Below are 57,671 nucleotides of genomic sequence, written 5' to 3'. Positions count from 1 at the left end.
ATTTAAATTCATTAAGCAAGCTATCGAAAGAGGTACCCTCTGATATATCTTTCACCGAAAAAGATAGATTAGTTCGTTGATGATTATCACAAGCATAGCGAATCATTTCTAATGAAACATCAATACCCTCTACAAATCCACCATCCAAAAGTTTACCAGCAATTTTTTCTGTTATTCTGCCATCTCTGCATCCAATATCAAGCACCAATTCGTTTCCGGCAAAGAAAATCTCTGATAAAACACTCATTGCCAATTCATACTGAAATGAAGAATTTTCTTGATATCTCTGAGCATCCCATTCATGACTTATTTCTATACCACGAACACCAGACACTGCTACAAAAAAAATCATGAATACAAAGTATCTATTCATCAAAACCTCTTTTATTTATAGACTCAATAAATAATTTCTTCAATCCTTATAACCACTCACAATCATATACGTAAAATACAATTCCACCGAGCCATCTTCCCTCAATGGATAATAACGCAAATACACATCAATAATATCTTTAATAAATACTTCATGCAACCCTGTAGGAATATCATGTAGTTGTTCTGGAGAAGAAACTATCCACTGCCTAAATTTTTCTTCTGTCTCAAATATAAATGGATCTCTAATTATGGTACATGTAGCATTCGTACCTAGGCCAGACATCACAAGAAATTGCTTCATTTTTTTACTACCATAAAGCATTGCTACCGTATCATTTTTACAATACTTTTTCCAAATATCTCTCATAAGCACTTCATAATGAACTTTTAAATAAGGCGATGTATAATGTGGAATTAATGCGCAAAATTGACCTTTACTACAGAGAAACTTAGCACTAATCTCAAATGTCTTTAATGGTTGTTTAACTATATCCCAACAAAAAAAAGATGTTACTTTATTCCAATCCAACGCTGCTCCATGAAAAGAATAAAATCTATCTATATCTATACAACATATGTTCTCATCCGCAACTTGCGCTTTAATTATTTCCCTACAATAACCACCAATATTTAAAATTTTATTATTTTTATCAAATAATAGTTGTTGTAACACATTCACAGCTAATGCATTTCGAACAGGCGTTATATTCTTTTCCATTCCGTAAATACCATAATATGAGATAAACCAAACAAACAATACAAATTGTATGTGATATTTATTCATAAAATAACATCCTTTTTAAACGAAAACTTTTGCACCAACTGTTATTGTTTTTCCATTAAATTTAGTAACTATATAACCTTTAAATTTTTCATTATTTGTATATCCTTCATCAACCAACACTGAAAGCGCAATCTTTTCTCCAAGCTTCATTCCTTCAAAACAATCAGAACGATAATGAACACCTGCAAAATCTCTACCCATGCCAATATTTGATGCAAGTTTATTTAACTCATCACCAACATATAGTGCCTCTTCATACGGATCAAATCCCGTATTCGTCACATTTGGTTGTACAGGATTTGGAATAACAAAGTTTTCATTAAAAAAAGCTTTCAAAATCGTCGCGCATGCACCTGCAATAGCAGCATGTCCAGCTGGATATGATGGATGATTCGGACTACCTTCTGGATACATTTGTGGCAATAAATAAGTGCCATATAACCCAAATATAATCGGCAAAACTGGTGAATTAATAAGAGCATTGGATATCTCAGAATCCCTACCATCAATTAGTTGACGTTGCACTAAAAAACCAAATGATTCTGGACGTAAACGTAAATGTACCAACCATTTTTGATACCATGTCGCCTTGAGAGCAGCAGCCGCTGCAATATTAATTAATTCAATCACTTTAGCCTGACCATACGTTACAAATCCATCTTGAGTCATGTTTGCTTTATAAGGATTATTTTCATCAAGCGCTGCGGTGCCATAACTAAGCAAAATAAGTGCTGCGTTAATCCAAGCTTCTGTTGAATAATCTTTATGTACATAGGTACCTAAATCACGACCGGTAAAAATATAATTTGGCGATGCTTGAAAATCATTAATTTTGCCTGTCACACCTCCATTCTGAACTAAAAGAAAATCTGAAACCGCTGTTAAAAAATTATGCAATGTCCCGGATAAATAGGGATAATAAAGCTGTTCTACTTTTTTTCCATGATCAGGAATTGCTTGATACAAAAATTGTGAAATATACGGGCCAACAAGATCACCTGCAGTGGCACCACGCCATAATGTTTGCGATGTCACTGCACCATTTATTCGAGGTCCTTGAAAATGCGATAATGCATTTAGATTAGCAATTGCAGCAACTGCTGTTAAATCAGTAGCATATTGATTAAAAGGAATATCACGCAGTAGTACTCCCCAATACAATTCGACCATTTCAGATGCTGCTTGCGCAGACGTAAGTTTAGGAGCTTTTTTTATAGTATAAGCAGCAGCATCTGCACCTTCAAGCGCATACGCATATGCAGCTTGCGGATCTTGCAAATGACGAACACCTCCCAAAACAATAGTATCAAAATTATTTGATTTAGCTGATTTAAGAGCCTTTATCATACTTTCAAAAGAATGATTATTTACCATTCCATTCGGTTGATGAAAAAGTGCTTTTGAATAAGACCCTCGTTTATCTTTATATCGCTGCAAATCACCATTTGTATTTTGATTAACTATTTTTGTCGCATGTTTTTGTCTAACGGCAGTAGCAATACGTAATTTTTTTGCATGATTTTTACGTTTAAAAAGATCTGATTTATTCCAAAAACCATGCTGATTAGCACCAAGATATACGTTCGGCAAAACAAGTGTCATAAAAAATATTATTGGTAAAAATTTCATAATGCAACTCCCTTAACTTTCTCTATATAAAAAAAAGCCCAGATAAAAGGACTAGGCTTTTTTATACAACAACTATGTACTTTATACGCAAAAACGCATAAATTTACTGTTTACTGACAAGTACAAGGACATGAACCACATCCAGGACAACACATACATGAAACTTTAATCAGCATGGCTAAACTTATTACACCAGACAAACCAACAATCCATACAAGAGGCACAACAGCTCCTGGCATTGTAATCATTAACCAATCAAAAACGTCATATCCATACAAACCAGTCAGCATATTAATTGATGCAAGTCCTGTGATTGCCCATGTTGCCATACCCAGCATTTTCATCATTGGTGAATGTTGCATAATGAAAGCACTCCTTAGTAATGTAAACTATATATAAACTTATTTTACATTATTAACATGCTGTATTTTATTGTGCAATAAAAAAATATACGCCATTAAAAAAATTGCTTTAAAAGCCTTTTTAACGCACACTAAACAATACAATAAACTTAATCTATTTTTTTAATAGCTAACATATGAAAGTTATTCATGAGTATTAAAGCCGGCCTTGTTGGACTTCCTAATGTTGGAAAATCAACATTATTTAATGCACTAACTAAATCAAGTATTCCCATGGAAAATTATCCTTTTTGCACAATAGATCCTCATATTGCCATCACTGAAGTACCTGACATACGCCTAGAACAACTCAAAAAACTTTATAACTCTAATAAGATTATTCCAGCAACGGTGACCTTTGTTGATATTGCTGGACTTGTCAAAGGGGCTGCAACAGGAGAAGGGCTTGGAAACCAATTCTTAAGCAACATCCGCGAAGTTGATCTGATTTTACATGTACTGCGTTGCTTTGAAGATCCAAGCATTATCAGATCAACAGAAATTGATCCTATAGGTGACTTTGATATCATAATGGCAGAGCTCATGCTCAAAGATATCGAATCAATTGATAAAAGAATTCCAAAAGTAGAAAAACTACAAAAAGGAAAACTTACAGGTGCAGAAGAAAAAAGTCTTAATGATGAAATGAATCTGCTAAAAAGCGCACGCGCAAGTCTTGAAAAAGGCGATGCAACAACAACAAAAGAATTAGTACAAAAATCACCTGTTTCAACAGTATCACTTTTAAGTACTAAAAACTTTCTGATTATTGCAAATATCGCCGAAAAAGAATTGGAAAATAAACAATACTTAAACAATAAGTATTACCAAGCAGTTATTAGCCATTTTGGTTTAAATTATGTTATACCTATCAGCGCACGTGTTGAATATGAACTCACCCAAATGGATTCTCCTGATTGCCAAGAATTTATGAATATGATGGGCATTACTGAGCCTAGCCTTGATACTATTATAAAAAAAACATATGACAACCTTGGTCTCATAACATTTTTCACCTGCGGTCCCAAAGAAATTCATGCATGGCCAGTAAAAAAAGGCACAACAATTCGCCAAGCTGGCGGTGAAATACACTCTGATATAGAACGTGGATTTATCTGCTCAGAAACATTTAGCTGCAACGACTTAATTGCCCTAAAAACGGAACCTGCCATCAAAATAGCAGGAAAATTACGAATTGAAGGCCAAAATTATCTGGTTCAAGATGGTGACATCGTACACATACGTTTTAATGTATAGATATCAAAAATATTTCTTTTACATCGAATATTAGGAAATTTAGCACAACGATTTGGTTAGGTTCAATGAGACTATTGCCAAACCCTATTAATATGTATTACTATTATAATATAATCAATAGTCGAATAATAAAAAAATATAATCAAGGATTGAAAATGAAAATACAATTATATGTCTTTTTATTATCATTATTGGTTTCACAAAATACTATAACAAAACTTACCATTAATTATGGCATATCAACACATCAAAACCAACGCGATTATCAAGAAGATAGATTTACTAATAGTGCCATTAATAATGGACAATTTTTTGCTATATATGATGGACATGGTGGCGACAAAGTCTCTTCCTTTTTGGCAACTAATTTACACCGCTATTTCGGTGAATGCTTGAAAAACGAAACCAATAAAAAAAAATGCTTTTGAATGTGCATTTTTGCAAGCAGAAAAATATGCGCTTAAACATTTTAATGATGGCTCAACAGCTGTTGTTGTGTACATAGATGATAACAATAAATTACATTGTGCCTGGACAGGAGACTCACGTGCCGTACTAGAGAGCAATGGTAAGCTTGCTTTCGCTACACAAGACCATAAACCTGATAGTCCAAAAGAATTACAACGAATCTCTAAGGCTGGTGGTACTATTTATAAACATGGTGTTTGGCGTATTAATGGCTTAGCAATATCACGATCAATTGGAGATAAACCTTGTAAAATAAACGCTAAAGGGCAAATTATAGCAATTCCAGAATATGCAGCAATACAATTAACGCCTGAAAATCATTTTTTAATTATAGCCTCTGATGGATTATGGGATGTAATGAGCAATGAACAAGTAATAGATATTATTAAAAAGGAATTAAAAAATAACATATCCATAGCTCCTTCAATAAATATTATGGAAGATGTAGCAATAAAAATTCAAAACATAGCAATAAAAAAAGGTAGTAGTGATAATATAACAGTCTGTTTGATTAAATTCAGCTGGAATGAAATCAATAGTATTGAATCACATTCTATAATAAAAAAACTATGGAATTGGATTTGGAGCAAGTAATATACATGACACCAATAATATAACAAATATTGCAACGGAAAATTCTAATATGAAGTACAACCATTTGATTTGATGAAAATTTAAATAAACGATATATCACAAAAAAAATGCTTGGATATAAAAAAACACCTGTAGAATGGTTTAATAATAATTTACAGATGATTACACATTAATTTTTTACTTTATCATAGAAGTATAAAAATATAGATATATTTTATTCGGGGCTTTTTAAGCCCCTGTTTTTACTTTGCAACACTCACTGTAGCGGGACGAATTACTTTATCATGCATTATATATCCCTTTTGCAAAACTTGAACAATATCACCAGATACATGCTTATCTGATTCTACTTGAACAAGCGCTTCATGATACTTCGGATTAAATACAGAAAAGTCAGTGATTTCTTGTACACCAAATTTATCAAGGAGCTTTTCAAGTGATTGATAAATCATTTCAAAACCTGTAAGCCATGCAACCCCTTCAACCGTTTCACGTTTTTTTTCCTGCTCAAGAGCACGTTCAAAATTATCAATAATTGCTAAAATGTCTGTAAATACAAGTTTTTGTGCATTATAAACCCAATCATCCTTTTCTTGCAGGATTCTTTTTTTATAATTTTGAAAATCTGCGGTTAAAGATAAATATTTTTCAGTCCATTCTGCAATAGCTATTTGCGATTTTTCCAATTGTTCTTTTTCACTTATAGTGGGCTCTAGTTCAGTATCCATTGCGTTACTTGCACTGTTATTATCGCCAAAACCAAAAAATTTCTTAAACTTATCATTATCATTCATAATAAAAACCCCTTTAAACTATAATTTTCCCTAAAATAATACTTCTATTAAGTATACCATATGATCATAATCGAGCAAATACAGCCACATATTTTCCTTTTCATAATAAATTTTTTATAATTAAATAAAATACATTTGAAAGAAAGAATCCTATGAAACATCGCATTATTTACATAATAACAATAATTATAACACATTCAGCTTCTCTTAATTCTATTGATAATCCGCATTTCTATCGTGCTACTAATATGTTTCTGGAGCCAAGACTAGAACATGATTTTCTCAGCACATTTTATGCAACTCTTTCAGGAGGATCATCAAGTAAAGGTCGCTCATCCAATAATGATATTGTACCTTTATTGGATATTTATGGCACACAATCACTAGTAGAGCTAATTACTAATACTTCTTATTCAAAACCTAATAATTATTATGATTTTTTACTTACCGAAGTGGCAAAGTTGCCAAAAAGAACCAATTTTGGAAAAATTTCAATTGATGGATCATTCAGTATATTGGAAGCAAATCTCTCTTTTGCACAAAACTTTTCCAAAGGACTATTTTTTTTTTCTCATCTACCAGTTAGAAAATTAAAAATAGACTCTATAAACATTACTGATCTTTCACCTAATGATCATATATTACCAAATAAAAACAATTATGAATGGCAAGCTTTACTGCAAAACATTAACCCTCTTTTAATTCATTATCAATTAGATATATCCCCAACTACAAGCATAGGGGTAGGTGATTTGACATCATGGATGGGTTGGACACATAACTATCAAGAAACCACTATAATAGATTTTATAGATATAACTGCTATGTTAGGATTTCTTGCTCCTACAGGAAAGAAAAAGATAGAAAGCAAACTTTTTTCGTTACCAACAGGATACAATGGCCACTGGGGATTTCCCCTCTGTGTCATGTTGTCAGTTGGCTGCTATGAATGGGTAACTGTTGGTGCATATCTTAATTCACTTTTTTTTATTAAAAGCAATCGATTAATGCATCTCAAAACAGATACCTCACAAAGCGGGCTTATCAAACTTGCATCTGGTAATGTTTCTGTACACAAAGGACCACTTATCAATTCAGGCATTTATTGCAAAGCAGACCATGTTGGTCATGGTGTATCATGTACAATTGCTTATTCATTCGCTTCACAACAAAGGGAGCATCTAACGCAAAATAGTCCTATCGAATTCAATCGTACAATAATTAATTCAGACTCAATGCTTGCTGGATGGAATATGCATACGTTTAATTTTGCCCTCGAATATGATTTTACCCAAGAAAATGATACTGTTGGTAATCGTATTGGTCTTTTTTATAATCTTCAAGTAGCAGGAAAGAGAACCTTTAACACCAATTGCGCTGGCGGTAGCTATGGCCTTGATATTAGCTGGTATTTATAATATCTCTCAACAATATAAATTTTATCATTAATCATCTATAAAAATATTTTATTTTTTTATAGTACTAGCAATCTTTTTTTGCATTGATTGAATCATATCATCAGCACATAAAAGAAAATCTTGCGTTTTTGGGGTAATAACAACTAGCGCAAGCAATTGTTTAACCTTATCTAAAACAGCAATAAAATATGTTTTATCTCCTGAAATACACGATATATCTTCTTGATACATACGATTAATACAAAATTGAGTAAAAGCCAATCGTCCCAACATGCTATCAAAAGATAATAGCAGCTCATCGCTGCTACTATCAAAAACGTTAGCTAAAGCTTGCCATACATGCATTGATGATTCTAATCCTTTTTGATACCAGGTCATTGGAAAAATATAATCAAATAAAAAATTCATTTGGTATGTCTTAGTGCATGATGATGTAAATAAGATAATAAAAAAGCCGATCGTTACTAAACGAATGTAAAAATTTTTAAATTTCTTTTTCATTACGTTCTTTCTTATAACCATCATCCTTTTATGTAAATTGTTACAAGAATCAGACATATTTGTCAATAGATATTCAATTAGAATTTAATATTTAATAGAAAATACCCTGTTATTTATTAACAGAGTATTAATAATCAATAATTATTTTATTTAAAAAGGCAAATTTTCTTCAAAAGGAGGCTCATCTTGAAAATCAATTTCACCAGTCGAAGGAGCTTCTGATGTTTTCATAGTTTTTGTTGATTTAATACGTGTTTGAGCTTTTTCTAATTGAGCAAGCAAATCACGCTCAACTGCATTGTTCGGATTAAGTTGTATTTCAGCATCATCTATTATAGATGATCCAAATGAGGTTTCTGCTGAAACGCCATTAGATAAAAATACAACACGCTCAGCAACAATTGAATGTTTGTTGCGTTTTTGCCCCGTTGCATCATCCCATGAATCCAACTTAAGACGACCTTCAACCAAAACAGGTCGACCCTTTTGCAAATATTGACGACAACTTTCCGCTTGAGCACCCCAAACATCTACATCGATATAACATACTTCTTGCACTAAGCTGCCTGTTTGTTTATTTTTAAACTGTCGATTAGTAGCCAATCCGAGACGACATACCGCTTGTCCTGATGCAATATTGCGATATTCAGGATCTCTTGTTAAATTACCAACCATAATCACACGATTAAATGCCGCCATTTTTAATCCTTTCACTCACCCTAAGATGTATAATAAATAATATATTTTATAATGTCGTTCTATTTGATAATAACAGAAAAATAGCTTTTGCTAAGCACTATTTTTTTTTATCAAACCCAAAAATGAATACTTTTTAAACATATCATCAATTATTCTACGTTTTGCTGCAACATCTAATTCCTGGGATTTAATTTTTTCAAGATCTTGAATAAAATTACGTTGAATATTATCCTGTGTTGGCAAAACTGCCTGCGCTTGTTTTTTCAAATTATATATTAAATAAAGCATTTTGCCATGATGCTCATTATCAAGCGGCTTTGTTTGATCAAGAAAAAGAGAGCTTATATTAACTAAGGCGATTCGTAGCGCACTATAATCTTTTGTAGTAATTTTTTGGTAACCACCGTACATTAACCCCCCAATAAAAGTCGCCGGCATAAGAAGCAAGAGTTTTGCCACCCCCGCAAACTGTTTTTCTTGACCTACAGCACCACTTAATATAAGTAATTCGAAAAATTTCATGGTTCCACGACCAGAATTAAGAAGATCTGTCGGTTTAGCTAAGAAATTATAAAGTGGTTGTTCTTTACCTTCTATAAAGGCTAAAAACTTCAGATATTCTGTATAATCATTATCCTCTAAGCCTTTAAGAATTTTATTCTTACTACCCTTATCAATGCCATATTTTTTACTCATGTCAACTACGAAATCCTTAGTTAATTCTAATATTGTTGCACGAGTACGTAACAATACACTATCTTCACCCGCTTGTCGTCCCCCAAATACATCTTCTACAATGTTTTTTACTGGATTTATGATATAAAAACCAAAATTACTCTTTGCAGAACCCAAAGATGTTTTCAACTGATCGAAAGAATTATATCCATAGCCAAGCGCTAGCATCAATGCTCCATATTTGAGCCAATTTTGTTCAAAACGCGCAGGAATTTTAGTCTCGTTAACTTCCAGCAAAAGATCATCTTTAAATTGATCCACTTTTTTAAGTTTTAATAATAACTGATTAGCTCGTATAAGAAACAATGGCTTATCATCTGTTTTTTTATCCGTCGTTGTTGATATTCGTATTAATGTGTTTAACAGAGCATCTATCCATTCGTAACATTTTTTATCATCATGTATAAAAACATTTTTGTGTTCTTCTTCAAAAACATTACCTTGCAATGCAAGCAATCCCACAAGAGCAAATAGTTCTCCCTGATAACTCTCTAATTTCTGAAGATTATTTTCTATCTCTTCACTTTGAGGTGCGCCCATAAACCATTTAAGCGGATTTTTAGTAAAAAAATATTTCAGTTGATGATCTTTTTGGTACTGCCAATATATGAGACGATTATCAATTTCTCGCAACGCCTCTAATAATTGTATATATGCATTATCATATAAAATATATGCACATTTTGTTAATATATAACTTTTTTTCTTTTCATATTCTTCTCTAGATGCCACGTCACCCACAGGAAGATCGTTAATGATGTTTTGTACCGTTATAATCGCCTGTGATACTGTTTTAACAGTTAATTGCTGTTCAGAACTTTTTAATCGTAAAGTAAAATTTTTTAATAAACTTGCCGCACTATAACTTCGACAACCAATAAATATACATAAAATAATTATTGCTCTGTTTATATATAATTTCACTAATTTTCCTTTTTCCTTATGAAATCTTTCTTTATCTATAATTATAACGAACTAATTATATCGCAATCTACATTATGCTGAAAAAGACTAATATACATCTCGTCGTTTTTTATTATTAAAAAAAACAATTATGAAATAACTCGCCCCAAAAATGTATATTTATTAAACATATTTTCAATAATACCGCGCTTTTTTTGCACGGAGTATTGTTTTGATTCAAGTTTTACTACATCAATTAAGAATTCATGAGACAAAGAATCCTTCAAAGAAGAAGATTTATTTCTTAATTTAAAAATCAAATATACTAATTTTCCATAATCATGATCATCAATCTGTTCGGCTGATTCTATCAATAAAGAATTAACTTCAGCAAGCGCAATGCGAATTGGCGAATAATTACGCGTAGTAGCCCATTTATATGTCCTCACAACACTAATACATGCTGCAGCTAATGGGGTGAATGCAGCAAGCTTTGCTGTCCAAAAATTATTTTTAACAAATGCACCTATAATTTTTCCACTATCAGAAATCAATAACCCTATTGCCTTAACCAAAGGAAGAATTTTTTTATCAATAAGATCTGGGTATTCCTGTAATATTTTAAATAAATTATCTAATCCTAAGAGAATACGCACTTCTTCTTGATCAAGGCGATTGTCATAGTACCAAAATGATGTATTTTCACATAATGCATTAAAACTTTCAAAGTTATTTTTTTTTACATCTTTCATAATATCTTCAGCATTATCAATCTTCATATGTTGCAATCTTTTTTCCAATAGATCTTCAGCATATTCTCGTAAAGATTGAGCGCTTTGCTGCGTTGCCTCGGCAACGTTTGCCTCAATAGAATTAGCCAATCTTTCTATATCAATAACGCGATTTTCAATTTCTTCAACTGAACTACGTGAATCTCTTCCAAAAAAAACCTGATATAAATCCGTCATTGGATCAACTATCACGCTATGCCCTATTACGAAGATAAAATTAACTGTTGTGTGAAAGGATTCTGGCAGCACATCTGGATTGGCTGCATGATAATGCATTACATAGTTGGTTAATGCCACCATTGTCATATATATTATCCAGTTACGAGTAAAATGATTTGGTTTTTTACTAGAAATAGTTGCGGTAAAAAAATCTTTTTTTAAAATATCACTATATTTAATTTTTGATTCTAATGTAGCTGCAATATATTCAAATTGTATATCGTTATGCCCATAAATAGATTTCTCTTTAATGCATGATAACAATCTAAGAAATTTTTCCAACCACATATAACAATGATCATAAGAAAGGTCCCCTTCAGCAAATATATGTAGATGTTCAGTCAATAAACCTAACTTAGTATATAATTCTCTTTGCTTACGCTCTAATCGATTTATATTAGATAAAACTTCTTTTTCTTGAGGTTTACCCTTAAGCCATTTAATAGGTGGTTTTCTAAAAAAATAAGTTATTGGATGATTCTTTTGATACGACCAATAAATAATTCTATTATCAATTTCATATAAAATATTTAAAAGTTGATTGCGTACATCATCACAAATAACCTGAGCGCATATTAGTAAAAGAGCACTCGATATTTGTTCATATTTTTTATATTCATCAGAATTAGCGTCAGATTCATAGGTAACCATTGATTGATGAGCAGAACGTGTTCGGGAAAGCAATGTTAATATAGAAAATTTGTCATAATTTTTGAAAAGAAAATATAACTCTTTTTTATATGTTACATTATGGTCATTGATATTACAGTGCGATCCTTGCAAACAACGTATATCAGCGTTTTTGACATACCTAATAACCGCTTGCTTAAATTCCAAGATAGGTTTATACATCAATTTTTGAGAAACCATCTTAATAATATGCGTCTGTGCAGAGTTTAAAAAAACACTTTCTTCAGCCCATATATTGCTACTATAAAAAATTAAAAAGAATAAAGATAACAATTTAAAAGACAACAACTTCCTCCGTAATTTCCCAATAAAAATAGATATTACCTATTAACTCTATATGTAATTATACCAGAAAAATAAATTACTACATCTTTTCGATCTTATTCAGATTGAAACATTACTTCATGCGGCTTTAGAAGTATCTGTATCTTTTGTAGTTCATCATTACAACATTTTAATTGATGTAATAATTTTTTATTTTTTTCATATAACTCTGTTCTTTCCGTTTTATCTAATATGTTTTTTTCGCCATCAACATATGCATTAACCTTTTTCAAAGAATTTCTTGTTATTAAAAAAATTGCCTTTGATATGTCTGCCAAAAGACCAGTTATATCTGTACTTACAACAATAATATCAGCATTAAGCTCTATACATTGTTGTTCAGAAAAATATTTTTTTATTTTTGGTTTAATAAAATCTTGCTCTATTGTATAAATAAGAGAAACACAAATAACAACGATACCTGCAATAAACATTTTTTTCATTTTTGATAACCTTCATTAATAAGCATGCGCAATCCAATACATGTATACTGACCAAATGCTGCACTAATAAAAAATATTAAAACACCCAGCATGGTATAATAAGTCTTCATTGGTATCCAACAAAAAAAATAACATGCAAAAAGCCACATAATAAAAATCATTTGGATACATGTCGTTATTTTTCCTAAAACTGTTGGCTGAACATTTAAATGTCCACGAAAGTAATAAATAATAGACGCTCCTATTATTTGTATCAACTCCTTGCTTACTACAAAAAATACAAACCATCGTGGTATCAAAAGCAATGGGGTAGAAACAAATGCTAATGTAAAAAAACATGCCAATAAAAGTAATTTATCAGCTATAGGATCTAAACATGCACCAAGAAATGTTTTTTCATTTAATAAACGAGCCAAAAGCCCATCAATAACATCCGTAAAACAGGCAAAAACAAAGAAAAAAAATGCACTGCCCCACCAACCAAAAATCATAGTACCAACAATAACTGGCACTAAAAGCATCCGTAAAACGGTAAAAAGCGTGGGAATAGTAATACGCTTTTCCGCATCAGGAAGATGTTTAAATATATGCAACGTAAATTTAGTAAGATTAATCTTTTTCATGAATGCTATATAGCGACGCTTGCTTAACGTCATTAGTAATACAATGATATAACTTAAGATAATTATAGCATAAGAACATTCATTTAACACGCTCTATTGATTAAAATTATGTAAATGTGGAAGAAATTACTCCACTGCCAAGACAAATATCCTCTTCATAGAATACTGCATATTGACCACTAGCAATTCCTTGATCACGATCAGAAAGTTTCACGAGGGCTTTATTCTCAGAAATATATTTTATAACTGATTGATACCGATGGACACCATGACGCAATTTGACTGACAATATTTCTTTTTCACTTTGTATTCCAGAAATCCAATGAAATTGCTCTATAAAAAATGAATTTCGCTTTTTTTCAACATCATAATAATTACGAGAAATAAAAATGATGTTTTGTAGTATATCTTTTGCAACAACATACCAAGGACCACCACCCAACCCAAGCCCTTGTCGCTGACCAATCGTATAAAACCAAAAGCCATCATGCTTACTCATAATTTTACCTGTTTCATATTCAATCATTAATCCAGATTGCGTACCAAGATGATGTCTAATAAAGTCACTAAATTTAAATTTACCCAAAAAACAGATTCCCTGACTATCTTTACGATCTTTATTGGGCAAATCAAACTGATGAGCCAGCGCGCGCAATTCACTTTTCTGCAGATGCCCAATAGGAAACATTACGCGTTTAAGCTGCTTTTGGTTTAAATGAGACAAAAAATAAGTTTGATCTTTAACAACATCTGGTGATTGAAATAACTCAACAATGCCATCTTTTTCTCTAACCTGAGCATAATGACCAGAAGCAACTTTAACAAAACTTTCATCAATTTTATCTAGAAAAAGACCAAATTTAATCCGCTGATTGCATAAAATATCGGGATTTGGGGTACGACCCGCCTTAACCTCAGCAATAGTGTAAGCTACAACTTCATCCTTGTATTCTTTCTGCAATGAAACAATCTCAAGGGGTACATCAAGTTGCTGACAAACTTTTTTGACAAACAATAAATCATCTTCCCATGGACACTCGCCAAGATATGCCAACTCATCTTCTAACCAAATTTTAAGATAAAAAGCGGTAACATCATGACCTTGGTTTTTAAGCAATTGAAGTGCAACTGAGCTATCAACGCCTCCAGAAACAAGAACTGCAACTTTCATCTTTGTATAAACCTTTTAAATATTCACCAGAGATATTTTTTATTAGTATAACAGAAAACTGGAATTATTTAATGACAATCCAGCTATTATTTAAATAATAAGGTATATCTTTTACTTGAATTTCAGATTGATAATAACAGTTCAATGATATAAGCCAAAGCGATACTGCCCATTGGATAAGTGCAAATACATGACAAAGAAAAAAACTGCATCTGTACAAAACTCTTTCGATTACTTTATGCGGCATGAGATACTTTATGTACCATTCATTTTACCTACAAAGGAATTAACAATGATTTTGTTACTACTATTCGCTTTTTTTGCAGGATTTATAACAATATTATCCCCTTGTATTCTTTCTATCGCACCAATTTTACTTGCAGCAAGCATGCAGCACAATTACTACAAACCACTTGGTATTATTACCGGCGTTATTATTAGTTTTTCATTCTTTACGCTAACGTTAACAGCAATCATTCAAGCCACCGGTATATCACCTAATATTTTTCGCTATATCGCACTGAGTATTATTATATTTTTTGGCCTAACTATGATTATTCCAGCACTTGAAAATGCGTTTATTATCATCACTAATCGCATATCACGGATCGGAAATGTGATAGAACACCAATCAACATTCATAAAAACAGAATTTATTAGCGGTCTATTATTAGGTATAGCATTAGGTTTAATTTGGACTCCCTGCGCCGGACCTATTTTAGCCACAATTACCAGCATTGCCGCAACAAGCGGTATTACTTTAACTACTATTCTGCTAACGTGCGTATATAGTATTGGTGCAGCATTACCAATGCTTATTCTTTGCTTTGGTGGAACAAAAATAATGCAATCAACAACTAGCTTAATTCCCTATACACATATCATTCGACAAGTATTTGGTATAATTATTATTGTCAGCGCAGTAGCAATTATTATGCATGTTGATACTTTTATTCAAGAAAAAATTGCACATTTTTTTCCAAATATTTCTATCGAAAATAACGATCGTTTACAGAAGGAATTAAACATGCTTCATCTATCAAGTGAAACATCATCTGGAATGATTGCACCAGAATTTGTTGGTATTACAGCCTGGATCAACTCAGAACCATTAACACTTGCTCAACTTAAAGGCAAAGTTGTTCTTGTTGATTTTTGGACATATACCTGTATCAATTGTATTCGTACGTTACCACATATTACCGAATGGTATACCAGCTACAAGGATAAAGGATTAGAAATAATTGGTGTCCATACGCCGGAGTTTGCCTTCGAAAAAGATGAATCGCATGTACAAGATGCAGTTAAACGATTTAATATAACCTATCCCGTGGCACTTGATAATGACTATCAAACATGGCGCGCCTATAATAACCTCTACTGGCCAGCGCACTACTTAATTAATCAACAGGGTATAATTGTTAAAACACATTTTGGCGAAGGTAATTATGTAGAAATGGAAGATGCACTACGCGCCTTACTTAATTTACCACCATGCCAAAAAACAGAAGAATGCGCATCTACTAAACCGCTTACTCCTGAAACGTATCTTGGCTTTGAACGTGGCGATAAATATCATTCCTCATTGCACATACAGCAAAATAAATCTACCTATTACACCTCAACAAAAGACCTTGATGCTGATCAAGTTAGTCTTAGCGGCCAATGGACCGTAAGGAGTGACTGTATACATAGTGACAATAATACCAACGAACTATCTTTGAATTTTATGGCTACGCATGTGTATCTTGTTATGAAATCAGATAAACCGCAGCTTATAACACTGTTGCTTGATGATAAACCTATTCCACATAACTATTACACTAAGGATATGAACAGTGAGGGAAAAATCCTTGTACACCAACCTCGTATGTATGAATTACTTGATTTAAAAAATGATTATGGACGTCATACACTTACATTACAATGCCCGCAAGGAATTATTGCATACGTATTTACATTTGGCGGAGAAAATGAATTAAATAAAAGCTAAACAATTACAATATCTGTGCGTTTAAGTAAACCAGAAAGTTCTTCTAATTGAATCCCTTTTGTTTTAATACATCGCATAGTAATTATATTATATATCAGACAAACAAATACATACAATCCCGTTATGCAACCAATAGAAACAAGAGGATTTTTTGCCAATGAGGGAAAACAAAAAAACATACATTTTCCTATGCCGCAAGAAGCACTTCCCAAGAATAAAAAAATAGCAGTAACGGTATCTCGATCACGTTCATTACCACTATTAAGTGAATCTAGCACTTCTTTGATAGATAAAATACTAATAGAAGATAACATGCTACCACTCAAATATATTAAAGGATTTACTATATAAAAAAAAGGAGTCGGCCACCATTTCACTGGATCTGCTTGATCTAAAAGGGAAAATTTAAAATTAAAATTTGTATCGCCTGTTTTTATATACTCATTTTTTAAAAATATATTTAATAATTCAAATTGTTTATTTTGTTTTTCTAGTATTAAATTTGAATTAACTATATTCTGATCAATCGACGCAAACCAGCATTTTTCTTCGAAAATTAACTTTGATATAAAAGGCGCCAAAAGTAAGGGTAACGCACTAAATTGAGATTTACTAAATTCTTTTATTATATTATTCAATGTAAATTTTTTATAAAATTGGTAGTTTATGTTCATGTCTTGCTGAAAGGAGTTTTGAAATTTTTTAGCAATTTTATCTATAGCCATTAATGAAGTTTTAGTAGCAATCACATTCGGATTATTTATTGTTCTATTTCTAATAAAAAGAGAATAATAATCACCTGTAAAAAGAGAATAATCATCACCTGGTGAATTATATCTTGACTGAATTAAATCACTTAACCATGTATTAACAGTAGGAATTTCTTCTAATAATATAAGGATATTTTCTGACGTAAAATTGGAATTATTTTTACATAATCTATTGAAATAAATGTTATCTGCAGCTATTTTAAAGGCATTTGAATAGGAATAATCTATTGAAATAGGTATCTTCAAAAACTTTTCCACTTCTTCTTTGTTTTGATCTAATAATTCCAATGCAATTTTTTTTTGTAATTCTTGTGGTAATAAAATGGCCACATTAAATAGTGCTAATAAACGTTCATCGTTAGTGTTTTTTATAGCTTGTTGTACTTCTTGCTGGTGGTTATTAGACAGTGCTTTCCACCATTTTTTTGATTGATATAAGCTAATACAAGGAAATCCATGTAAACTTTTAAAGGTCACTATTTGTTCTTGCACACAAGGTTGTAATGCACCATTCACCATTTGAACATTGTTGGTAACTATAGCGATTAACAAAAATAGTACTATTTTCTTAACAATAAAGATTAATTTATTTACGACGTATATCATGTGTATTAATAATTATTTCATAGATAACAAATAATTCTTCTTTACAATTATATATCTAATTAATATTTTTTAAATTAATATTTCATTGATCTCTTTAAGTTCTTTAATTCTTACGCGTGCAAAACCATGATTTGGCGAATGCATTACATATATTTTTGATAAAAAAATATCGGATTGCCAACCATAAGAAACTTTGATTTTATCAGCGAATAAACTATATGTTATTTTCCCAACAAAACAAACCACTTGAGGTTTATATTTTTTAATAACTGACAACAAACGTTTTCGTCCCGGAATAGCTTCTACTCTTTTAAGTTCCGATGCCATTCGTGATGGTCTATCTACAACATTTAATAAACCAAAATGATATTTTTTTTTAAATGATTGCAGATAAAGTTTTTTTAGTTGCGCTTCATCTTGTAATATTTCACGCGGCTCGGTCAAAAGTCCTGCTGCATGAAGAAGATACCAAAACATTTTATTATTAGAAAAAGGAACTCCGCGTCTATCTGAACCGGGATGAGGATTAACTCCTATAAATAAAATTTTCAAACCATAACCAACTTGATATTTTATCATATTTTTTTACTTATCATCTATCAAGTCGATATACTTTTTTTATATGAATTTTTAATGATTTTATTATTCATTTTTCTTTTTTTCAATAGTTCCAATTTTTTCTTCAGCAGGAGCATATATAGTAAACAACTTAAGATCCCCGGAGCCAATATTTTTGAAATTATGTTTTGTACCAGAAGGGACAAATACTAAGTGGCCATATTCAACATCCGAAACAATATCATTTATAATAGCCTGCCCAGAACCTTCTACAAAGACTAGTATCTGATCTACTGAATGAATTTCTTCTCCGATATCTTGACCTTCAGGAATACACATGATTACAACTTGGCTATGTAATCCTGTAACAATTTCTTTTCTATATAATGTATTTTGTAAGGTGATATCAAAAATATTTTTATTAAAAAATTCTTTTGTTTCTATTTTCATCTATGTTCCTTTTTTTTATTACACTTTAGTCTAGCTCCAGTAAAAATATCAATAAGAGATATAAATTTATTTTTAAAATCAAAAAACTTTTGTTAAGCTCAAATCACTTTTTAAGATGCAAGCAATCACTACCTAGTAATTAAGGATTATAATGAATATTTTTTCTGGAAATTCTCTCTGGCAATTAGTGTGCCAAGCAGATTCAATTAGCAAAATTGTATTGCTCATATTATTTCTTATGTCTGTACTTTGTTGGACCGTTTTTATCGGTAAGCTTGCATTGTTATGCATCAAAGAACGTCAATTTAAAAAAATAAATAAAAAAGTTGAAATGGCAAAAAATATTACTGATCTTATTGAAATTACTACAAGAGAACAAGTTTCAACTCCTCATTATTTTATTTTTAAAAATATATTATTTTTAAAAGAAATAATGCATGGTAATCTTAATCAACAAATTACGGATAATGAATGGGAACTTTTAGAAAGAAATATCGAAAATTCAGTTGAAACAATACTACTACATAATGAAGAATATCTTACATTATTATCATCAAGTGCTGCTGTTGCACCCTTGCTTGGCCTTTTTGGTACGGTATGGGGCCTTGTGCATTCTTTTATGCGTATTAGCGAAACACAAGTTGCAGATATTACAACGATTGCTCCTGGTATTGCAGAGGCACTCATTACCACGCTGGCGGGACTAATTATTGCCATTCCAGCTCTTATTATGTTTAATTATCTACATACTAAAACACGTTCACTTGAGCATAGCCTTATCCTACTAGCCGATCGAGTAATATTTATTATGCATCAACTTCGAGAAAGGTAATAAAATGCGTCGCATGAATAGACGATTAACTCGACAAAAAAATAGCTTAACTGATCTTTCGATGACGCCATTGATTGATACGGCTTTAACATTACTAATTATTTTTATGATCGCAACGCCAATATTACAAAACGCTATTAAGGTAACATTGCCACGTGGAAACACACAAGAAAATGCTTCCAGCCAGCAAAATGAACTCATTATATTTATTGATAAAAATAGTGAGTTTTATATCAACAATATAAAAACTGCAAAAATTGATCTTATTGCGCACCTAAAAAAAATAATCGGTGATGATCACGAAAAAACAGTATATGTAAAAGCTGATACAGAAATTTCTTACGGAACAGTGATTGAATTAGTTGATGACATTAAATATATTGGTGGTATAAAATATGTGGCTCTGGCAACACAAAAACATTCAAAAACGACATCTTCTTTGGGCTAAACTTTTTAGCATCTGCTTTTTTTCACATTTTATTTTTTTATTTTTGTTATTTTGCATGTACCGTGATCATCACTACACAATTTCACTACATAAAAAATTAGATTATTCTGCACCAATTATATTTGTACCATGTGGCACATCTCTACAAACAACACACACTAAAAATAGTACAAATAAAACATCGTCACCAAAACCAAAAATAATGCAAACAAAAACTTTAACAAATGCACTCAATAAAGTAGTAAACATACAAAAACCAACGACTATTGCAAATGTCGAACAAAAAAAAATAGTAGAACCATTACCGATTACTCATAATAAACAAAATAGTAATACAACAAATACCGAACTAAAAAAAGAGATCCCAAAAAAACCTGTAGTAGCAAAAACACCTATCGCTCAAGCTCTTGATATACAACAAACAATTAAACAAATAATTCCTAAAGATGCGCAAATATCCTATAATTATCGTGAAGCTGAAGCGTTGCGTTGTAATGCACAATTACAAAAAGAATTGGTACAACAATGGAAACCACCATTTGGCGTATCGGCAGAATGTTCCTGCGATATATCTTTTTTTGTTAATAAGCGTGGCGTAATAGAAAATTTAAAAATAACCAAGGCATCTGGAGTAATGATGTATGATATTTCGGCACGTCAAGCACTTTTTTCAATGAAAATGCCACCATGGACATATGGAAAATCAATTATAATAAATTTTAAACAATAAATTACGCAATGAGTAAATGGAAATGAAAATAAAAAATTTATGTATAGTATTATTACTACTTATTACGATATGCACGCTACCAGAAGAAATAACCCTTATGGTGTCAAATGCACAACCCACACACATGCAAATTGCAATTTTAATGCTCAATAACAATAATAATGAACTAAAAGATGTAGCAATAACTATCAAAAAAGATTTAGAGTTTACTGATCAATTCAAATTAAACATACAAGAAATTTCTGAGCAACTATCAAAAAAAGAACTGCGAAAAAAGATCCTTCATTATGGTGCTATCGGTACTCCGATAGTATTATGTATCAATATAGATTCTTCTGAAAATATTGAATGGAGATTATATGAAACGATGCAATGTACTATGATTCAGGGAAAAAAATATAAAAAAAATGGAAATATAGCGCGATCCTGTGCGCATGCTGTTGCTGACGAGTTATATAAAACACTCACCGCTAATGATGGTTTTTTTTCTTCACGATTAGTATATTGCAAAGATGTGAATAATAATAATAAAGGACTTACGGTAAGAAAAATTTACGTAGCTGATTTTGATGGTTCCCATGAAGAACTTCTTGTTGACACTTCTACCATTACTGTTGCGCCGCGTTGGCATATAACAAAACCCTGTGTTTATTATTCCGAATATGCCGATACTAACGTTCGCCTTATATCAAGCACTATGAATAAAAAAAACGATATTATATCTAGTTTTGATGGTATTAACATGCTTATGACTTTTTCACCTAATGGAAAATCTGCTTATTGCTCATCACGAGGAAATGGAAGTTGCCAAATTTATTTACAAGAAAATAATATTTTGAAACGATGCACTAAAAACAGTGGAAATAATACTTCTCCCATCTTTCTCGATGAAGATCGATTATGTTTTTGTTCAGATTTTCAAACAGGTAATCCACAAATTTATATTGCTAACCTTAAAACTGGACATATTCAACGAATTACCAAAGGAGGTTATTGTACATCACCAAATTATTGTTTAAAAACTAATAAAATTGTTTATCATAAAATGATACAGAGAACTATGCAAATTATGATATATAATTGTGCGACAAAAGAACATGTGCAAATAACTTCAACAAACGGAAATAAACATGAAGCAAGTTGGTCACCCGATGGCACACAGATTTTATTTGCACATGAGGTTCCTAATAAAACAAGTCGTTTAGCTTCACTTAATTTATTAACTAATAAAACAAAATATATAACAGGTGAACACGAACAATGCAGTTACCCTCACTGGGGACCCATTTATACGAAATTTCCTGTAGTAACTTAAAAAATTTAAAATCGACAAAATTCACAATGATGGTATAATAAAATGGTTAAAAATGGTATTTTTACAATATAGTATGTCTTTAAACCTCAAAAACAAATGAATTTATATGAAAAAAAATAAAAATAATATTTCGTGGACCCCTAGCCCAAAAAATATAAAAAACATACTCCTCGTATTTATTATACTTGCAGGAGTATTATTAGTACTTTATAAGTTGACCGAATTAGCAAGAAACGTTCAAATTGTTTCCTATTCAACATTTTTAGAAAAAGTCGATCAAGACTTAGTCAAAAAAGTATACGTATCAGGTCAAGATGTTGAAGGAATCTTTACCGATGGAACTCGATTTGAAACTGTTGTCGGTAATAATGCAAATGATTGGGATCGTTTACGTATGCATGGCGTAGAGTTTTCGATAATCTCTCCATCAAATCAATTAGGCATTTGGTATCTTTTCCTTTTTTCATGTTTGTTTGTGGCCATTTGGGCCATTTGGTATTTTGTTCGCTCTCGTAATGCTGGCAATAGCGGCGGTGGTAATATTTTTACTATGGGAAAAAGTGGTGCTCGTATGTTTTTGCCTTCAAGCATTAAAGAAAATTTTAATTCTGTTGCTGGTGCAGATGAAGCAAAAGAAGAGCTCGCTGATGTCATAGATTTTTTGAAAAATCCAAAAAAATATCAACGACTCGGTGCAAAAATTACTCGTGGGATCCTTTTAATTGGCGAACCTGGAAATGGTAAAACTTTATTAGCACGTGCAGTTGCCGGTGAAGCAAACTGTCCCTTTTTTAGCATCAGCGGATCAAATTTTATTGAAGTTTTTGTTGGTGTAGGCGCAGCACGCGTTCGTGATCTCTTTGCACAAGCACGTAAACATTCTCCAAGCATTATTTTTATTGATGAAATTGATGCAGTGGGACGTCATCGTGGAAGCGGTATGGGTGGAGGAAATGATGAACGTGAGCAAACTCTTAATCAATTACTTGCTGAAATGGATGGTTTTGAAGTATCTCCCTCGCCCATCATTGTTATAGCCGCAACAAATAGAGTTGATGTATTAGATAAAGCATTGTTACGGCCAGGACGATTTGATCGTCGTGTTACTGTACCATATCCTGATCTAAAAAGTCGTGAATCTATTTTAACCGTGCATATCAAGAATATAAAAGTAGAAAAAAATCTTGATGTAAAAAAAATTGCTCAAGGAACCCCGGGGTTTTCTGGAGCTGATCTTGCAAACTTAGTCAATGAAGCCGCAATAAATGCATCAAAAAAAGAAGATGCTAATTTAGTCACGATGGCTGATTTTGAGGAAGCTCGGGATAAAATAATGCTTGGAAAAGAAACAAAAAGTATTATGCTCACCACCGAGGATAAAAAACTCATAGCATATCATGAAGCAGGTCATGCTCTTGTACGTCTTTTATTACCAGAAACATCCGATCCATTGCATAAGGTGACTATTATCCCCCGTGGATCTGCATTAGGTGTAACTCATTTTTTACCAGAACGTGAAAAATACATCACTACTAAAGAAGAAATGGAAGCATCAGTTATGTCGGCACTTGGTGGTCGTGTTGCAGAAGAAATTATATTTAATACACTTACCACTGGCGCTTATAGTGATTTTCAAGCAGCAAATCGTATCACTCGTAACATGGTCTGCAAATACGGTATGTCTCCGGACCTTGGTACTATAATTTATAGTCAACAGCATGGTGAATTCGAATATTCTCAAAAAACAGCTGAAAAAATTGATGCTGAAGTTCAACGATTAACCGCATTATATCACGAGAAAACTCGTAAATTGCTTGAAGACAATCTCGACAAACTTGATCTTCTTGCTAATGCATTAATTGAAAAAGAGACCTTGCATGCTGATGAGATTTATGAATTATTAGGTATAACTCCTCGGGAATCTCATAAATTTAACTAAACGCACTTGTAAATTTTTCTCTTTTTGTTATGTTAAAAGTAAGTAAATAGACTTTAGGAAAGGTAAACATCATGTCAAGAATTTGTTCAGTATGTTCAAAAGGACCACAGGTAGCAAACTTAGTAAGTAATGCTAATAATAAAGTAAAGCGTTGGGTATATCCAAACGTACACAGAATACGGTACACATTAACGGGTGATGCTCATAAACATGTTCATCATTCAAAAGTCTGCACAAAGTGTATGAAAGCAGGCAAAATTAAGAAAGTTGTTTAATATAATAGGATCAAGGTCAAACAATTATGGCAAATATAAAATCTGCAAAAAAACGTGTTCTACAAACAGCAAAACGTCAATTGCGCAATCAAGCAAGAAAATCTTCTGTTAAAACAGCTATTAAAAAAGTAGTTACCGCAATTGAAACAGCTGACATCGAGACTACAAAGTCACTATTAATACTTGCAGAAAGCAAAATTGCTCGCGCAAAAGGTAAAGGCCTTATGCATCGCAATACAGCTGCTCGCAAAATCAGTAAATTAGCAAAAAAAGTTGCTGCTGCTACAAGAACAGCGTAATATAGTACAAAATTGAATACATAATCCCATTTGTGATTACTTACAAATGGGATTATGTATTTATTCGGATATAAAGTCTTTTGAAAATTTCACGAGCAACCTTGTTTTTCTGGTTGTTTTTTACTCATTATTCATCTTCGTTATTTTATCGAACATTATTTTTACCACAAATCTATGATTATTATGATGAGTAAAAAATCAAATGCTATGCAAAAGCGCTATCGATCAAGCAATTAAAAAGTTGAAACATTAAAAATGCGATAGAATAAAACTAAAAAAAGAGATTAAAAAACAACTTAAAATTATATAGATTAAATTTCCTTATCAAGATTCCTACGGCATAAAGGACACTTTTTATATTCATACTCCATATCCTTATAACAATTTATACACAGGAAATGCTCTAGGTGGCGATTAACACATGGAATATTATATAAATCATAATTATGCGTGTTGCACAGAATACATTTTTGCTGCCAGAATATTAATAATAAAGTGTTTAATATTTGAAAGCCGGAATTTAAATGTATTTGATACGTATTTATGTTAACTACTGCGCCATAAGCAAGTAGCTTTGATACTTTTTCTGGATGATCTAAAAAAACTGCAAAAGCTAATGGCGTATTGCCAAAATTATCATAAACATTTACCCGTGCACCACCCTTTAATAATTCTAAATATCTATCATCGTATGTATATAGAATTGCTTGACACAATAAAGGCATTCCATCCTCACCACGTACATCAAGATCAAATCCCACATGTACTAATTTTTTCATATAATCATATGCATTATTATTTTTTCTTATCAAAGCTAATTGATCAGGTGTCAACCCATCTCCCAATTTACTATTCAGGAACTGGGGCGGCAGCGTAACGAATTTGCGCGCGAAAAGTTGATCAATATAAGGATTCTTATTATCATGAAGCAACTTCGGATTATCGTGTAATAGATTTACCACCGCATCAAAAGAGTTATCTTGTAAGGATGTTATCAATTGAAGTTTAGTATTATCTTTGTAGTTGATTGTTGGATTCATTGTATAATTATTCACTACACTGACCAAACTCATTAATAACAAATACCTTTTCATTTTACCTCATCTACATAAATATACACTAATAAAAATCAATACCTATGTAGTAATATAATAAAAATTATCCATTTAACCAACTAGTAAATAATTAGTTATGCAAAAAAATATCTCTCGAAATGATGTCATTCTTATATAAATATGCAAGCCATGATGCAATCCATCCAATAGTAAACATAGATTCTTTTTTGTATTTAACCTTATACATATCAAAATCTTTTTGTAAATACGTAATAATATTATTACGTATTTCATATTCAACCATCCAACCTAAAAACAATAATAACGTAGATGATTCAAAATCGTATTTCCTTTCAACATAGCGTATTGTACTACCGGTGGTTACGCCAACACAACCACTCAACACTAATGAAAGTATGTATGATGCAGCATATGATGAATAGAGTTTTTTTTGTGTATTAAATTTATATTCCGCCATCGATGTAATCGGCACACTAGATAAAAAGAATGCAACAGTAAACATCATTGCTCGCATATTCATATTTCTATATCCTTCATATCTAATAATTTTAACATACTAAATCCATATACTTTTTATATTCGATTAAAAAATTTTTTGCAATATTTGTGGCAACTTGAGCAGTACCAACTCGTTCAACAAGAATTACAATAACCATTGGGTCATAGTCTTTATATTGAAAATATGCAACAAACCATCCATGCTCTAAATATTTTTCATCTAACTTACGTTTACTAAAATCACTTGTTTGAGCAGTACTAGTTTTTGCATAAATAGTAATATCTTTTACTTTACGTACGCTACGTCCCGTACCACTTTTTACCACAGATTTCATTGATTTTTTTAAAAAAGTAATCGTTTCAGCTTTAATATTCAAATTATTCATGATTATCGGCTCATCAATCAATAGTCGCGGCGTAACATGATATCCAGTAAAAATGCTGCCAATCATGCATGCTATTTGAATAGGTGTTACAAGCAAAAAACTTTGACCAATTGCAACAGATAAGGTTTCTCCAGGCCACCAACACTCACCTTTATAGCCAAATTTCCATTCTCTGCTTGGAATCAATCCCATTTTTTCTGGAAAAATAATATTAGTTTTTTTACCTAAACCAAACTTGTGCGCATATTCAGCAAGAACGTCAATATCAATTTGTTTGCCAATTTCAAAAAATAATGTATTACATGATTCTGCCACTGCTTTTTTTATCGATATTTCGCCATGTCCCGAACGACGAGCACACCAATACTTACGATTACCAAAAAACGTGTATCCCTTACAATTCCATAATGAATCTTCATTAATAATGCCACATTCAAGTGCTGCACTAATAACAACGAGTTTAAAAATAGACCCTGAAGGATAGCTAGCGTCAAAAACACGATTCAAAAATGGATTTTTTTCTTGTAAATCTTGCCATGTTTTATAAGAAATTGGGTCAAGAAAAATATTTGGATCAAAATTAGGACGTGATACTAATGAAGCAATTGCTCCATTTGCTGGATTAAGTAAAATGAGACTACCTGTTCTATGGTCAGGAAAAATTTTTTCACACAAAACCTGGATATCAATATTGATAGTTGTCTGTACATCATTACCAATTAATGCTTTCTCAAGTTCAACCTGGGATATACATTGACCTGCTGAATTAACTATATTTTGCATAGATCCTTTTTTACCGGATAAATTTTCATCAAACAATTTTTCTAATCCTAATTTACCATGAGCAATTGCAGCAATGTCACCCAAATAACCCACTACATGACTGCCATAGGAATGGTAAGGGTAAAATCGTTTAAAGTTAGTCTCAATAAGGATATTTTCATGATTCGGAAAAATTTCCATTAATTTACCCAAGCAGGAAGAATCAATATCAGAAATCAGTACCGTTTTTTTATTTTTTTTTTCACTTAATACAATTAAATCAAGCTTTGTTCCCGTCGTTAACGTTACTTGTACAATTTCTTCAATTAAATGTAACAACGCCAGTTGCTCATGCGACAATACTTTATTTCCCGTTCCTTTCCAATATATAGTAGTCACTGGACGATTTGTTGCAAGAAGATTACCGTGAATATCGCAAATGCTTCCACGAGGAGAATAAATGGTTGTATAGCGAATAAAATTTTTCTGACTACGCACAGCAAAATAATCACCACAATATATTTGAAGAAAAAAAAGCCGCAAACAAATAATCACGAATGATAATATTGCACCAATTAAAATACATATTATTTTTTTATTAATCGTATCGGTAGATATATGCATTGCTTTATTTTTTATGTATCATTTCATTAATAGGGTGAATATCGTCACATAATTTAGAAAGATTTTCAAGAGAAACATAGGTATATTTTTCAGTTGTTGCAGATGTTTTATGCCCAAGTAATTCTTGTACTACATGTAAATCAGCACCTTGATTAAGTAAATGTGTTGCAAATGAGTGACGTAATTTATGTGGTGTCAATTGTCGTTCTAGTGGCAAAAGAACTCTAAACATTTTAATAATACGTTGTACTGAGCGTGATGTTAATTTTTCATAGCGATAATTAAGGAACAATGGTTCTTGTTGATTTTGTATTGCAGGGCGCTCTGTCATATAATATTCCAAGATTTTTTCTTGTGCTTTGAGACCAAATAAAACAATTCGCTCTTTTTTATTCTTACTTACAATGCGAATGGTTTTATTATTCATATCAATATCTTCAATTTTCATGTTAACCAACTCAGAACATCGAACACCTGTTGCATATAATAGTTCAAAAATAGTTTTATCACGCACGGGATAGCGAGTTGATAATGTATCATGAGATATGCTATCAAGAATATGAGATAATTCATCAATACTGAAATAAATAGGCAATTTTTTATCAATGGGCGGTCTTTTAAGATTAAGTTTAAGATCAATACCTTTACTTTTTAAAAACCTTTCAAATGAAGTAAAGCAGGAAAATTTTCTTGCTATGGAATTTTTACTAATTTTTTTATAAAAGAGAGTGACCAAATATCGTTCAATAATCTGACGTAGTCCAAGATGGTGTGCATCATATTCTGACAAGACTAACCAGAAAGAAATGAATTGATTAAGATCCAAATAATATGCACGTAGGGTATGTTCAGAAAAATTCCGTTCTGTCTTGAGATACAGTAAAAAAGCATCTTTATGAAGTTCAAATTCTTCTTTTTTCATATGCATTCCTGCGTTAAGATATAATGCTATAATTAGCTACTATAACAAATTATACTCTTTACAGCGACGATTGACAGAAGAACGATTAACTCCTAAAAAAAATGCAATTTTATTTTGATTTTTAAACTTATTCCATAAAAGGCCCATGATGCGTGGTTCTTGCAATGCTTTTTTACCGAGTCGAGCTGCTTCAATAAGATCAGGATCGGTAATATCATATGCAGGATCAAATAAAACTTCCTGATGTATATGATTTTTTTTAGATTTTTTTATAAGAGTCTGCTGGACACGAACTTTCAATTCTTGCAAGCTTATCGGTCGATCATGAGTTAAAACATTCTTTTCTTTATCAGTTAACACAAGGACATGCTGTAATGCATCAGACATTAATGCTTGCTGCGTAAAGCCATCGGTTAATGCATGTAATTCATCTTCAGGCAATGTCAATAATGATGGCAATGTTACAACAGTTGACTTTAATTCATTAAAAAATGTTTTACTAAACTTTCCTTCTTGAACTAACAAACTTAAATTTTTATTTGTCGAACAAATAATACGAACATTACTTGCAATTTTTTGATCATTTTTAAATTGACTATACGTCCCCGTTCGAATAAACATTGCCAAATATTCTTGTGTTTCTTTATCCAAGAAATGAATATTTTTTATGAAAAGAGTTCCAACATTATCAAGTTTTTCTAATAAAGGTTGACTATACTTTTCCTGAACCCCAAAAATAGGATTAATACCAAAAAGTGCAACTGCTATGTCAAAATTACAAGAGGGTCCTTGCAATGTCATAATATGCAAGTCATCTCGCATACTAATATGATGTAATATTTCTGCTGTAGGTTGTAAATCTTGTTCGGGCATTTCTAATAAGATTGCTTTTTTACTTAATGCGATTTTAAGGAGTTGTATTTTAAAATTTAATAAAATTGATCCTGAGCTAGGAATAAGTTGATTAATTAACTTACCTGATTGTGTCGTCTGCAAATAAAGTAAATAATCCCACTCACTTGGATCATTTAATAAATCAATATGGTGTTTAACTGCATCAGAAATAGATGGATATGAAACGGTAATAATAACGGTGTTTTTTTCTAAATGGGGAACAGCAGAAATAACCAATGTATTATCATGTGTGTCTTTAACAAATACTGTTTTCGGTCCTTTACAAGATTCAACTTGCTGCGCCAAATGACGTAAAGATTGTGCAAGCGGATGTCCATGCTGTTGATTAATATTAATATCTATCAACTCGATTGCTGCCTGATTACCATATGCAAAATGTCTATTTTTATAAAATAATATGCCAATATGTTTCGTCTTGCCTTTACGCAAAAACGATTTAATACTTTCTTTATACTGTTCTATCTGTTGATGCTTATGATACAACTCAAAACGTAAGTTTTGTTCTTGTTCAATCAAAATATCTAAACTTTTATTTTGTAATAAATTGATAATGTTACCCAAGTAACTACCGAAAACAATAAATTCGTCACGTTCAACATTACTATAAAAATTCTCCCCACGAGCATGTCGATCAACGATAATATATGCAAGTAACTTTTCATTTTCATAAATAGGCAAAAAGATATCTGCATTTATACTATTCAAAAACTTTAAAAGCACTTCACTCTTCTCACATGAATGATAAAAATGAGTAAAATCAATTTCATCATAAATCAGAATTTTTTCTTCTCGTAATGCCCGTTCAATAATAGTTGCATGTGTTGCTAAAAATGTATCAACAAGTGAAATTGTACTATCTTCGATTATATTCAAATGTATCTTATGTTCTATGGTATTACTATTTCTTAAATACAGACGAGTTTTATGAGATACTATAGTAAAAGTATCTTTAAAAAAATTTTGCGTAATATGACCAAGTTCACGCAAATTAGTTACATCACTTAATCGCTCTAAAACTCCCTTAAAATCATTAATAAAATTAATATTCATGGGCTGATATATATGATTTTTTAAATTTAAAAATCGCAAACCAAAAATTTTACGTGCACAAAAATAAATAGATAATGTCGTTAATATTGTTGAAAATCCAACGCCTGCATAACTATGAGCAATCCAGGTTATAGCATATACTTTAAAGGGAAATAATTGGATAAAATCAGCCATTAAAAAAGGCATAATTAAACCCTGTATTAGAACTTTAAGCTGTTTTTTCAACAAGTGAGGTAATTCAGATGAGCGTATTTTTTGAATTGCAATAAATAGACTGGGAAGCATAACAATAAAAAGAGCATAAAATGTAGCAAAATTTTGGACTCTTGGTTCAAATGAAAATTTTCTCTGCGCTAAACTTATACAATCAAAATCAATGATAGCTATTATTGCAAATAATAAACCAAAGACACTACTTATACAACAAAGAATTTTTTGTCTAATTGGAATATAATAACTATCAACTACAAGACTTTCTATAAATAATGATATTGATTGATATTGTACTAAAAAAAATATCCATGCAATACGAATAATCAATAAGACAATTTGATAGCCCAGTTGAGGGAAAAAAAGTTCTTGAGATAATTTAAGTATCCATGCCAAATCAGAAAACATATTACCAATAAGTATTGTAAATAAGAAGAAAAGTGGCTTAGCCATTGTATCCATAAGCAACGATTTTTGAATTAGAATAATTAATATTACTAATTTCAGTACAAATGAAATAGATGTAGCGGGTAATATAAAATAAAAGGATCCCAGTATTGATTCAAAATATTCTAAAAAAAACATAATTATATTGCGATTTCTATAAGGCTTTATTATACTTACTTTTGTTCACTAGTTTTTTATTAATAAACTTATTTTTGGAGTCTCTATGAAACACTATGTTAATTTTATCACATTTGTGCTGTCTCATCATAAACAACTGTTAACAATAACAGCATTTTTACTTGGACTTATCGGAGATGCTCCTCCTGGTGGTTAACCATAATTCCATCGTAGCATAATTTCTATGCTAAACCAACTATTATGAGGGTAGTAATGTGGCAACCGAATTAGATAATCAAAAAAAAAATATTGTTACTATCATTAAATTAATGCGAACTGCCACAAAAAAAATGGTGCAACCTGCTGCAAGCAGTATCATTAAACAATATGGCCGCGATCCGTTTCTTATTCTTATTAGCTGCATCCTAAGCCTTAGAACAAAAGATTCTGTATCGTTGCCTGCTTCACAACGTTTATTTTCTCACGCTCAAACGGCTGAAAAATTACTCTGTTTGTCACCAAAAACTATTGAACAACTCATCTATCCAACCGGTTTTTATCGTCAAAAAACAAAACAAATTTTAAAACTTTGTACTATTTTAATTGAAAAATATAGTGGAAATCCTCCCAGAACCCGAGATGAACTTATCCTATTACCAGGCGTTGGGCCAAAAACAGCAAGCCTTGTACTGAGCGAAGGATTTGGCATTCCTGCCATTTGTGTTGATACACATGTTCATCGAATCTCTAATCGTTTAGGCCTCGTTAAAACAATAAGTCCAGCACAGACAGAAACGGAACTTGAAAAAATAGTACCTCAAAAATATTGGGCTGAACTCAATAGACTTATGGTTATGTGGGGACAAAATATATGCGTCCCAATTTCTCCAAAATGTTCCATTTGTCCTCTGCGTTCACTATGTCCTCAAGTAGGCGTTACAAAGCATCGCTAAAATAATTTATGTTTTTGAGATTTATAATGTTGAACAAGACCAGCATGTCTTTTTGTACTAAAATCGCAACCAGCATTTTCACAAAAATAGGGTTTTTCATCTCTATGCGTAATATTCTCATGGTCCCTTAATATAGAAGACGTGACTGCCAAATAAAAGCAAATCTTACACTGATATACTGCACTATTAGGATACTCTTTGTTCTTATCATGCAGATTCTTGTGATTTTTCATCCAGTTAAAGTTTGTCGTACTATAAGAACATTCCTTACAAGGCCATGTAGCATTCCTTTTCCTTCTTTTAACATTTTCTTTGGTAACAATAGGACCTGCATTCTCCTTCTTTCTTTTTTTTATAAGTGGTTGAGGCTTAACTATATCTTTATCTATAGTCGTTATTTTCTGTGATCTTTCTATTGCAGCATCTGCTAGAATATCTAAAACAGAAGGCCCTTCCATTCCTTGTAACTGACTAATTAATAGATTGGTAATAAAAAAAATAACCAATATTATTTTCATATTTGTTTCTTTTCTTCGTTGGCGCAATTCACTAAAAAAGGAATTTCAAATTTTTAGTTTATCAATCTTACACAATACATCTTCAAGCGTTAAACCAAATTCTTGTTTACCGTCAAGATCGCGTAAAGTTATAGTTTTATTTTCTGCTTCTTTTTTTCCTATGACAATCATCATTGGAACACGCTCTAATTGTGCACGTTTAATTTGTGCGGCAATAGGATCTGATGAATTATCCATTTCAACACGAACATTATAATCAAACAACATCTTCATAATGTGATGCGCATATTCTTTTTGTTCATCAGTAATAGTTAATACTCTCATCTGCACAGGCGATAACCAAAATGGTAATTTACCTTTAAAATGCTCCAAAACAATACCAAAAAATCGTTCAAATGACCCATAAATTGCACGATGTAACATTACTGGCCGCTCTTTAATACCCTCAGAAGAAATATAACTTAAATCAAAATTTTCAGGTTGAAAAAAATCAATTTGCATGGTACCACATTGCCATATTCGTTTTAATGAATCTTCTATGCCAAATTCTATTTTAGGTCCATAAAATGCGCCTTCTCCTTCATAAATGGTATATGTTTTGCCAGCTGTTTCTAATGCATTTTTAAGCGCTTTAATGGCAACATCCCATAACTCATCACTACCCATTGCTTTTACAGGTTTTGTTGAAACACCAATGATAATATTACCAAAATTAAATGGCTTTAATACTTCATCGGTCAATCTGATAAAATCAGTTACTTCTTGTTCTATTTGATTTTTGGTACAAAAAATATGTGCATCATCTTGTGTAAATGCACGAACTCTAAATAAGCCACTTAAAACACCTGATAATTCATGGCGATGAACAAGCCCAAATTCAGCTAATCTCATCGGTAATTCACGGTATGAATGTGGGCGTTCTTTATATACCAAAATGGCACCAGGACAATTCATTGGCTTAATTGCATATGAACGTTCATCAATATTACAAAAATACATATTATCTTTGTAATGTTGATAATGACCCGATCGCTGCCATAATTCATCACTTAACATAACTGGCGTAGAAATTTCTTGATAATGTGCTGCTCTTAAATGTTTACGTAAATGATCTTTCATCGCATTTAAAACTATTGTGCCGTGAGAATGAAAAAATGGAAAACCAATTCCTTCTTCATGAAATGAAAAAAGATTGAGTTCTTTGCCTAGTCTACGATGATCAAACTGAATCGCATCTTCGCGTTGTTTAATAAATGCATCTAAATCTTCTTGTGTAAAAAATGCTGTACCGGTAATGCGTTGTAATTGTGTTTTTGATTTATCAGCACGCCAATAGGATCCTGAGGTATGTAATAATTTAAAATATTTAATTTCTCCTGTTGATACAACATGACCTCCGCGACATAAATCATAAAAATTATCTTGTTGCGCAATGCCTACCGTATCACCGGGAATATCATTAATCAATTCCAATTTAAATACATTATTTTTATATATCTCACGCGCAACATCTTTTGTAACTTGATCATGAGTTAAAGGAATATTTCTGCGTGAAAGTTCACGCATTCTTTCTTCAATATGTATAAGATCTTCATCTTTAAAATTTTTTTCAGGTAAAAAGTCATAAAAAAATCCTTCTTTAGTTGCAGGCCCAATAGTCAAAATAGTATTTGGAAATAATTCTGTAATAGCATGCGCAAGTAAATGGGCAGCAGAATGGCGCAATATTGATAACTCTTTTTCTTTCATAATATTATTCCTTTAAGAACTGTGTTAAGGAGTACATTCAATTTCATTAATTATAGCACGTACACATAAAAAATGTAGCGAACCATGAGTTCATTGCTTCAGCAGTATCACTATGCTACGCTGCTTTACGAGTAGTAGACCATTTAAGCATAGGAACAATAAGATGCCTACAAACAAAAAAATCTTTATCCTTGACACCAACGTTTTAATACATGACCCAAAAGCATTATTCAGCTTTACCGGAGCTCATGTTGGTATTCCAGCAATTGTTCTTGAAGAACTCGATCAGTTCAAAGGAGAAGGCACTGAACGTGGGCGTAATACACGAGAAACCATTAGGAAACTAGATGAATTACGAAAACAAGGATCATTACGAGACGGTGTTCCCCTTGAAAACGGCGGAACTTTACAAATACTTTTCTATGATGATACAACATTAAATAAAACACCTTTTATCGTAAGCGCTGGTGATAATGAAATTTTACTCACGGCCCTTAGTATGCAACAACAAGGATATGATGTCACTTTTATTTCTAAGGACCTCAATGCACGGGTTAAAGCTGATGCTTTGGGTATTCCAACCGAAGATTATTCAAAAGAATATGTAAGTGAAGAAGAATTTTATCAAGGGTGGATTAGATTATCAGTTCCTGCTGTAGAATTAAAGCGTGAATATCCAACACAACTTACCGTTTTAGCAAAAGATGGTTTAATTATGCGCAATGAATTTGTCTTGGCAGAAAGTAATAATAACCCCCATAATTTTCGTATATTTCGTTATCTTGGTAATGAAAAATTTATACCTGTATTCAATCCTCAATTAAATTGGCCATTATTGCCTCGTAATCCACAACAATTAATGGCTCTTGAACTTCTTCTGGATACCAATATTCAATTTGTTTGTTTATTTGGACCAGCAGGAACCGGAAAAACCTTCTTGGCATTACTTGCCGGATTACATTTGTTATTTGTTAATAAGAACTACGATCGCATGATTATATCTCGTCCTGTAGTTCCGCTAGGACGCGATATTGGCTTTCTACCTGGTACCGTAGAAGAAAAATTACATAGCTGGATGATGCCTATTTATGACAATATGCAGTACATAATGCATACCATAAATAAATCACAAAAATTTCAAGATGAAGAAGATGATGAAAATAATCACAAAAAACAAAAGAATAAAAATAAACAAAATAAACCTAAACATAAACACAAAAAAGGACCGCATGGAATTACATTTGAAGACCTGCTTCATCAAGGAAAAATTTCCATGGAAGCGATTACCTACATGCGAGGTCGCACTATTCCTTATCAACTTATTTTGATAGATGAAGCACAGAATTTAACACCGCATGAGATAAAAACATTAGTAACCCGCGTTGGAGAGGGAAGTAAAATTATTTTAACTGGTGATCCTTATCAAATTGATTCACCTTATCTTGATTTCAGTAGTAATGGATTAGTTGTCGCAAGTGAACGATTTAAAGGACAACCACTTTTTGGTTCAGTTTATTTACCAACAAGTGAACGTAGCGAACTAAGTCGACTTGCCGGTGAATTACTCTAATAATGCCTCAAAATGACTCCTGGCATTTATCCTAAATTTGTTGAAAAATAAAAGCGTACAAAAAAAATAAACCCTGGCTTTAAAAGCATAGGGTTTATTTTTTTACAATTTATTAACAAAAATGTGTTCTAGTAGTTTTAGTTTTTTTTATCTAAATAAACACTTCTCCCCTATATATTCATAATGTTACTTAGTCTTTGAATATTCTTCAAAAAAATTATAAATAGCGTCACAATTCATAACATTCTTTGTTAGCGTAGTAGTAGAAACAATCACCGGAACATTATTTGGAAAATCATAACATTGTATGAAACCGAGAAGATTCAATCGATCAAATGCTTCTGATGATGCATTTTTAAATGTACTAAATTCAACCACTTCTTCGCCAACATTTAAAAAAAAGATCAATGCTTTATCAAGACTATCAGACAATCCCTTATCTCTTTTACCTCTATAGATGCGAACATTACAAAGATAAATAGATTCCTTTATAGACGGCTTTGTTGTTTCTTCTATTGCTAGGCCAGCGGTTACTACAAAACTAATTGCCAACGCCACAAATAACATCTGTTTTTTTATCATGATCTTCTGATCTCCTAAAAAATAATTTCTACCATTAAAAATTTTTATGAGTTGCTTATTTCCGTCTTATCTTTCTGCAAATCGCCCAAATATGAAGGTAAATTAACACCAGACATAGAAGCAATTTCATGAAGAGGTGGTAGTGATTTTATCATGCTACTTAAAAAATTAGCTGTTGAACTACCTTTTTCAGATGAACCATTGTCCCACACTGTGATCTTATCAATTTTAATATTTTTAATAGCTTCTACTTGTAGTTTTGCAATTTCTTCAAGTTTTTCAATCATCAGCATAGTCGCTGCATCTTGACCATTATTTGCACACGCTTCAATAAGAAGTTTGTAACCTTCTGCTTTTGCTAATAATACTTTACGCACACCTTCAGCTTCTGCTTGTTTGATATGTAATATTGCAGCAGCTTCACCTTCTGCTTCAATACGTCGTTTTGTTGCATCAGCAGAGGCAGCAATTTCTATTTTACGACGCTCAATTTCTTTAGGCACTATTTCTTCTGCTTCAAGACGTTGTAGCTCTGCCAAACTTCTTGCTCTATAAATTTCAGCATAAGCATTTTGCTCAGCTATCTGTCCACGTCGAGTAGCATCGGCTTCTTGTTCAAGCAATTGCGCATTAACATTGGCTATTTTCGCTTTTGCCTCATTTTCACCTTGAACTGCGTCAGCATTATACGTAGCAACTTCAATACGGCGCTCTTTTTCAGCTTCCGCTTTACCTATTTCACCGCTTTTTTCTTGATTTGCTACATCTACCTTTGCCTGATTAAGTGCAGTAGAAACAGACTTTCTACCAATACTTTCAATGTATCCTGATTCATCGGTAATATCAGTAATATTAACATTTAAAAGCATGAGCCCAATTTTTTTCAGTTCTGACTCAATATGTTTTCTAATTTCCATCAGAAAACGTTCTCTATCTTGATTGATCTCTTCAATCATTAATGATGCAACCGTTAAACGCAATTGCCCGATAATAATTTCAATAGCCATCATTTCAATATCTTTGCGCGACAATGCGAGCAAACGAATCGCAGCATTATTCATTGCTTCTTGAGTTATATCAATAGCAACAGTAAAAGTGCTCGGCACATTAATACGAATATTTTGTTGAGACAATGCTGACTTAAGGGGAATATGCAATGTCATAGGAGTTAAATCAAGAAACGCATAATCTTGAATTAATGGCCAAATCAATGCACCACCACCGTGATAACATTTTACCGATTTTTCACCAGCTATTCTTCCATATACTGCTAAAATTTTATTAGATGGACACCTTTTATAACAACTTGCCAAAAAAGATCCTATTAAAAAAATCACGAACACACATGTTATGATAAAATTTATCATAAATATTCCTATTTTTTAGATTTATTAAATTTTTTGAACTTTAGAAACGGATTAGACACGAACATAAAATATAAAATGGATTACAAGAAAAAATACGCTTAAAAATTTCCCAAAGAGCAATAAATAATGAATTCTGTTGCAACTGCCATCTGGCAAATTGAGTACAACTAATTACATACTTACAATGAGCTGCACCAAACAAAGGGCGAAGCCCCATAATAACAAAAATAATTATTTTATTAAGAAATGAACATTTCATTTTTTTGCAAAGCCTTATCATAAGCACTAAGAAGAAGACTCTTTAATTGATCAAAAGAAAGACCAGTCATTTTTCTATATACTATTATCACGAAATCAAAATTAAGATTAAAAAATTTTTCTTCGTAAAAAATTGACTTTATACGTCGTCGTAATTTATTACGCTCAGGAGCATTTCCTACTTTACGAGAAGCGACAATTAATACCCGACCACTATCTTTTTGGCACGGTGCAAAAAGAATGACGCATGCTTGATTTTTGATAATAGGCCGAGCATGTTGAAAAAGATGATCAATTTCACGCTTAGTAAACTTGGAAATCTGTTTAACAATACTCGGCATATTTAGTATCTATCTTTAATACTTACTTGGTGCCAAGCGCTTACGGCCAGAAGCACGACGACGATTGATGATCTTTCTACCATCCTTGGTGCTCATTCTTTTGAGAAAACCATGTTTTCTACGACGTTTTATATTACTTTTTTTAACAATAGTTAATGACATAAATTTCTCCGTTATAATTGCATATAATTTATATTTTAAAGCAAAAACAATATAAATTCAAATTATTGTTCAAAAATATATTTATTTCTTTTTGATATTTTTTAAATATTCTAAAACTAACACACCTTCACAAGCAAAAAACTATTCTAATTCTGATAAATAACGCTCTGCATCTAGCGCTGCCATGCATCCGGCACCTGCTGAAGTAATTGCCTGGCGATATCGATAATCATGTACATCTCCTGCGGCAAAGACGCCCTCAATATTAGTACGTGTTTGATTAACAATTTCAACAAATCCACCTTTATTACAGGTAATACAATCCTTAAATGGTGCAGAATTAGGATTTAATCCAACAGCAATAAAAGCTCCATCAGCTTCTAATTTAATCTTTTCACCAGTCAACTGATCAGTAATAGTAACTGCAGTAAGATGATTTTCATCACCATGAAACTCTGTCGCTGTACTGTTATAGTAAATTTTAATATCAGCATCATTCACAACGCGCTGTTGCATTGCATGAGAAGCAGTAAATTTATCAAGAATATGTACGATAGTTATATTTTTTGTAAATTTTTTTAGAAATGATGCGTCTTCCATGGCAGTATCGCCACCACCAATAACTACCACTTTTTTATCCTTATAAAATGCACCATCGCATACTGCGCATGTAGTAACACCTTTTCCCCAATACACATCTTCACCAGGTATTTTCAAACGTTTAGGGGTTGCTCCTGTTGCAATAATAATTGCGTGAGCTTGCAAAGAAAATTTATTATTTACGGTAACAGTAAAAGGATTTTGAGAAAAATCAACCTTCGTTACTTTACCTGCTATAAATTGAGTCCCAAAATATTGAGCATGATCACGCATATTCATCATCAACTTTGGTCCCAGTATACTTTTTTCTCCTGGCCAATTTTCAACATAAGATGTTTTAACAAGCTGTCCCCCTGGTTCGTCACCGTCAATAACGATTGGTTCAATATTTGCTCGAGCTGCATAAATAGCAGCAGTTAATCCGGCTGGTCCTGAACCAATAATGATAAGTTTATGAATTTTGTCTTTCATGATGTTTTTTCTTATTTAAAATTTAATCGATATTTATTTTTTTGTTAAATAATGAATTACATAATTAATAGCTTTTTCACGTGCACATACACGTCCTAACTCATGTGTTGCTAATGGTGTTTCTTGCCCATACAGCTTAGAGTTGGGTAAACTAAAATAAATGAATTCTTTCATGCGAGAGCGCTTATCAAAATTTAAATAGTTCACTATATCTTCATTAGAAACAACAATGTTTTCACGATAGATTACCTGATCTATTAATAACATTTCCTTAACTTGTTTTTCAGCCAACTGTTGAATCCAGAAGTTAAAATCTTTTTGTTTTCTATATACATTATAATCAGGATTAGTTTGAATTGCACTTAAAATAATTTTTTTTTGTCGCAACACAAGGTGATTTGGTGCAAAAAAGCGATGACGCGAAAGAAGCAACTTAAATGCTTCTTCTACCATCGCAAGACGTTGCGATACATCATTACGATAGGAAAAAACTTCAATTAATTTTTTATGCATATCTTTATTAGTTTTTACTTTAAAATGATCTTTAAATTGATCAAAGCAAAAATAAGCATAGGAAACGAAATCAACGATAGTTACCTTAAAATTATAACAAGCTCGCAACTGATCACTAAAATAATCTTGTAATCCCTTATTGTGCACGACAAATTGTTCACCTTTTTTTCTGCCTAAAAACAAAGATCTCAAATGATTTTCAACATCTTCATTGCCCAATTTAAGCCAAAAATTTTGCGAAAAACGTTCATCCAAAAATGTATGGGCCTTATCAACAACTGAAACATCAAAATTTACCCAATCACCAATCGCTATTCCATTGTCCGGAATATATTTTTCTAAATTTTTTTCTTCTTCTTGAATGAATGTTTCAACCTGCCTATCAAGATCTTTATAATTTTTACGATTCGGAGTTTTAAAGGGAAAATATTTCCATTCATTTAAAGAAATCGCAGGAAAAATGCTTAATTCAAAAATAAACCGAGCGTCATGATCATAGTCTAAAAAGATATCGATAAGACGCGGCTCTCCCGCAACGAGTAATTTTCGTGTCCTTATTTCTTGAAAAAGAAAATTGACAATACCGAACTTAAAAAAAAATTCTTTCAAGTGCTCAATAATATTTATCTTATATTGCTTAACAATATATTCTATTGGTACCTCCCCATGTTGAAATCCATAAGCCTGAATATTGCTTTGTAACGCAACTGCCGTCTCTTCAAAAAAAACATTTACCAAAAATTTGGAAACAATTATTTTTGCCGAACACACCGTTGGTTGTTCATAATTATTTTCTAAACTAAAAAAAATATTGTTATCTAGTGATACATTTTGCTTCATACATACCTTTCTATGCCAAAAGCTTAATAAATACCCTACTAAACTTTGACAATAAACTTTTTTTTAAATAGTGCATCACTTCATCAAAATTTGCAAGTCTGTATTTTTATTTTTTTAGTTTTCTCAATGATTGGTTATGATAACAAGAAAAAGAATTAAAAAATAATGGTGCAAGAGGAGGGACTTGAACCCACACGCCTTTCGGCACTGGATCCTAAGTCCAGCGCGTCTGCCAATTCCGCCACTCTTGCACATTTTAAAGATGGTGGGCTGCCTTGGACTCGAACCAAGAACCCACAGATTAAGAGTCTGTTGCTCTGCCAATTGAGCTAGCAACCCATATTAACTTGTTAATATTGTACCATACAAATAAATAAAGAAAACTATTTTTTTCTACAATCCTTATTTTTTTAAAAAAGGTCTTTCTTTGGTAAGATTAATAAATTGATCATGATATTCTAGAGCTTTTTCATGATTCATTTTGTCGAGAGCCTTAATGTTACCTTTAGTTGAAACCACCCAACCAATTTCTGTTGTCTTAGGTTCTGCTAATAATATCTTAATCAAATTAATAATGTCTCCCTCTGTCAACTCTTCCTTTGGTTTTTCTTCTGATGGTACATTAGCTTCAGTCTTTTTATTTTTTTCAGATCGTACAAAGTTAATGCGATCTATTATTTTTTTTGTGACATCATTTTCTGTCATAATATTTTTCATAATAAGAACTTTTTTTAATGTTCCAATGTCATTAGACCACTTTGGTATAGGAATTCCATATACATTATAAACTTTAGAACCATACTTCGTTTTTTCTTCAATTCTTTCAACTGCTTGCCCATTCCAATTACTTGGTAATTTATCTAAAAGTCCATTAAACAGTTCAAGAAGTTTCTCATTATCTAATTCACTAAGCTTAGCTATACTAAAAATTTGTTCTGCAATCTTTGGCTCTTTTACTGCTGCTTCGGGGGTTTTTGTTGTTGCGGCAGACTTTTTCGATCCATTTTTACCAGGCCCACCTTTAGGGGCGGTAGGTGGTGCGCCTTTTTTCATGCCGCCAGTACCAGAAGCAGTAGGTGGTGCGCCTTTCTTCATTCCGCCAGTTGTAGTTGGTGGTGCAATGGAAGATGTATCTCTTGACATAGCAGCCTTTTCAGCAATTTTTTGTACATCATCACTGATGATTTCGTAAACTCGATTGAGATAACTATTTGCCAATTGACGATCAAATATTGCAAGATCAAAAATTAAATCCGAAACTTTTTTATGCCATTCACTGTCTCTAGGTAGCTGAAATTGCACTTCTAATTTTTTTATTATTTCATCTTTATTAATTAATTTTTCAACAACTTCTTCCTCGCTGTGGATCGCAGGTGCTTTTTCCTCAATATGATGAATTTTTTTCAAATAATCAGCTGCCAATTGTCGATAAACAGTTAGCAAATTTAATAATAAATCATCTGTTTTTTTATACCATTCATCGTCAATAGGCAAATGCATTTGTTTTTCTAATTCCGCCGTTGTTGATGCTTTCACTACTTCAAGTGCAGGGAACATTTCACTACGATTCCTTGTAACCAAACTACAAATAGTTATATTTGATATTAGAACAAACAATATCAATACAATAATAGATATTTTCTTTGTATTTTTCATAACAATTTCCTTTTTTTCATGTTACAAACATTATCGTAAAAAAGGCGAGGATTATATGATAATAATCACTCGCTTTTTTTTATGTATAGGTGATCAAAGAGGAAAAAACTTTAAACAGTCGAAAGTTCAACTTCTTTTTTCTTAGCCATTACTTCGACTTTACCGATATAGAGATCAGTAATTTCTTGTAAAACATCTGCTAATCGATTATGAAAGTTTTCAGAAATCTTTTTATCTTTTTTAGCGTCCATAATAAGGTTTTTAAAATCTTTACGAACATTTCTAATAGAAACTTTACATTCTTCTAGTTTTTTATGCAATATCTTAACAAGTTCTTCGCGACGATCAGAACTCATCTCAGGCAAGCGCAATCTGATGGTTTTACCATCATTAGCTGGCGATACACCAATGCCTGATGCAACGATTGCCTTTTCGATATCAACAATTATCGATGTATCCCATGGTTGAACAGTTAATAAGCGTGGGTCTGGTGCAGATACAACACCAAGGCCTTTTAGCGGTATTGGATCTTGGCCGTATACAGCAACGGGGATATCTTCTATCATAGATGTATGTGCTCTACCCGTACGAATCTTAATTAACTCACGCTCATAATGCTTTAATGGATTTTCCATTTCAGCTTCCATGGGTTTTTGAAAGCTTTTAATATCATTTTCTATCAAAATAATTTCTGCCATAATTGTTCCTTTGATTTGATATTACTTGCCCAATTCAAATCGGCAAAATCTTCTGATTCGTATGCTTTCACCAGTTTTAGCGATTAGTTCCTGTAGAACATCTCTTACGGTAAGTTGATCATTTTTAATAAATGATTGCTCAAGAAGACAAATATCACTGTAAAGTTTTTTAACCTTGCCTTCAACTATTTGGGCAATTATTTTTTCAGATTTACCTGAATCAGCCATTTGCTCATTAAAAATAGTTTTTTCATGATCTAAAAATGCTTGGTCTACATTTTCAGGTGCTACGTACATTGCTTTATTTGCTGCAATTTGTAAACAAAGATCTTGTGCGAATTGTCGTACTGCATCGGTATTAGCAACAAAATCAGTTTCACAATTAATTTCAAGGAGAACGCCAAGGCGATCACCAGGATGAATGTATGCCTTTATAATTCCTTCGCCGGTTTCCTTATCTGCACGTTTTGCGGCAACTAATGCACCTTTTTTACGCAGCAAATCAAGTGCTTCATCAAAATTACCTGCAGTCTCTTCCAATGCTTTGCGACAATCCATAAGACCAAGACCTGTATGATCTCTTAATTCTTGTAGGAGCGCTTTATCAATTTTTACCATATAGTTTCTCCATGAGGCATACATACCCCAAATAAAATCTAATATTATTCTTAATACTATTTTTAATTGTGCCATAAATGACTTTTTTATCAATGTAATATAATAAGAATGGTTTATTTCTTACATTTTTTCCGGATGACTAATACCCAGAAGATCTAAAACGAGCGCAATGGTGTCTCTCAAAATGCTTACTAACAGCAATCGTCCGCGGCTTTTTTCACTATTTTCAACATCAATAACACGTACATGACTGTAGTATCGATGAAATAACTGTGATAATTCAACAACATAATATGTCAATAAATGAGTTTGATGATTAATAGCAATATCACATAATAATTGCTCAAGAAAAATAATTTTTTTAAGTAAAAAGGCTTCTTCTTTGCCAATATAATGTGCATCATTAGCATTAATATCAGCCAAGTTTATATTTTTTTTAGCTTTTTCTAATATACTACCCATACGTACATATGCATATTGTACGTAATAAACAGGATTTTCCTCTGTTCTTTTTAACGCAAGATCAAGGTTAAATTCAAGCTGAGCATCAGCCTTGCGATGCAAATAAAAAAATCGAGCTACATCTTTACCAACAGTGTTAATTATATCTTGTAAACTAACTATCGCACCCGCGCGCTTTGACATACGTACTAATGCTCCACCCTCTGATATTTTCACTAATTGATACAAAATACCCACAAGTGGGCAACTGTAGCCTAATGCCTCTTTTACTGCATTAAGACGCACAACATAACTATGATGATCATGGCCAAGAACAAGGATAAGATTATCAAATCCCCGATCAACTTTATTTTTTAAATAAGCGATATCTGCCGCAATATATGTGTACTCTCCTGTTGATTTACGCACCACACGATCTTTATCATCACCAAACTGTGTTGTTCGTAACCATAATGCATTATCTTTTTCAAACAAAAAACCGCGATTTTGTAACAAATCTAAAGCTTGTTGTATGAGGCCATCCTTATGTAATGTTTTTTCGGAAAACCATACATCGTATTCAATACCATACTCTTTAAGTGTATTCTTTAATGCAGCAAGCAAATTTTCCTTTGCATATTCAGCAAAAAAAATATCAGGTTTTTCAAAAAGTTCCTTACCATATTCAGCAAAACAATCTCGCGCAAGCTCTAAAAGATATTCACCATGATAACCATCTTCAGAAATTGATGCTTCTATACCTATAACTTGTAAACAACGAATTTTAAATGACTCACCAAGTTTTTGAATTTGATTTCCTGCATCATTGATGTAAAATTCTTTCGTAACATTATGTCCAATAAAACGTAATACATTACCTAATACATCTCCAATAATACCACCTCGCCCATGACCAAAATGTAAAGGTCCTGTGGGGTTGGCACTTACAAATTCAAGAGAATAATTATATTTTTTTTCTAGCGTGTCAGGTTTAAAAAAATAGTTTTTTTGTTCATGTAACTCCAGTGCAAGATAGATAAATGCTTTTGGCGTCAGATATATATTAATAAAACCAGGACCAGCGATTTCAACTTTTTCCACTAACGGATGCGCAAATGATTTAATAATCTCCATCGCTATATCACGAGGAGTTTGCTTCAACTCTTTTGCAAGCACCAATGCTACGCTTGTGGATAAATTACCAAATGCCTGTTTGGCCTCGTCAACATTAATATGCAAACGACACACATCAACAGCAATATTTATGTTAAATAACTTTTTGACGTGTGTTGTAAATGTTTTTTGAATACAGTCGATACTATTCATATTATTTTTCCTATTAAGTCTTATATAGTGTGTATTTTAGCACAAATATGAAGTCCTCGATAGGTAACAAAATAAAAAAATCTTTAGGCGTCAAGGCATAATTTTAAAATGTTTTTCTTATTTATCTTTAATTTAATAAATATTACTATTCAAGTTTTTCTAAAGCTTTAATGATTTTATGGTCATACTCAATATACTTTTTCAAAATTTCTTTCTCATATGTCTCATAATAAAGAATTTGGCGCTCATAATCAAAAATTTTGCGCTTCGGAAAAGATCCTATCTCCTCAAAAACATAGAATTTATTAAACAAATATTTAGCAATACCTGCCAAGACCAGCGCCCTCACACCATTAAGGGGCCATTGCTCATTTATCAAAAACAACTTTTGTTCAAGAGGTGATAGTGTACTTACAACATTAGATGTAATGGTAGCCTTTTCTCTATCTAATTCAATACCAAATATACTTTTTTTCATAAAATCCCAGTAACTTAAACCCAATGCATTTTCTGGCGTATTTAAAACAGGTAATATATCAAAAAGTCCGTGAATATAGTAACTACCCAAAAAAAAAGCTCCTATAATTGATCCACCCGCGATAAAGTTAATTAACTGCTCAGGCTCAATTATTTCATGAAAAAAAGATTTTTTTTCTTCTTTTTTTGCTAATAATTCTTTTAGAATTGCTTGATGATCTTTGACGATATTAATATCTTTATCAGTTTTTATAAAATCACCACTAGCAAAAGGAACAGAATAATCAGAAAAAGCCTTAACAATTTCAGTATAGCGAGCCTTATCAAACGTCACCGTAGCTATTTTGGCAGTCAAACTTAATAAAGATTTAACCATTTTATCATAGCGAGTTTTATTAACGGTATCGTAACTATTATTGGTAGTGGAACTCAATGAGGTCGAATAAAGTATCAGTATCATGATTAGGCTATTATATTTCCTATTCATAAAAAAACCTTTAATATAATAATATTATTGTTAGTATCGATATTATATTAATAATAATCAATTTGTCAATATTTATTTTATAATGGTTCAGCGCCCTGCTCTAAAATAGTAAGATATTTTTTATAAACATATGTTTTATTACGTAATTTACCCGTCACTTCTGCAACAATATTTAATTGTTGCAAATGAACCAATGCAGTTCTCGCTGTAGGTTCTGATATATCAAGCTCTTGTGCAATAAATGCGACAGATACTTGAGGTAATTTTTTTAAATTTTCAAAAACCAATGTTGCTGAAAATCACGCTCTACCAAGCGTGTTAACCATGGCTATGTCATATGCAAATAGTGCATTAATTTTGTCTATCGTTAGACAAGCTTGTTGAGCCGAATGGGTAATGCCTTGTAAAAAAAATTCAACCCACGCTTCCCACGCACCTTGTTCACGTACCTGCTGCAATAACTCATAGTATTGATTGCAATGTTGCTTTAAATATAAACTGATATACAAAATTGGTGCTGGTAAAAAAACCATCTTCGCACAACATTAAAATAACAAAAAGACGTCCAAGTCTACCATTACCATCTAAAAAAGGATGTATTGTCTCAAACTGTACATGAACTAATGCTGCCTTAATGAGGATATGATATGGCTGCTTTGTATCATAAAAAAAACTTTCCAAATCAGCCAAACATTCTTTTAAATATTCAGGTGATGGCGGTACAAATAAAGCATTACCTGGCCTTGACCCACCAATCCAATTTTGTGATTTTCTAAATTCACCAAGACTTTTATGTTTATCCCGACAACCACTCAACAATACACTATGAATCTCTCGGATTAACCGTAAACTTAAAGGAAACCGATCTTTTATGCGTTGTAAACCATGATTAAGCGCAGCAACATAGATTAAACTTCTTCAACATCTTCTCTTGCTACATGAGGGCTTTGAGCATTTCCAGATAAAATCAAATCTGCAAAGAAACTGTGCGTGCCTTCTGTTTGGGGCGATAGTAATGCCTCTTTACGTACGTACATATAAGTAAAAAGAGAAATATTTGGAATTGATTTTGCAACCCCGTTTAACTCAGCAACTGCATAGACGGCTTTATCTAAGTACAAATATACTTGCGCCATATCGATTGGCGGATCTGGTGACAGTGGCAGTGGCACGTAAATTTTCTTAGTGATAGTGGTGAAAAAATCAAAATAAAGAGCCTGCTGTCTTAATTTGTATAATTAAGACAGCAGGCATACATTATTTACATTCGTAAGTAAATTAACTATTATAGGCCAAACTTATCACCAAGATCTATACCTAACTCAGAAACATACGTATTATCTTTTTTGTTTGGATCAAGCCAATCATTAACGATTTCTATTACCTCATCTTTAAAGTTTTGCTTTTTATCCCGTTCATCGTCATTATTATTGTTTTCATTGCTTACATCTTTATCAGTTAATTCTAATGTATTAGACGACGAATTGTCATTCATATTATTTTCTTTAATCTTCTTTGTTACAAAAAACATTCCTGACAACAACGTCAATGGTGATATAACTTTATCATTACGTAGGGCATATAGATAGGTTATAATCGCTGCTATAATAAGCGCGCTCGCGATGCGTAATGAATATTTTTTATAACAATTAACTTGTTGCTCTTGTGATGATATTAGTTCATTTTGCGATGAAATAAAAACTTCCAGTTCTAAACCTTCATTATTTACATCATGACTCGGCAATATTGTGCCAAAAATTACAAAAAATAATAATAAACTCATTTGCTTATAAAACTTATTCATGTATCTCCACGCCTTTAAAAAAATTATTAATAATGCATATTACCCTTATAGTCACCAAATTAGTATACATTTACGCATAATAATTGCAATGAAAAACAATAAGCAGTAAGCAAGAATCTCTTTTTTTTGACTATTTTTTCATTTTTTTAATAACATGTTTTTTTAAAATAGCTTTATCACTAATATCCTCCGCAAGTTGTTTTTCATATGCGTATGTCAACAATTTTCCCATTTGAGGCCCTGGCGATAATATATCAAGCAGGTCAGCACCTTTTAATAACGGATCGATACGACCTGTAGAAACTCCGGCTTGTTCCACTTTTTGTTTAAAAACCATTAAATCCGAAAAATTATCCTTTAATGGTTCATGCCCTGTATCATTTCGACCTTGTCTATCAGCACTACATAAATCAATAAGCATAAGCATGGTGACATTATGTACTAATTTATTTGCTAGACGTTTATATGCAGGCAGTTTTGCTTTATTACGCACAAATTGCAATGGTGCCATATGATGTAAAACTAAACAGCCAACTGCATTAATCAAATCACTATTATGCGTAATACGTTTCATTAACAAACAAGCCAATCTTTTACTTTCTTTTTCATGGCCAATACTTTTAAGAACTCCATTAACCATTTTAGTTGTCGTCACCTTTCCCAAATCGTGACATAGTGCAGCATATAAAAGTATTAATTTGTCGAACTCTTTATCATAGCTCTGAGCTATAACTGCTGCGGCATCAAGGGATTGCATTGTATGCTCAAAAACATCTCCTTCAGGATGCCATTGTGGGTTTTGTTTTATCCCAACAGTAGCCGCAAGCTCAGGTAATACATCAGACAAACGTCCAATTTTATGCACCCAACGAATCCCTAGTGAGGGCCGTTGTGCATATAAAAACATTTTTTTAAATTCTTCTTCAATGCGTTCCCGTGAAATAGATGTAATATCCATCTCGGCGCATAGTGCATTCAATTCATCATCTGGTATCATTTCAAATCGCGCAATAAATTGCATAACACGATAAAACCGTAATGGATCTTGAATAAAAAAACGTGCATCAGGAGTTCGTAATACTTTTTTTTTAATATCATCTATCCCATTACACGGGTCAATTAGCTCACCTGTTATCATATCAAACAACATTGCATTCATCGTTAAGTCTCTGCGTCGTGCAGCAATTTCAATGGACATAAACGGATCCACCTCAACAGTCGGTTTGCGTCCTGAACTATCTACACGTGGCAATGACCAATCAGCATCAAGACCACTAACTCGTAACACACCAAACGATTTTCCTACTAAATTTACATGACCAAATTTTTGTAAAATACTTTCTAATTGAGATTGCGAAAGACCATAAACTTCAATATCAATGTCCTTTAATAATAAACCTAAAACCATATCACGCACTGCGCCACCAACTAACAAAGCACGGCCTTTATTTTGACTAATTACTTCAATAATTTCATGTATTTTATCATACTGCTGGCCCATTAATTTCATCGTTTTTCCTTATTATAACAATACTGTTCTTTGAATTAGCACAACATTTTTTGTATGCTACAAACACATCAAAAAATTGAATATCTTACTATATCAAAGGATAACGAATGAATAAAACTATGTGTATAACCCTTGCACTCGCTATCACATGCACATTAATGACAACTAATTGTTATGCCCAACACTATTGTAAAAAAATAAAAACTTTTTTTACTAATTATAAGTTAGAAAAAACAGATCAACAGGAATTTTCTACATTATCAGTAAAAAATATCTCTATTGATAATATTAATGGCCCTATCACGATTAAAACCGGTTGGAAAAAAAATTCACTTTTATTAAAAACAACAAAACGAGCAAGAAAACAGGAGGATCTCAATAATATTGAAGTTATGGTTGATTCCAGCAAAAATAATTATCTTACCATCACGACAAACTATATCAACCCAAAACTGACTGGCTCTGTTGAATACGAACTGATCGTTCCTACATCACTCAATATCGCTCTTACAATATCAGGAAATGGCGACGCATTCATAAAAGATATTTACGGAACTATTAATGTTAATACAAATGATAATATTACCATAATAAACACACATAAATCAGTAACCGCTTACACACACAAAAAGGGATCAATTACCATTGCAAACACCCAAGGCCCAGTAAATGTTCATTCCTATCATGGAAACATTTATGGAGAAAATATTAGTCATAGTTTTAACGCACATTCCTCATCAGGTAAAGTAATTGCTTACTGCAAGGAAGTGCCCTCGATAAGCGCAATTAATTTAAAAACTATATCAGGCAACATTGTACTCGCGCTACCTGTTGAAACTAATGCTGAAATTCATGGATATACGGAACATGGAACTCTTATATCTGATCACCCTATTACCTTGCGACCCTACACAACGCAACTTAATAATTCAGCATGGAATAAGTTTAAAAAAGCAGTTGACGGTACCATTGGCACTGGTGAAGCAAGTATTGCACTTCACAGCATCAATGGTAATGTAAAAATTATTGAAACTAAAACAACATAATATTTACGAAAAAAATGTTCTTTTTTAAAAAATATTAACAATTCTGTCTATTAGGAATTTAGTTTATAATTATATTTATTATTGCACACTAAAAAAACCAATTCCACAAAAGCAAAGTATAAAGAACAAAGAATAAAAAAAACAAAAAATGAAATGCAATCCCTTGAGTATTTTTCTTGACAACTATGAGAGTCTTTGAGTATACAAAAGGGATGCCTTTACGAATAAAAGGGTTTTTTTTATTGGTGAGGTAACATTGTTGCTCAAGAATTTTTTTAAAGATAAGAGGAAAAAATGGATGAAAAACGTAATTTAAAAAAAATTGAAGCTGATTTGCTCAAGCGAAAATTAGAGCTTGAACAAAAATTAACGGAAATGTCTAAAGAACAATTTTCCGATGGACAAGTACAAGATCCGGGCGATCAGGCCTTAACTGCAACCATGGAATCACTTCGCATGTCACTTCAAGATGCAGAATTAGAGGAATACCGTGGTATATCAAAAGCTTTAGAGCGGATAAAAGAAGGTGAATATGGGCTATGTATTGATTGTGGCAATCCAATTTCCGAAAAACGGCTTAGTTCATTTCCCGGTACAATGCGTTGTTTAGCTTGCCAAGAAAATTTTGAAGAAAAACTTGATCAAGGTGCACATTAAATATCATAACAAATAATATTTTTACTTTTAAATTGTTGTATGTGATAATTAAAGGAATATTTGCGTGAATTAAATGGCCGATGTAGCTCAGTGGTAGAGCAATTGATTCGTAATCAGTAGGTCATCGGTTCAAATCCGATCATCGGCTCCATATATTGATTGAACTTTTATTAATCAAATTTGAAATTAATAAAAATGTATATAAAACAGCAGTAATTTTTGACAATTAAAATTTATGGTTTTATACTAATTAGCAAAATCATAGTACTAAAAAAGAAATCTATTAAATCATATTGAGAAGGTTATAGTGCGATATGGCAAAAGAAATGACAAAGAAAACGGCCAATTCTCCTGTTGCTCATGGTGTAGGACGCCGAAAAACTGCAGTTGCTCGTATATGGTTACGTCGAGGTGATGGTCAAGTTAAAGTTAATGGGCAAGATTATTTAAGTTATTTTGATACTCAAGTTGCGGCTGATGTTGCAACTACTCCATTTAGAGTTTGTCCGATAGGGACCGATTTTAATGTTGAAGTGAATGTATGCGGTGGCGGTAAAGTAGCACAAGCAGATGCAGTTAAGTTGGGCATTGCGCGTGCATTTGTTCAATTCGATGCTAATACAAAATCTATTTTAAAAAAACACGGACTTATGACTGTTGATGCTCGTAAAAAAGAGCGTAAAAAATATGGTCAAAAAGGCGCTCGTGCTAAATTTCAATTTGTAAAACGTTAATAACGTTAATATAATTTAGCATTGCTAAATTAACCACTAGCCAGTAAAACCAAGAAAAAGGTATAGTATAATGTGTGCTGTTATTGGCTATATTGGAAAGTCTCTGTGTAGCACATTTATTTTTGAAGGACTAGCTCGACTAGAGTATCGTGGTTATGATTCTGCAGGTTTTGCGTGTATCGAACCAGTAAATCAGAAACTTTTATATTCTAAAGCAGCTGGTCAACTTCTTTTTTTAGCTAAACAAGTCAAACAAAATCCCATCGACGGCTTTTTGGGTATAGGTCATACTCGATGGTCAACTCATGGTGATATTTCAGAGCGTAATGCCCATCCTCATTTTGATTGCTCTGGCACTATTTCTGTTGTGCATAATGGTATTATCGAAAATTATGATATTTTAAAGTCTCAGTTACTTCAATTAAATCATGTATTTCAGTCTGATACAGATACTGAAGTTATCAGCCACCTTTTTGAGTCCATTGCATTATCAATTGAAATTGCGCCAGATGAAATAGGTGTTTTGGCGCAGAAATTGCAAGGAGCATATGCTTTTGTTATTATGCTTCAAAAATTTCCCAACGTACTTATTGCTGTTCGTAAGAAATCACCATTATATATCGGTATTGGTAATGATGAAATGTTTGTTGCGTCAGATGTTCTAGCATTTGCAGGAAAAACAGATACATACTTTTTTTTACCTGATGAAAGCTTTGCTTTTGTCTATAAAAATTCCGTTAAAGTATACGATTTTGCTGGTAATGAATTGTCTGTTACTGCCCAAACCGTTGCAACTATTTTTGAGCATATTGATAAAAATGGGTATGAACATTTTATGCTCAAAGAAATATACGAACAAAATAATGCTATTACCGCAACGATAAAATCATTACGTGATTTAGAAGTCGGTTTATCCTTATTTGATCAGTTGGGCATAACGGCACAACAATTAGCAAGCTTGCAACATATAGTTTTATTAGCATGCGGCAGCTCGTGGCACGCGGCGCGAATAGCGCAGTTTTTTTTTGAATCAATTGCGCATATCCCGGTGACAGTGCATTTGGCTTCTGAATTTAGGTACACTTCTTTTTTTCCGCAAGATAAGGCTTTATATATTGTTATTTCTCAATCGGGCGAGACAGCAGATACGCTTGAGGCATTACGATTAATTAATATCTATAATTTGCCAACGATTGCGCTTACTAACGTTGCAACGAGTACCATAATACGCGAAGCTCATGGTTATTTATTAACACACGCTGGATTTGAAGTTGCTGTTGCTTCAACAAAAGCTTTCTCCACTCAACTTACAGTTCTCTATTGGTTTGCGTATCGTATTGCTCTTGAAAAAAAAATCATAAATTATGCGGATTTGTTTAAAGCAGAAGAAGATTTATTACGAGTAGCACAATTACTGGAAGATTCTTTAAAAGAATATACATATCGTATTGATACCATAGATGGGCAACGCTATGCATCATATGATAAAGCATTATTTTTAGGTAGACATATTAGTTATCCTCTTGCAATGGAAGGTGCATTAAAGTTAAAAGAAATTGCCTACGTATTTGCTGAAAGTTATCCTGCAGGTGAATTAAAGCATGGCTCGTTAGCTTTAGTTGATACTACGATGTTGATTTATATTTTTTCTCATGGTGATCCTGTTATTTATCAAAAAATTCTTTCTAATGCTCATGAGGTTAAGGCTCGGGGCGGACGTATTATTGCGTTTGCTTATAGCGGACAAAATGAACTATGCTCGCTTGCAGAAACTTCATTCATTGTATCTAGCGATGTGCCACCATTACTTGGGCCATTGGCGATGCTGGGAATCATGCAATATTTTATCTATACAATTGCAAGATTACGTGGTTGTCCGATTGATAAACCACGCAATCTTGCAAAGTCAGTCACGGTTGAATAAAAATTCTATTCTGTCACAATAATTCTTTCTTCTTTTTCGGTTTTTCAGGATGAAATTGTTTTAATGTTTGTGTACTACTTAATATAAATTTGCTTTTTTATGCGCTATCAATACAATATGAATTATGTTTAATTTTTTCAAAGGATTTTTATATGAATAATTTTAAAAAGCTAATGATTTTTAGTCTATTTTTATCGGTGAGTAATAATCATTCAATGCAACAAAATAATAAGGCAATTGGTCTTAGTGTAGCAGCAGTTTTAATTGCTGGTGGTGCAGGAACTTATTTATATCTTTCATCCAATGATGATGATAAAGCATCGTTTTGGTATAAATGTGGTTGGAGCAATATGTTGTATCGTCAAATCTTTGATGCATGTGAAAAAAAAGATCTTGAGAGGGTAAAGCATTTATCTTCATATGTTGATGATATTAATGAAATGATACGTGAAAAGGAAGTTGCAGTTAATCATCGCGTGCGTTTATCAGGCCTATTTGTTGATAATAGAAATGGTGAGCCTACATACGTATATGCTGAATCATTAGAGAAAGCCAAAGACACCTTATTGGGTATTGCTTGCGAAAAAAATTGTTTTGATATAGTTAAGTATCTTGTTGAAGAAAAAAATGCGGATATAAATCTTGCTGGTATAAATCCCAATAGTGATTTTGAAGATGTTCCACTTATAAGGGCTTGCTCAAAACAAGTAAGGGAATATTTATTTAAAAAAGGTGCCGGCCCACATTTAAAGTTTGTTGATGGCACAGGTATGGCGTCTTTTAATTTTGATATTTTTGAAAATCCTGCTTTAATTGCGCAAGAGGCTATTAATAGAGGATATGCGGTTGATAGACGTAGTAAAAAACGTTTAACACCGTTAATGCAAATAGGGGATAATGTTCCGGTTGCAGAATGTTTCATTAGCAATGGAGCAGACGTAAACGCTAAAGATAATGAAGGCCTAACTCCTCTATTCTGGGCAAATCAGAATGGTGCTTATAATGTAGCTAACTTACTTATTTCAAATGGAGCATCTTTAGGATTGTCTGATAAAGATAAACATCTGCAATATGTAGCTATGCTTACTATTCTTTATCATGCGAATGTAGGTTTTTTAGATTATGTATTAACATATGAACATTGTAATATAAATATGCAAAGAGAAAGATCGGGATCGACTGTTCTTCATGATTTTGCTTCACAGAATTTTTCTTCTTGGGCTCAAAGTCATGATATAAAGAGAAACCCAGCAAGTGATCTTACTGATAAAGAGCTTGTGCTTTGTTTGCTTTCTCGAGGAGCGGATCCTGAAATAAAAGATGTTCAAGGTAAAAAACCATTTGAGTATGCACAAGATAATGAAGTGAGGGCAATATTAAAAGACCCAATGGTAGCTAGAAAAGCCCTTATAGGGTATAATTTCCCAGGTAATAATGTAGTGAATACCTTAAATACGCGTCAACTAACGGGAAATAAAAATCGGCTACCGTATTAGTGAAAAATTGCAATTTATTATACAATTATTAAAAATGAGTAATGCTATTGAACAAACAATGCATTACTCATTTTTAATAATTTTATATAGCTGATGTTATCCGGTTTTGTTGCAATAGCTCATACCATTGTTTTTCGGCTTTTGCTGGATCAAATTGTTTAACGCGCTCATCACAGTAAGAATAGCGAATACCAACAAATGGGATGTTAAGTTTCTGAGCTCCTTTTTTAACAGACTCAATACATTTCATTTTATCATCAATAAATATTATCTTTTGTGGATGATAATTCATGAAATTTAAAAAATATTGTAATGTTTCACCTTTATCATTATCGCCACTGAATAAAACACCTTCTTTATAAAAAGAAGGATGTTGCATTGGTAATACAAGATCATCATTACTTATGCCAGACATAAAAAAAGCAATATCAATATTATGCAGTTGCTCGATAGTTCGTTCCGCAATAAAAATACTGCGTGCAGTAAGCGCCATTATAGCAATATTATTGCTTGCAAGCTGTGAAATTAATTCAGATATACCGTCTTCTGTTGGTTTTAAAGGAATATTAAATTGAGCGTAGAAAATTTTTGGTAACGCATAATATACTGCTGTCAAACGATCAAAGCCTTCTGACATTTTTTTATCTACCAAAAAACAAAACCATTCATCGCTGCCTAATTCTTGTGTAGGATGAGCTAATGTATTATCAATGTCAAAAATAACGAGAGTGTCGGGAGAATTAATATAATTGATTATTGTTGAAAGTTGATTACTTTCAACAATAATACTATCATCCGATTTTTCTGAAATAATGTAGAGAATAGAACCAAA

60 protein-coding genes and 3 tRNA genes (2 of these 63 cut by a window edge) are annotated in these 57,671 nt (G+C 32.2%); 20 read left to right on the top strand and 43 right to left on the bottom strand.

Annotated elements, in window-relative coordinates; genetic code table 11:
• The 4 genes from VLB80_01250 to VLB80_01235 form a co-directional block, all read right to left on the bottom strand.
• On the bottom strand, positions 1-373 hold the start of the coding sequence (locus VLB80_01250) for a methyltransferase (GenBank protein ID HSC24827.1). 497 nt of this gene lie to the left of the window's left edge; only the first 373 of its 870 coding nucleotides appear in the window; it begins with the start codon at positions 371-373; its stop codon lies beyond the left edge, outside the window.
• A gap of 39 nt (positions 374-412) precedes the next feature.
• The gene (locus tag VLB80_01245) at positions 413-1,159 is read right to left on the bottom strand and encodes a hypothetical protein (protein ID HSC24826.1); all 747 of its coding nucleotides are present in this window, start codon (positions 1,157-1,159) and stop codon (positions 413-415) included.
• Between the two features lie 15 nt (positions 1,160-1,174).
• The gene (locus VLB80_01240) at positions 1,175-2,788 is read right to left on the bottom strand and encodes a vanadium-dependent haloperoxidase (protein HSC24825.1); all 1,614 of its coding nucleotides are present in this window, start codon (positions 2,786-2,788) and stop codon (positions 1,175-1,177) included.
• Between the two features lie 110 nt (positions 2,789-2,898).
• Complete coding sequence (locus VLB80_01235; GenBank protein HSC24824.1) at positions 2,899-3,150, bottom strand: hypothetical protein; 252 nt, start codon at positions 3,148-3,150, stop codon at positions 2,899-2,901.
• 189 nt (positions 3,151-3,339) lie between these two features.
• Between VLB80_01235 and ychF the strand changes: the two genes are divergently transcribed.
• From ychF to VLB80_01220, 3 genes are all read left to right on the top strand, one after another.
• Positions 3,340-4,446, top strand: coding sequence for a redox-regulated ATPase YchF (gene ychF, locus VLB80_01230; protein HSC24823.1), 1,107 nt, complete (start codon positions 3,340-3,342; stop codon positions 4,444-4,446).
• 155 nt (positions 4,447-4,601) lie between these two features.
• Positions 4,602-4,874: a PP2C family serine/threonine-protein phosphatase gene (locus VLB80_01225; protein HSC24822.1), complete on the top strand. Its 273-nt coding sequence runs from the start codon at positions 4,602-4,604 to the stop codon at positions 4,872-4,874.
• A 10-nt stretch (positions 4,875-4,884) separates the two neighbouring features.
• A complete protein-coding gene (locus tag VLB80_01220) occupies positions 4,885-5,508 on the top strand; it encodes a PP2C family protein-serine/threonine phosphatase (GenBank protein ID HSC24821.1) in 624 nt (207 codons plus the stop codon).
• Positions 5,509-5,750: 242 nt separating this feature from the next.
• Here the strand turns inward: VLB80_01220 and VLB80_01215 are convergent, their stop codons facing one another.
• Positions 5,751-6,302: a nucleotide exchange factor GrpE gene (locus VLB80_01215; GenBank protein HSC24820.1), complete on the bottom strand. Its 552-nt coding sequence runs from the start codon at positions 6,300-6,302 to the stop codon at positions 5,751-5,753.
• Positions 6,303-6,454: 152 nt separating this feature from the next.
• On the opposite strand from VLB80_01215, the gene VLB80_01210 reads away from it, so the two are divergent.
• Positions 6,455-7,720 carry a hypothetical protein gene (locus VLB80_01210; GenBank protein HSC24819.1) on the top strand — a complete coding sequence of 422 codons (1,266 nt, stop codon included), beginning with the start codon at positions 6,455-6,457 and terminating at the stop codon, positions 7,718-7,720.
• A 48-nt stretch (positions 7,721-7,768) separates the two neighbouring features.
• On the opposite strand, the gene VLB80_01205 is transcribed toward VLB80_01210, so the two are convergent.
• The 7 genes from VLB80_01205 to mnmA form a co-directional block, all read right to left on the bottom strand.
• Positions 7,769-8,221 (bottom strand): hypothetical protein, encoded by a 453-nt coding sequence (locus tag VLB80_01205; protein ID HSC24818.1) that lies wholly within the window; start codon positions 8,219-8,221, stop codon positions 7,769-7,771.
• A 150-nt stretch (positions 8,222-8,371) separates the two neighbouring features.
• Positions 8,372-8,920, bottom strand: coding sequence for a single-stranded DNA-binding protein (gene ssb / locus VLB80_01200; GenBank protein HSC24817.1), 549 nt, complete (start codon positions 8,918-8,920; stop codon positions 8,372-8,374).
• Positions 8,921-9,010: 90 nt separating this feature from the next.
• Positions 9,011-10,579, bottom strand: a complete 1,569-nt coding sequence (locus VLB80_01195) for a hypothetical protein (protein ID HSC24816.1) — start codon at positions 10,577-10,579, stop codon at positions 9,011-9,013.
• A 128-nt stretch (positions 10,580-10,707) separates the two neighbouring features.
• Positions 10,708-12,543 carry a hypothetical protein gene (locus VLB80_01190; GenBank protein HSC24815.1) on the bottom strand — a complete coding sequence of 612 codons (1,836 nt, stop codon included), beginning with the start codon at positions 12,541-12,543 and terminating at the stop codon, positions 10,708-10,710.
• Positions 12,544-12,638: 95 nt separating this feature from the next.
• A complete protein-coding gene (locus VLB80_01185) occupies positions 12,639-13,025 on the bottom strand; it encodes a hypothetical protein (protein ID HSC24814.1) in 387 nt (128 codons plus the stop codon).
• The gene (locus VLB80_01180; GenBank protein ID HSC24813.1) at positions 13,022-13,681 is read right to left on the bottom strand and encodes a CDP-alcohol phosphatidyltransferase family protein; all 660 of its coding nucleotides are present in this window, start codon (positions 13,679-13,681) and stop codon (positions 13,022-13,024) included. The genes VLB80_01185 and VLB80_01180 overlap by 4 nt, the downstream gene beginning before the upstream one ends.
• Positions 13,682-13,754: 73 nt before the next feature.
• Positions 13,755-14,819: a tRNA 2-thiouridine(34) synthase MnmA gene (mnmA, locus tag VLB80_01175; GenBank protein ID HSC24812.1), complete on the bottom strand. Its 1,065-nt coding sequence runs from the start codon at positions 14,817-14,819 to the stop codon at positions 13,755-13,757.
• 190 nt (positions 14,820-15,009) lie between these two features.
• Between mnmA and VLB80_01170 the strand changes: the two genes are divergently transcribed.
• Positions 15,010-16,812: a cytochrome c biogenesis protein DipZ gene (locus VLB80_01170; GenBank protein HSC24811.1), complete on the top strand. Its 1,803-nt coding sequence runs from the start codon at positions 15,010-15,012 to the stop codon at positions 16,810-16,812.
• On the opposite strand, the gene VLB80_01165 is transcribed toward VLB80_01170, so the two are convergent.
• The 3 genes from VLB80_01165 to VLB80_01155 form a co-directional block, all read right to left on the bottom strand.
• Positions 16,809-18,188, bottom strand: coding sequence for a hypothetical protein (locus VLB80_01165; protein HSC24810.1), 1,380 nt, complete (start codon positions 18,186-18,188; stop codon positions 16,809-16,811). The two genes, VLB80_01170 and VLB80_01165, sit on opposite strands and share 4 nt — an antisense overlap.
• A gap of 69 nt (positions 18,189-18,257) precedes the next feature.
• Positions 18,258-18,767 carry a mismatch-specific DNA-glycosylase gene (locus VLB80_01160; GenBank protein HSC24809.1) on the bottom strand — a complete coding sequence of 170 codons (510 nt, stop codon included), beginning with the start codon at positions 18,765-18,767 and terminating at the stop codon, positions 18,258-18,260.
• A 63-nt stretch (positions 18,768-18,830) separates the two neighbouring features.
• Positions 18,831-19,196, bottom strand: coding sequence for a cupin domain-containing protein (locus tag VLB80_01155; GenBank protein ID HSC24808.1), 366 nt, complete (start codon positions 19,194-19,196; stop codon positions 18,831-18,833).
• A gap of 151 nt (positions 19,197-19,347) precedes the next feature.
• Between VLB80_01155 and VLB80_01150 the strand changes: the two genes are divergently transcribed.
• The 7 genes from VLB80_01150 to rpsT all read left to right on the top strand — a co-directional run bounded on the left by VLB80_01150 (position 19,348) and on the right by rpsT (position 25,034).
• Positions 19,348-20,028 carry a MotA/TolQ/ExbB proton channel family protein gene (locus tag VLB80_01150; GenBank protein ID HSC24807.1) on the top strand — a complete coding sequence of 227 codons (681 nt, stop codon included), beginning with the start codon at positions 19,348-19,350 and terminating at the stop codon, positions 20,026-20,028.
• A gap of 13 nt (positions 20,029-20,041) precedes the next feature.
• Positions 20,042-20,476 carry a biopolymer transporter ExbD gene (locus tag VLB80_01145; GenBank protein ID HSC24806.1) on the top strand — a complete coding sequence of 145 codons (435 nt, stop codon included), beginning with the start codon at positions 20,042-20,044 and terminating at the stop codon, positions 20,474-20,476.
• On the top strand, positions 20,424-21,206 hold the full coding sequence (locus VLB80_01140) for a TonB C-terminal domain-containing protein (protein HSC24805.1): 783 nt from the start codon (positions 20,424-20,426) through the stop codon (positions 21,204-21,206). The genes VLB80_01145 and VLB80_01140 overlap by 53 nt, the downstream gene beginning before the upstream one ends.
• Before the next feature lie 22 nt (positions 21,207-21,228).
• Positions 21,229-22,521 carry a hypothetical protein gene (locus VLB80_01135; GenBank protein ID HSC24804.1) on the top strand — a complete coding sequence of 431 codons (1,293 nt, stop codon included), beginning with the start codon at positions 21,229-21,231 and terminating at the stop codon, positions 22,519-22,521.
• 106 nt (positions 22,522-22,627) lie between these two features.
• Positions 22,628-24,460 carry an ATP-dependent zinc metalloprotease FtsH gene (gene ftsH / locus VLB80_01130; protein HSC24803.1) on the top strand — a complete coding sequence of 611 codons (1,833 nt, stop codon included), beginning with the start codon at positions 22,628-22,630 and terminating at the stop codon, positions 24,458-24,460.
• A gap of 71 nt (positions 24,461-24,531) precedes the next feature.
• Positions 24,532-24,735: a 50S ribosomal protein L28 gene (gene rpmB, locus VLB80_01125; protein ID HSC24802.1), complete on the top strand. Its 204-nt coding sequence runs from the start codon at positions 24,532-24,534 to the stop codon at positions 24,733-24,735.
• Positions 24,736-24,761: 26 nt separating this feature from the next.
• The gene (gene rpsT / locus VLB80_01120; protein ID HSC24801.1) at positions 24,762-25,034 is read left to right on the top strand and encodes a 30S ribosomal protein S20; all 273 of its coding nucleotides are present in this window, start codon (positions 24,762-24,764) and stop codon (positions 25,032-25,034) included.
• A gap of 311 nt (positions 25,035-25,345) precedes the next feature.
• Here rpsT and VLB80_01115 read toward each other — a convergent pair whose 3' ends face one another.
• The 5 genes from VLB80_01115 to VLB80_01095 all read right to left on the bottom strand — a co-directional run bounded on the left by VLB80_01115 (position 25,346) and on the right by VLB80_01095 (position 31,930).
• Positions 25,346-26,128, bottom strand: a complete 783-nt coding sequence (locus VLB80_01115; protein ID HSC24800.1) for an ankyrin repeat domain-containing protein — start codon at positions 26,126-26,128, stop codon at positions 25,346-25,348.
• Between the two features lie 91 nt (positions 26,129-26,219).
• Positions 26,220-26,630, bottom strand: coding sequence for a hypothetical protein (locus VLB80_01110; GenBank protein HSC24799.1), 411 nt, complete (start codon positions 26,628-26,630; stop codon positions 26,220-26,222).
• 28 nt (positions 26,631-26,658) lie between these two features.
• Positions 26,659-28,380, bottom strand: coding sequence for a penicillin-binding transpeptidase domain-containing protein (locus VLB80_01105; protein ID HSC24798.1), 1,722 nt, complete (start codon positions 28,378-28,380; stop codon positions 26,659-26,661).
• A 4-nt stretch (positions 28,381-28,384) separates the two neighbouring features.
• The gene (locus tag VLB80_01100; protein ID HSC24797.1) at positions 28,385-29,302 is read right to left on the bottom strand and encodes a tyrosine-type recombinase/integrase; all 918 of its coding nucleotides are present in this window, start codon (positions 29,300-29,302) and stop codon (positions 28,385-28,387) included.
• 39 nt (positions 29,303-29,341) lie between these two features.
• Entirely contained in the window at positions 29,342-31,930 is a 2,589-nt protein-coding gene (locus VLB80_01095; protein HSC24796.1) for a sigma 54-interacting transcriptional regulator, read from the bottom strand.
• Positions 31,931-32,316: 386 nt separating this feature from the next.
• Here VLB80_01095 and nth point away from each other — a divergent pair, with 386 nt between their 5' ends.
• Positions 32,317-32,994 (top strand): endonuclease III, encoded by a 678-nt coding sequence (gene nth, locus VLB80_01090; protein HSC24795.1) that lies wholly within the window; start codon positions 32,317-32,319, stop codon positions 32,992-32,994.
• On the opposite strand, the gene VLB80_01085 is transcribed toward nth, so the two are convergent.
• Positions 32,991-33,512, bottom strand: coding sequence for a hypothetical protein (locus VLB80_01085; protein HSC24794.1), 522 nt, complete (start codon positions 33,510-33,512; stop codon positions 32,991-32,993). The genes nth and VLB80_01085 overlap by 4 nt on opposite strands.
• Positions 33,513-33,557: 45 nt before the next feature.
• Positions 33,558-35,261: a threonine--tRNA ligase gene (gene thrS / locus VLB80_01080; GenBank protein HSC24793.1), complete on the bottom strand. Its 1,704-nt coding sequence runs from the start codon at positions 35,259-35,261 to the stop codon at positions 33,558-33,560.
• Positions 35,262-35,424: 163 nt separating this feature from the next.
• Between thrS and VLB80_01075 the strand changes: the two genes are divergently transcribed.
• Entirely contained in the window at positions 35,425-36,831 is a 1,407-nt protein-coding gene (locus tag VLB80_01075) for a PhoH family protein (protein ID HSC24792.1), read from the top strand.
• Positions 36,832-37,017: 186 nt separating this feature from the next.
• Here VLB80_01075 and VLB80_01070 read toward each other — a convergent pair whose 3' ends face one another.
• The 20 genes from VLB80_01070 to VLB80_00975 all read right to left on the bottom strand — a co-directional run bounded on the left by VLB80_01070 (position 37,018) and on the right by VLB80_00975 (position 50,982).
• A complete protein-coding gene (locus tag VLB80_01070) occupies positions 37,018-37,413 on the bottom strand; it encodes a hypothetical protein (GenBank protein HSC24791.1) in 396 nt (131 codons plus the stop codon).
• Positions 37,414-37,457: 44 nt separating this feature from the next.
• Positions 37,458-38,780 carry an SPFH domain-containing protein gene (locus tag VLB80_01065; protein HSC24790.1) on the bottom strand — a complete coding sequence of 441 codons (1,323 nt, stop codon included), beginning with the start codon at positions 38,778-38,780 and terminating at the stop codon, positions 37,458-37,460.
• 40 nt (positions 38,781-38,820) lie between these two features.
• Complete coding sequence (gene yidD, locus VLB80_01060) at positions 38,821-39,039, bottom strand: membrane protein insertion efficiency factor YidD (GenBank protein ID HSC24789.1); 219 nt, start codon at positions 39,037-39,039, stop codon at positions 38,821-38,823.
• On the bottom strand, positions 39,020-39,379 hold the full coding sequence (gene rnpA, locus VLB80_01055; protein ID HSC24788.1) for a ribonuclease P protein component: 360 nt from the start codon (positions 39,377-39,379) through the stop codon (positions 39,020-39,022). Before rnpA ends, yidD begins: the two co-directional genes overlap by 20 nt.
• A gap of 15 nt (positions 39,380-39,394) precedes the next feature.
• On the bottom strand, positions 39,395-39,541 hold the full coding sequence (gene rpmH, locus VLB80_01050; protein ID HSC24787.1) for a 50S ribosomal protein L34: 147 nt from the start codon (positions 39,539-39,541) through the stop codon (positions 39,395-39,397).
• Positions 39,542-39,682: 141 nt separating this feature from the next.
• Positions 39,683-40,612 carry a thioredoxin-disulfide reductase gene (trxB, locus tag VLB80_01045; GenBank protein ID HSC24786.1) on the bottom strand — a complete coding sequence of 310 codons (930 nt, stop codon included), beginning with the start codon at positions 40,610-40,612 and terminating at the stop codon, positions 39,683-39,685.
• Positions 40,613-40,645: 33 nt separating this feature from the next.
• On the bottom strand, positions 40,646-41,965 hold the full coding sequence (locus VLB80_01040; GenBank protein HSC24785.1) for a trigger factor: 1,320 nt from the start codon (positions 41,963-41,965) through the stop codon (positions 40,646-40,648).
• A gap of 166 nt (positions 41,966-42,131) precedes the next feature.
• Positions 42,132-42,216 (bottom strand) — tRNA-Leu (locus VLB80_01035).
• A gap of 12 nt (positions 42,217-42,228) precedes the next feature.
• Positions 42,229-42,304, bottom strand: a tRNA-Lys gene (locus tag VLB80_01030).
• Between the two features lie 63 nt (positions 42,305-42,367).
• Positions 42,368-43,621, bottom strand: a complete 1,254-nt coding sequence (locus VLB80_01025) for a hypothetical protein (GenBank protein HSC24784.1) — start codon at positions 43,619-43,621, stop codon at positions 42,368-42,370.
• A 110-nt stretch (positions 43,622-43,731) separates the two neighbouring features.
• Positions 43,732-44,319 carry a ribosome recycling factor gene (frr, locus tag VLB80_01020; GenBank protein HSC24783.1) on the bottom strand — a complete coding sequence of 196 codons (588 nt, stop codon included), beginning with the start codon at positions 44,317-44,319 and terminating at the stop codon, positions 43,732-43,734.
• A gap of 21 nt (positions 44,320-44,340) precedes the next feature.
• Positions 44,341-44,937 carry a translation elongation factor Ts gene (locus VLB80_01015; protein HSC24782.1) on the bottom strand — a complete coding sequence of 199 codons (597 nt, stop codon included), beginning with the start codon at positions 44,935-44,937 and terminating at the stop codon, positions 44,341-44,343.
• A gap of 120 nt (positions 44,938-45,057) precedes the next feature.
• Complete coding sequence (argS, locus tag VLB80_01010) at positions 45,058-46,704, bottom strand: arginine--tRNA ligase (protein HSC24781.1); 1,647 nt, start codon at positions 46,702-46,704, stop codon at positions 45,058-45,060.
• Positions 46,705-46,849: 145 nt separating this feature from the next.
• Entirely contained in the window at positions 46,850-47,668 is an 819-nt protein-coding gene (locus tag VLB80_01005) for a hypothetical protein (GenBank protein HSC24780.1), read from the bottom strand.
• 77 nt (positions 47,669-47,745) lie between these two features.
• A complete protein-coding gene (locus tag VLB80_01000; GenBank protein ID HSC24779.1) occupies positions 47,746-47,955 on the bottom strand; it encodes a hypothetical protein in 210 nt (69 codons plus the stop codon).
• Between the two features lie 12 nt (positions 47,956-47,967).
• Positions 47,968-48,126 (bottom strand): hypothetical protein, encoded by a 159-nt coding sequence (locus tag VLB80_00995; protein ID HSC24778.1) that lies wholly within the window; start codon positions 48,124-48,126, stop codon positions 47,968-47,970.
• A gap of 4 nt (positions 48,127-48,130) precedes the next feature.
• Complete coding sequence (locus VLB80_00990) at positions 48,131-48,541, bottom strand: Fic family protein (protein HSC24777.1); 411 nt, start codon at positions 48,539-48,541, stop codon at positions 48,131-48,133.
• 35 nt (positions 48,542-48,576) lie between these two features.
• The gene (locus tag VLB80_00985) at positions 48,577-48,840 is read right to left on the bottom strand and encodes a Fic/DOC family N-terminal domain-containing protein (protein ID HSC24776.1); all 264 of its coding nucleotides are present in this window, start codon (positions 48,838-48,840) and stop codon (positions 48,577-48,579) included.
• Between the two features lie 113 nt (positions 48,841-48,953).
• Entirely contained in the window at positions 48,954-49,472 is a 519-nt protein-coding gene (locus tag VLB80_00980) for a hypothetical protein (protein ID HSC24775.1), read from the bottom strand.
• Between the two features lie 130 nt (positions 49,473-49,602).
• Positions 49,603-50,982 carry an HD domain-containing protein gene (locus VLB80_00975; protein HSC24774.1) on the bottom strand — a complete coding sequence of 460 codons (1,380 nt, stop codon included), beginning with the start codon at positions 50,980-50,982 and terminating at the stop codon, positions 49,603-49,605.
• Between the two features lie 107 nt (positions 50,983-51,089).
• Here VLB80_00975 and VLB80_00970 point away from each other — a divergent pair, with 107 nt between their 5' ends.
• The 6 genes from VLB80_00970 to VLB80_00945 all read left to right on the top strand — a co-directional run bounded on the left by VLB80_00970 (position 51,090) and on the right by VLB80_00945 (position 56,839).
• Positions 51,090-52,028, top strand: coding sequence for a hypothetical protein (locus tag VLB80_00970; protein HSC24773.1), 939 nt, complete (start codon positions 51,090-51,092; stop codon positions 52,026-52,028).
• Between the two features lie 294 nt (positions 52,029-52,322).
• A complete protein-coding gene (locus VLB80_00965; protein ID HSC24772.1) occupies positions 52,323-52,685 on the top strand; it encodes a TraR/DksA family transcriptional regulator in 363 nt (120 codons plus the stop codon).
• A 76-nt stretch (positions 52,686-52,761) separates the two neighbouring features.
• Positions 52,762-52,836 (top strand) — tRNA-Thr (locus VLB80_00960).
• A 175-nt stretch (positions 52,837-53,011) separates the two neighbouring features.
• Positions 53,012-53,419 (top strand): 30S ribosomal protein S9, encoded by a 408-nt coding sequence (rpsI, locus tag VLB80_00955; protein HSC24771.1) that lies wholly within the window; start codon positions 53,012-53,014, stop codon positions 53,417-53,419.
• Positions 53,420-53,489: 70 nt separating this feature from the next.
• Positions 53,490-55,343 (top strand): glutamine--fructose-6-phosphate transaminase (isomerizing), encoded by a 1,854-nt coding sequence (glmS, locus tag VLB80_00950; protein HSC24770.1) that lies wholly within the window; start codon positions 53,490-53,492, stop codon positions 55,341-55,343.
• A gap of 152 nt (positions 55,344-55,495) precedes the next feature.
• Positions 55,496-56,839 (top strand): ankyrin repeat domain-containing protein, encoded by a 1,344-nt coding sequence (locus VLB80_00945; protein ID HSC24769.1) that lies wholly within the window; start codon positions 55,496-55,498, stop codon positions 56,837-56,839.
• 82 nt (positions 56,840-56,921) lie between these two features.
• On the opposite strand, the gene VLB80_00940 is transcribed toward VLB80_00945, so the two are convergent.
• Positions 56,922-57,671, bottom strand: the 3' portion of a protein-coding gene (locus tag VLB80_00940) for a DUF2608 domain-containing protein (protein ID HSC24768.1). It continues 36 nt past the right edge of the window; only the last 750 of its 786 coding nucleotides appear in the window; the start codon falls outside the window, past its right edge — the gene reads right to left on this strand; its stop codon occupies positions 56,922-56,924.

The organism is Candidatus Babeliales bacterium, assembly GCA_035455925.1.
Taxonomy (GTDB): domain Bacteria; phylum Babelota; class Babeliae; order Babelales; family Vermiphilaceae; genus SOIL31.
Note: the sequence above shows the minus strand (reverse complement) of the source record. Positions and strands in the feature narration are given on the sequence as shown.

Coding starts and splice junctions, on each gene's coding strand:
- VLB80_01115 (HSC24800.1), bottom strand. CDS start 26,128: ATGAAAAGGTATTTGTTATTAATGAGTTTGGTCAGTGTAGTGAATAAT.
- VLB80_00970 (HSC24773.1), top strand. CDS start 51,090: ATGAATAAAACTATGTGTATAACCCTTGCACTCGCTATCACATGCACA.
- VLB80_01205 (HSC24818.1), bottom strand. CDS start 8,221: ATGAAAAAGAAATTTAAAAATTTTTACATTCGTTTAGTAACGATCGGC.
- VLB80_01110 (HSC24799.1), bottom strand. CDS start 26,630: ATGAATATGCGAGCAATGATGTTTACTGTTGCATTCTTTTTATCTAGT.
- trxB (HSC24786.1), bottom strand. CDS start 40,612: ATGAAAGACAAAATTCATAAACTTATCATTATTGGTTCAGGACCAGCC.
- VLB80_01160 (HSC24809.1), bottom strand. CDS start 18,767: ATGATAAAATATCAAGTTGGTTATGGTTTGAAAATTTTATTTATAGGA.
- VLB80_01095 (HSC24796.1), bottom strand. CDS start 31,930: ATGGCTAAGCCACTTTTCTTCTTATTTACAATACTTATTGGTAATATG.
- VLB80_01235 (HSC24824.1), bottom strand. CDS start 3,150: ATGCAACATTCACCAATGATGAAAATGCTGGGTATGGCAACATGGGCA.
- glmS (HSC24770.1), top strand. CDS start 53,490: ATGTGTGCTGTTATTGGCTATATTGGAAAGTCTCTGTGTAGCACATTT.
- VLB80_01245 (HSC24826.1), bottom strand. CDS start 1,159: ATGAATAAATATCACATACAATTTGTATTGTTTGTTTGGTTTATCTCA.
- VLB80_01075 (HSC24792.1), top strand. CDS start 35,425: ATGCCTACAAACAAAAAAATCTTTATCCTTGACACCAACGTTTTAATA.
- ftsH (HSC24803.1), top strand. CDS start 22,628: ATGAAAAAAAATAAAAATAATATTTCGTGGACCCCTAGCCCAAAAAAT.
- VLB80_01225 (HSC24822.1), top strand. CDS start 4,602: ATGAAAATACAATTATATGTCTTTTTATTATCATTATTGGTTTCACAA.
- VLB80_01170 (HSC24811.1), top strand. CDS start 15,010: ATGACAAAGAAAAAAACTGCATCTGTACAAAACTCTTTCGATTACTTT.
- VLB80_01085 (HSC24794.1), bottom strand. CDS start 33,512: ATGAAAATAATATTGGTTATTTTTTTTATTACCAATCTATTAATTAGT.
- VLB80_01240 (HSC24825.1), bottom strand. CDS start 2,788: ATGAAATTTTTACCAATAATATTTTTTATGACACTTGTTTTGCCGAAC.
- ychF (HSC24823.1), top strand. CDS start 3,340: ATGAGTATTAAAGCCGGCCTTGTTGGACTTCCTAATGTTGGAAAATCA.
- VLB80_01005 (HSC24780.1), bottom strand. CDS start 47,668: ATGAATAGGAAATATAATAGCCTAATCATGATACTGATACTTTATTCG.
- VLB80_01155 (HSC24808.1), bottom strand. CDS start 19,196: ATGAAAATAGAAACAAAAGAATTTTTTAATAAAAATATTTTTGATATC.
- rpmH (HSC24787.1), bottom strand. CDS start 39,541: ATGTCATTAACTATTGTTAAAAAAAGTAATATAAAACGTCGTAGAAAA.
- rpmB (HSC24802.1), top strand. CDS start 24,532: ATGTCAAGAATTTGTTCAGTATGTTCAAAAGGACCACAGGTAGCAAAC.
- VLB80_01135 (HSC24804.1), top strand. CDS start 21,229: ATGAAAATAAAAAATTTATGTATAGTATTATTACTACTTATTACGATA.
- argS (HSC24781.1), bottom strand. CDS start 46,704: ATGAATAGTATCGACTGTATTCAAAAAACATTTACAACACACGTCAAA.
- VLB80_01140 (HSC24805.1), top strand. CDS start 20,424: ATGTGGCTCTGGCAACACAAAAACATTCAAAAACGACATCTTCTTTGG.
- VLB80_01210 (HSC24819.1), top strand. CDS start 6,455: ATGAAACATCGCATTATTTACATAATAACAATAATTATAACACATTCA.
- VLB80_00980 (HSC24775.1), bottom strand. CDS start 49,472: ATGAATAAGTTTTATAAGCAAATGAGTTTATTATTATTTTTTGTAATT.
- rnpA (HSC24788.1), bottom strand. CDS start 39,379: ATGCCGAGTATTGTTAAACAGATTTCCAAGTTTACTAAGCGTGAAATT.
- VLB80_01165 (HSC24810.1), bottom strand. CDS start 18,188: ATGATATACGTCGTAAATAAATTAATCTTTATTGTTAAGAAAATAGTA.
- VLB80_00975 (HSC24774.1), bottom strand. CDS start 50,982: ATGAAATTAATGGGCCAGCAGTATGATAAAATACATGAAATTATTGAA.
- yidD (HSC24789.1), bottom strand. CDS start 39,039: ATGAAATGTTCATTTCTTAATAAAATAATTATTTTTGTTATTATGGGG.
- VLB80_01015 (HSC24782.1), bottom strand. CDS start 44,937: ATGGTAAAAATTGATAAAGCGCTCCTACAAGAATTAAGAGATCATACA.
- VLB80_01040 (HSC24785.1), bottom strand. CDS start 41,965: ATGAAGCAAAATGTATCACTAGATAACAATATTTTTTTTAGTTTAGAA.
- VLB80_00945 (HSC24769.1), top strand. CDS start 55,496: ATGAATAATTTTAAAAAGCTAATGATTTTTAGTCTATTTTTATCGGTG.
- mnmA (HSC24812.1), bottom strand. CDS start 14,819: ATGAAAGTTGCAGTTCTTGTTTCTGGAGGCGTTGATAGCTCAGTTGCA.
- VLB80_01100 (HSC24797.1), bottom strand. CDS start 29,302: ATGAAAAAAGAAGAATTTGAACTTCATAAAGATGCTTTTTTACTGTAT.
- VLB80_01150 (HSC24807.1), top strand. CDS start 19,348: ATGAATATTTTTTCTGGAAATTCTCTCTGGCAATTAGTGTGCCAAGCA.
- VLB80_01025 (HSC24784.1), bottom strand. CDS start 43,621: ATGAAAAATACAAAGAAAATATCTATTATTGTATTGATATTGTTTGTT.
- VLB80_01145 (HSC24806.1), top strand. CDS start 20,042: ATGAATAGACGATTAACTCGACAAAAAAATAGCTTAACTGATCTTTCG.
- VLB80_01185 (HSC24814.1), bottom strand. CDS start 13,025: ATGAAAAAAATGTTTATTGCAGGTATCGTTGTTATTTGTGTTTCTCTT.
- VLB80_01065 (HSC24790.1), bottom strand. CDS start 38,780: ATGATAAATTTTATCATAACATGTGTGTTCGTGATTTTTTTAATAGGA.
- rpsI (HSC24771.1), top strand. CDS start 53,012: ATGACAAAGAAAACGGCCAATTCTCCTGTTGCTCATGGTGTAGGACGC.
- rpsT (HSC24801.1), top strand. CDS start 24,762: ATGGCAAATATAAAATCTGCAAAAAAACGTGTTCTACAAACAGCAAAA.
- frr (HSC24783.1), bottom strand. CDS start 44,319: ATGGCAGAAATTATTTTGATAGAAAATGATATTAAAAGCTTTCAAAAA.
- ssb (HSC24817.1), bottom strand. CDS start 8,920: ATGGCGGCATTTAATCGTGTGATTATGGTTGGTAATTTAACAAGAGAT.
- VLB80_01180 (HSC24813.1), bottom strand. CDS start 13,681: ATGACGTTAAGCAAGCGTCGCTATATAGCATTCATGAAAAAGATTAAT.
- VLB80_01105 (HSC24798.1), bottom strand. CDS start 28,380: ATGCATATATCTACCGATACGATTAATAAAAAAATAATATGTATTTTA.
- VLB80_00965 (HSC24772.1), top strand. CDS start 52,323: ATGGATGAAAAACGTAATTTAAAAAAAATTGAAGCTGATTTGCTCAAG.
- VLB80_01070 (HSC24791.1), bottom strand. CDS start 37,413: ATGATAAAAAAACAGATGTTATTTGTGGCGTTGGCAATTAGTTTTGTA.
- VLB80_01215 (HSC24820.1), bottom strand. CDS start 6,302: ATGAATGATAATGATAAGTTTAAGAAATTTTTTGGTTTTGGCGATAAT.
- thrS (HSC24793.1), bottom strand. CDS start 35,261: ATGAAAGAAAAAGAGTTATCAATATTGCGCCATTCTGCTGCCCATTTA.